The following is a 55,643-nucleotide window of genomic DNA, read 5'->3' on the forward strand; positions in this document are numbered from 1 at the left end:
CCTGCGGCGCTGGGCGGCCCTCACAGCCTGACTCTGCAAAAAACACCCCGAAACCCATGCCCAGCCATCGGCAGGGGAAGAAAAACACCGCCCTGCCCTCAACTGCGCCCCCAACAGGCCCATTTGCGCAACAGGCCCCCGAGGGGAGAGGGGAGGCGCTTGTGGTGATGTGGGCACGGCACTACATCGTCGGGCGAGTTGCGAGGACGTTACTTGCCTCCGGCGGGGATATTTGGTGAAGGGAAAGCTCTGGAGGCGGTAGAACGTGTCAGCCCCAGTCCAGCACCACCTTGCCCGACAGGCCCGACCGCATTGCCGCGAAGCCCTCCTCGAACCGGTCGACCGGGAAGCGGTGCGTGATGACCCGGCGGATGTCGAGGCCGTTTTCCAGCATGGCGATCATCTTGTACCAGGTCTCGAAGATTTCGCGGCCATAGACGCCCTTGATGGTGATCGCCTTGAAGACGATCCTTGACCAGTCGACCGGGGATTTGCCCGGGGGGATGCCGAGCATGGCGATGCGGCCGCCCATGACCATATGTTCGACCATCTGGTCAAGCGCGGCTTGCGAGCCTGACATCTCCATCCCCACATCGAACCCCTGGGTCATCTTGAGCGAGGGGTAGACGGAGCGGAGGTCGGTGTCGGTGACATTGACGGGAACGACATCGGTGACCCGCCCTGCCAAGTCGAGCCGCGCCTGGTTGATGTCGGTGATCACCACATTCCGCGCTCCAACATGCCGGGCGACGGCAGCTGCCATGATGCCGATGGGACCGGCGCCGGTGATAAGAACGTCTTCGCCCACAAGGTCGAAGCTGAGCGCGGTGTGGACGGCATTGCCGAGGGGGTCGAGGATGGCGCCGATCTCGTCGTCGATCGCGTCGGGCAGGGGGACGACGTTGAAAGCGGGAAGGCGGAGGTATTGTGCGAAAGCGCCGGGCTCGTTGACGCCGATGCCGCGGGTTTCGGGGTCGAGGTGGAACCTGCCCGACCGGCTTTGGCGGCTGGTTTTGCCGATCAGGTGGCCCTCGCCCGAGCATCTTTGCCCGATGGTCAGGCCTTCGACGTTGCGGCCTGTTTCGACGATCTCGCCGGCAAACTCGTGGCCGGTGACGAGCGGGACGGGGACGGTCTTCTGCGCCCAGTCGTCCCAGTTCCAGATGTGGATGTCGGTGCCGCAGATGCCGGTCTTGTGGATCTTGATCAGCACGTCATCCGGGCCGATCTCGGGGACGGGCCGGGTTTCCATCCAGAGGCCGGGTTCGGGTTTCGACTTGACCAGGACGACCATTTCGTTTGCGCGCCGTTCGCGCGCGGGCATTTCGTTGGTCATGAGACCCCCTTTGCAGCTTGGAACGCCAGCCATGTCCAGGTGACTCCGGCGTCGCGGTTGACCTTCTGGATCGACGGGGCCGGGCAGCGGAAGACCTCGGCCAAACCAACCTGGCCGAAGCCTCCGGCGGTGGCGTCGACGTCGATGGTGTGAAGCGGAAGCCCCGGCGGAGTGGGGCCATGGCGCAACGCCATAAGGAGCAGACCGCCAGGTGCGGTCAGGCGGGCGAGCGTGGCGGTGGCCCGGCCGCGTTCCTCTGGCGCAAGGTGGTGCCAGACGGCGGAGAGGTTCACCAAGTCATAGACCTGCCCGAGCGCCGAAAGCCCGGGCAGGTCCGGCAGCGCGTCGATAAGCCAGTTGATCCGGGCGTCGGACTTGCGCGCGGGTTCAAGAAAGGCGGCCACCGGGTCTACGGCGGTGACAGTATGGCCCATGTCCGCAAACCAGCGCGCATCGCGACCTGTGGCAGTGCCGATATCGGCGGTGCGGCAGGGAGTGGCGGGGACAAGATGACGGACTGGGGCGTAGATGTCCTCGGTCGGCAGGGTGTCGTAGCGGTCTCTCAGTGCGTCGGCGTGCGCGGCGTAATGGGCGATGGCGGCGGACGAGCCTTGTCCGGTCATTTGAGGATTCCGGTGGATTTTCCGGCGGTACGGAAGGCGGCGAGCGCCTGGTCGAGATCGTCTCGGGTGAGGGCCGCGTTCATCTGGGTGCGGATGCGGGCCTGGCCGTTCGGGACGACGGGAAAGAAGAAGCCCGCGACATGGATGCCGCGGGTGAAGAGGTCGGCGGCCATGGCTTGCGCGAAGTTTGCGTCGCCGAGCATGACGGGGACAATCGGATGCTCGCCCGGCAGAAGGGTGAAGCCTGCGTCGGTGAGCCCGTCGCGCCAGTAGGTGGCGTTTTCGCTGAGTTTGGCGCGGAGGTCGTCGGCCGCTTCCACGATGTCCAGGGCTGCCAGCGCCGCACCCACGACGGCGGGAGGCAGGGCGTTCGAGAAAAGGTAAGGCCGGGCGCGCTGGCGGAGGAGGTCGATCACCTCTTGCGGCCCCGCGATGTAGCCGCCCAACGCGCCGCCAAGCGCTTTGCCGAGGGTACCGGTCAGGAGGTCTACCTTCAGGCCCGCTCGGGCCGGGGTGCCGCGGCCTTCAGGGCCGATAAAGCCCGTCGCGTGGCAATCGTCGACCATGATCATTGCGCCGTAGCGGTCCGCGATGGCGCGGATTTCGGGGAGTTTGGCGAAATAGCCGTCCATCGAGAAGACGCCATCGGTCGCAATCAGGATGAAGCGGGCCTGGTCGGCGCGGGCGGCTTTCAGCTGGGCCTCAAGGTCGGCCATGTCGGAGTTGGCGTAGCGGTAGCGTTTCGCTTTGCAGAGGCGAATGCCGTCGATGATGCTCGCGTGGTTCAGGCTGTCGGAGATGACGGCGTCTTCCGGGCCGAAGAGGGGTTCGAAAAGCCCGCCGTTGGCATCGAAGCAGGCGGCGAAGAGGATGCTGTCGTCCTGGTTGAGGAACTGGGCCAGGCGGGTTTCGAGGCGGCGGTGCAGGTCCTGCGTCCCGCAGATGAAGCGGACCGAGGCCATGCCGAAGCCGTGGTCGTCCATAGCGGCTTTGGCGGCGGCGATCAGGCGGGGGTCATCGGCGAGCCCTAGGTAGTTGTTGGCGCAGAGGTTCAGCATCTCGCGCCCGGCCATCGCGACATGCGCGCCCTGCGGCCCGGTGATCAGGCGTTCGCGTTTCATCAGGCCGTCGGCTTCGATGGCTGAGAGAGTGTTGAAGATGTGGTCCAGAAAGGCGGCGCGGTCGGTCATCCTGTCCTCACTTCGCGGATAGCGGGACAGTTCCACAACTGGCCGGGATTGTCATGGGGTCGCGCGGGTCAGGTGCCGCAGAAGGTGACGTACTGGCCGAAGCTTGTCGGGGCGGGCAGCATGAAGGCCTCAGCCTCGGTGAAGGGGTCCTGGATGGCGGCGAGGAGGGCGTGGAAGGGGGCCATATCGCCATTGGTGGCGGCGGTCAGGGCCTCTTCGACCTTGTGGTTACGGGGGATGACGGCGGGGTTGGCTTTGGCGATGCGCTGGGCGGCGCCCTCCCCGGCGCGGGCTTTCCAGCGGGGAAGCCAGGCCTCCATGGCTCGGAAGTCGTCGAAGAGCGGGCGAAGGGTGGCGGGGTCCGCAAGGCGGCGGAAGGTGAGGGTCCAGTCGGCGCCCTCCATGGCGGTGAGGAGATCGTCGGCAAGGGTTGCGTCCTCGGGATCTTCGCCGATGAGGCCCAGCTTCCGGCGCATGACGGCGGTCCACTCGGTCCGGTAGCGCGCGGCGATCCCGGTCAGGCGGTCGTTTGCGATCTCGACGGCCTTGTTCTGGTCGGGGTCGAGGAAGGGGAGGAGCGTCTCGGCCAGGCGGGCGAGGTTCCAGGCCAGGATGAGGGGCTGGTTGGCATAGGCGTAGCGGCCCTGATGGTCGATGGAAGAGAAGACGGTGCCCGGCGCATAGCCTTCCATGAAGGCGCAGGGGCCGTAGTCGATCGTCTCGCCCGAGATCGCCATGTTGTCGGTGTTCATCACGCCATGGATGAAGCCAAGGCCCATCCACTGCGCGATCAGCCGCGCCTGGGCGGCGATCACGGCGTCGAGAAAGGCGAGGTAGGGGTTATCGGCCCCTGCGAGGTCGGGGTAGTGGCGGGCGATGGCGTAGTCGGCAAGCGCCCTGACCTGGGCCTGGTCGCCACGGGCCGCGAAGAACTGGAAGGTGCCGACGCGGAGGTGGCTCGCGGCAACGCGGGTCAGGACGGCGCCGGGAAGCGGGGTTTCGCGCCAGACGGTTTCGCCGGTGGCGACGACGGCAAGCGAGCGGGTCGTGGGGACGCCAAGTGCTGCCATGGCCTCCGAGATCAGGTATTCGCGCAGCATCGGGCCGATCACGGCCTTGCCGTCTCCACCACGCGAGAACGGCGTCTTCCCGGAGCCTTTCAGCTGGACGTCGAACCGCCGGCCGCCGGGCGCGGTGATCTCGCCCAGAAGATGCGCGCGCCCGTCGCCGAGCTGGGGCGAGAAGCCACCGAACTGGTGGCCAGCATAGGCCTGGGCGATGGGGTCGGCACCGGGGGGGAGGGCGGCGCCCGAGAACCAGGCTTCGGCCTCGGCTTCCGTCAGCGTGAGGCCCAGGTCACGGGCAAGCGGCTGGTTCAGGACCAGAAGCTTCGGGGCAGGGGCCGCATCCGGGGGGACGCGCAGATAGGTGCCCGGCAGATCGCGCGCGTAGGTGTGGTCGAAGGCGATGGTCATCGGCGACCCCTTTCGCGACAGGATATGCGCCTGCCGAGGCCCTGCCGCAAGGCTGGGTCGCTGTGAGCAAAATCCTTAAGTAAGGATTTTGGCAAATTTCTTACTCAAGAAATTTGGATCAGCACACATCACTGCAGGTTGAAGTGGTCGGGGCGGAGGGATTCGAACTCTCGACCTACGGTACCCAAAACCGTCGCGCTACCAGGCTGCGCTACGCCCCGACGAGCGCTCCCTTATAGGGGTTTCGCGGGGTTGAAAAGGCTCACTCTGCTTACTCCACGGTCGATCATGCCGGAATTGTCGGCAAGGGCGGTTGTCCTCGCCAATCACCGACCGCTCGGATAGGACACCCCGGCAGAGGAATGGGGGAGGGATCGATGGTGGTCAGGAAAACGGCGTACACGGTTTTTCTGGGCCGGCTTGGAGACCGCAACGATCTGGCAATGCAGGGGGCGCGGGCGATTGGCGAAGCGTTTGCGCGCCGAACGGGTGTAAAGCCGGTTGTCATCGGCGCCCCGGAGCCCGCGCGTAGTCAAGGCTGGCGCGAAGACCTTGATGCGGCTCTGCCCGCGCTGCGGCAGATGCAGACCCGGATTGACGATCTGATGAGCGATGGCGCGACCTCCATCGCCGTGGCCGGTCGCTGCGCCGTTTCGCTGGCAACCCTGCCGGCGGTCATGAAGCACAACCCTTCCGCCTGCGTCGTCTGGTTCGATTCGCACGCCGACCTGAACACACCTGACGCCACGACGACCGGCTATCTGGGCGGATTGGTCCTTGCGGCCCCGGCCGGGCTTTGGGACTCCGGTCTCGGTGCCGGGCTTCGCCTCCATCAGATCATACTGGTCGGCCAGCGCGATCTTGACCCGTTCGAGCAGGACCTGATCGACAGGCACGACATCACCCATATCGCGCCGCAAGGCGATCTGGTGATGGCTCTGCGCAAGGCGATTGCGGGCCGTGCGGTCTATGTGCATCTCGACTGCGACGTGCTGAACCCCGGGATCGTCCCCACGGATTATGTCTGCGAGGGCGGTCTTTCGCTTGCCGATCTGCAGGACTGCTGCAGGGTGATCGCCGAGCACGACGTCATCGGCATCGAAATCGCAGAGTTCCAGAACGCATGGACGCCAGGCGGCGAGGCCGTGTCGCCCGACCCGCTGTTGGACGCCCTGGGGCCGCTTTTGACCTGAGATATGGTTTGAGGCGATATCCGCCATTTGCTTGATTGGGACAACGAAGTGTGGGCCGAACGCTGCGAAATGCAGCGCCGTTGTTCACGGGCAATCAGGCGGCGCTCAGCGGAAACAACCGGCCAGCCAGGCCCGCGCAAGCGTCGTGTCGGCTTTGTTGGGCGCCCAGCCATGGCCGGCGTCGAGGGCATGATGGGTAACGACGGCGCCTGCGTCGCTAAGCTGCGCCACCAGCTGCAGTGGATCATCCGGCCGCCGCCGCTCGTCCCGGAGACCCGAAAGAACCAGAACGGGCTTGCCGTGCAGTGCGGGGAAGGTGAAGCGCGCCGATATCGGTTCGGGTCGCAGCAGAATGGCACCGACAAAGACGTCCGGCCGGACCGCCAAAAGTGCTTCAGCAAAGCCGGCTCCGCTGGAATAGCCCACGACCAGCAGAGCCTTTGCATCCGCCCCAACCACGCCGTCGGCGGAGATGGACTGCCTCGACGCCAGTTCCAGAAGCTCATTTGGATCGATGCTGCGGTCCGGTCGTCGCCTGAAGAATGTGAAACCTTCGCCGGCCGCGAAAGGCCCCCGGGGACAGCGGCAGGGCATCCCCGGCGCAATGTCCGCGATGAAGCCTGTCAGCGAGGCCTCGTTCTGCGCAGAACCGTGAAGTGCCAGGACCGTGAACACCCGTCTGCCCTTTGCCGATCCGATCGATGAGGAGGGCAGCTAACCTGCGGACATCACTCCCCGCAGGGCCAGACCGCCATTGCCGTAGGAACCGCAGGATGCCGCAGCTCTGCCCCAGGGCCGATCCCCAGCTTCTCGGCCAGCCCGCCGTTGATTTCGAGGACGAACTGCACGCCCTCGCCGCCGTCGATCGGTGTCAGGTCGCCGGGCACGGCGTTGGAATGCACCTTTGTGACCGTGCCGGTCGCGTCGGCAAAGACCATGTCCAGCGGAATGAGCGTGTTCTTCATCCAGAAACCCACCCGTCGCGGGCTTTCGTAGACGAAAAGCATGCCCGATGCCGGAGCAAGCTCGGTCCGGAACATGAGGCCCCGGGCGCGCTCTTCCGCGTCATCGGCCACTTCCACGGCAAAGCTCTCGCGCCCGTCCGTCCAGCGCAGGTCCAGCCGGTCGGTGGCGCAAGCCGCCTCTGCAGCCGCCGCGCCGGGCTGTAGCAGCACGGCGAGGCAGCAGCAAAGGACGCGGAGGTCGGGCATCAGGGCTTCTCTCGCGATGCGGTTTCCCACGAGACGACCTGGACAGCCATGCGCCCGCGGCGACCATCGATGATGCGCAGCGCGACAGCCTCGCCGGCCGCAAGGTCGGCAAAGCCCGAAACGCGCAGCACTTCGGCGTGCACGAACACATCCTCCGGGCGACCGAAGACGTTGGCAAAGCCAAAGCCCTTGCCCTTGTCGAACCACTTCACCCGCGCCGGTTCAAGCCCGAGTGCCAGGATATCGGCGCTGACCATCTGAGCGGCGTCTTCGCCAAATGGCAGCACCAGGCCTTCCGGCGGGTCGATGCGGGTCACTTCGACGGCTTGAACGCCGCGCTGTGTCCGCTGGATTCGCACTTCGATCCCGGCGCCATCTGCGACCGAGCCTTGCCCGAAGTTCCGCAGAACGTTCGCGTGCAAGAGAATGTCTGTCTCCGATTGATCCGAAACAATGAACCCGAAACCCTTGGAAGGATCAAACCACTTCACCCGACCATGCACGACATGCGTGGTCTCTTCTTCTTCCGTCATTTGCAGAGCCTTCTCCCCAGAATGAGCCCCAAGGTGCACAAATGCCGACAAACCTGCCCGCTGTTCAAGGGGGATTCGACCAGTTGGTCAATGAATGTTCGGCAAGCCTTAGAATCCTACGGATTCAATCTGTCGACGACCCATTCCGCCGAAAGCGCGGGCCTTTGCCAGCGGAAGCGGTCGTGCAGCCGGAACGCGCCGTCGGCCCAGAACTCCATTTCAAGCGGGCGAATCCTGACACCGCCCCAGAACGGCGGGCGGGGCGGGTTCGGTCCTTTCGTCACGGCGACCCGCGCTGCCTCGGCCATCAGCGCCTCACGCGAGGCCAGCGGTTCGGACTGCTGCGAGGCCCAGGCGCCCAGGCGGGACTTCAGCGAGCGGCTGGCGAAATACTCGTCAGCCTTGGGCCCTTCCTCGCGTTCGGTCAGCCCACGGACGCGAATCTGACGGCGGAGCGACTTCCAATGGAGCACGAACGCCGCCTTGCCCGAGGCCGCGATCTCCCGCCCCTTTTTCGAGCCGTAGTTGGTGTAGAAGACGAACCCGTCGTCCTCGATGTCCTTCAGAAGCACCATCCGCACGTTCGGCAGCCCGTCGGCATCCACCGTCGCCAAAGCGATCGCGTTCGGATCGTTCGGCTCGACCGGCTCGGCCTCGGCCAGCCAGGCCCGCGCCAGCGCGAACGGGTCGCTGCCCGCGAAAATCCCGCCTCGGTCCATATGGAACTCCTTACCACGGGCGTAAGGACCTGCCTTGAAGGCTGGCCCCTCTTCGCCTACACGTCGATGTCAACGAAAAAGTGGGTGAGGGGTCAGGAATGTCAACCGGACTTATGCACGGCAAGCGCGGGCTCATCATGGGGCTTGCGAACGACAAGTCCATCGCCTGGGGGATCGCCCAAGCCGTCGCGGCCCAAGGCGCAACGCTGGCCTTCTCCTACCAGGGCGAAGCGCTGAAGAAGCGGGTCGAGCCGCTGGCCGAAAGCCTTGGGAAGCCTTTGCTCTTTGAATGCGACGTGGCCAGCGAAGAGAGCATGGATGCGCTGTTCGCGGGTCTGAAGGAAACCTGGGGCACGCTTGACTTCGTCGTTCATGCCATCGGCTTTTCCGACAAGAACGAGCTTCGCGGTCGCTATGTCGACACCAGCCGGGCTAACTTCCTGATGTCGATGGACATCTCGGTCTATTCCTTCACCGCGATCTGCCAGCGCGCGGCGCCCCTGATGGGGCAGGGGGGCAGTCTTCTGACCCTTACCTACTACGGCGCCGAAAAGGTCATGCCGCACTACAACGTCATGGGCCTCTGCAAGGCAGCACTCGAGGCGTCGGTGAAGTATATCGCCGAGGATCTGGGCAAGGACGGCATCCGCGTGAACGCGATCTCGGCGGGGCCGATCAAGACGCTCGCCGCGTCGGGCATCGGCGATTTCCGCTATATCATGAAGTGGAACGAGCTGAATTCGCCCCTCCGCCGCAACGTGACGCAGGAAGAAGTGGGCAAGGCCGCACTTTACCTTCTGTCGGACCTTGGCAGCGGTACGACGGGCGAGAACCTGCATGTTGACGCCGGCTACCATGTGGTGGGCATGAAAGCGATCGAGGCGCCGGACATCGACCTTCTGCAGGGGCGGAAAGAGGGCGGGCAATGACGCTCACTGCCTTTGCAGCCGCGTGGTTCCTGCACCTGATCGCTGCGGCATCCCCTGGCCCCGCAGTCCTGATGACCGCTCGCACCGGCATGACCGAAGGGTTCCTCACGGGCGCCTGGGTCGCGGTCGGGGTAGGCCTTGGCGCCGTCTTCTGGGCTGTTGCCGCACTCTTCGGCCTTGCGATCCTGTTCGAGCTCGCCCCCGCGCTTCTCTGGGCCTACAAGATCGCCGGGGGCCTTTTCCTGTGCTGGATTGCATGGCAGATGTGGTCTCATGCGCGCGAACCCCTTGAAATGGCGGCGGAAGGTGCCTTGCCGCGCTCGGTCGGCTCGGCGTTCCGGCTGGGCTTGGTGACCAACCTTGCCAACCCCAAACCCGCTGTCTTCTTCGGCGCGGTCTTCGTCGGCACCGTGCCTCCCGGCACCAGCCTGCCCTGGATCGCCGCCCTCCTTTTCGTCGTCTTCCTGAATGAACTGGTGTGCAACGTCCTCGTCGCCCGCGCCTTTTCCTTTGCCGCCCCCCGCCGCGCCTACGCACGCCTGAAAACCACGATAGACCGCAGCTTCGGCGGCATTCTCGCCGTACTCGGCATCAAGATCGCCGCCACCTGAAGGAGCCTGACATGTCCGCCGACCGCTTGCCGCATGAAAAGGGTTTTCACGTCAGCTGGGACCAGATCCACCGCGATGCCCGCGCGCTCGCCTGGCGGCTGGACGGCAAGGGTCCGGACGACGGCGGCACCTGGCGGGCGGTCGTGGCGATCACCCGTGGGGGGCTTGTCCCGGCGATGATCGTGGCGCGTGAGCTTGACGTGCGGGTGATCGACACGATCAGCGTCCGGTCCTACAGCCATCAAAGCCAGTCCGAAGCGCGGGTGATCAAGGCGCCGCAAGAGGAGCTCATGGGGGATGGCACGGGCATCCTGGTGGTCGACGATCTGGTCGACAGCGGCAAGACGCTGGAACTGGTCCGCAGGCTCTACCCCAAGGCGCATTTCGCGACGGTCTACGCGAAGCCCCACGGCAAGCCCCAGGTCGACAGCTACATCACCGAAGTCAGCCAGGACACCTGGATCTTCTTCCCTTGGGACATGGCGCTGCAGTACGTCCAGCCGATGCGCGGCGCGGATTGAGGCGGGTCTAATCGTGCAGGTGGCGTTCGACGTCCTGCGCGCTGTGCAGGACGCGGATGATGTCCAGCCGGTCACCTTGGTCGCGGAACCAGATGACATGCGATCCGCAGGGGCGCTTGCAGATACCGGATCGAACGGTCGCTGGCCTACCCTTTCGATCACCCGCAGCGAGAGCCTCGATCTCTGCCACAAGCGAGCGATGATATCGGTCTGCCTGTGCGGGGGACCAATGGCGCAGGGTGTAAAGCCAGATGTCTTCGAGGTCCTGTTCGGCGCTAGGTGAAAGGCGGTAGGGCTTAGCTGCCATGTTTGGCGTCATACTTCGCATGCATCCGGGCGAGGAATGCCTCACTGTCGAACGGTCTCGGCTCCCCCGATTCCTCGCCCTCGATCAGCGCGGCCTCCAAGGCCTTCACCTTGGCCTCGTGCTCTTGCAGAAGCCGCAGGCCCGCCCGCACCACGTCGCTGGCCGAGCCATAGCGGCCGGTCTGCACCTGGGCGTCGATAAAGCTGGTGAAATGGTCGCCGAGCGAGACGGAGGTATTGCGGGGCATGGCTTCGGTCCTTTTGCGGGGATAGCCCCGGAATATACCAGAAAGTACCAAAAGACAATACAGGTCCCGGACCGAGTCACCAACGGGGGCTTGCAACTACGGGGCTTCCGGTGACACTTCCGGCGATCCCAAACCATGGACCGCCCGAGCATGACCCTTCCCCTGAACCCGGCCTTCGCCGCTACCGAACCCCCGCCGGTCATGGAGGCGCGGCGCTGGATCGAAGGGGTCGTGTTCCCCAAGGACCGCCCGCTGATCAACATCAGCCAGGCCGCCCCCGTCGAAAGCCCGCCGCTTGGTCTGCGCCAGGCGCTTGCCGATGCGGCGCTGAACGACCCGAATGCGCATCTTTATGGCCCGGTCCTGGGTCTGCCTGCTCTGCGTGAGGAGATCGCCCGGCAGTGGTCCACCAGCTATGGGGGAGAGATCAGGCCTTCGCAGGTCGCGATCACCCAAGGCTGCAACCAGGCCTTCTGTACCGTCATGGCCACGCTCGCCGGGCCGGGGGATGAGGTCATCCTCACAACGCCCTGGTATTTCAATCACAAGATGTGGCTCGACATGGCTTCGGTCACCACGGTGCCGCTGGAAACCGATGACAGCCTGATCCCCTCGACCGAGGCCGCCGCCGCGTTGATCACCCCGCGCACCCGCGCCATTGTGCTCGTCAGCCCCAACAACCCCGGCGGTGTCGAATATCCGGCGGAAACCCTGACGGCCTTCCGCGATCTTGCCCGCGCCCATGGCCTTGCGCTTATCGTCGATGAGACCTACCGCGACTTCGACAGCCGTCCCGGCGCGCCGCATCAGCTTTTCGCCGATCCGGACTGGCCTGACACGCTGATCCATCTTTACAGCTTTTCAAAGGCTTATCGGCTCACAGGGCACCGCGTGGGTGCCATGATCGCCTCAGAGGCACGCCTGGCCGAAGCCGAGAAGTTCCTCGACACCGTCGCGATCTGCCCCAGCCAGCTTGGCCAGATCGCAGCACTTTGGGGGATGCGGAACCTTGGCCAGTGGCTGGCCGGGGAACGCGACGAAATCCTCGCCCGCCGCCGCGCGATGGTTGAAGGGTTCAAGGGGTTGAAGGGCTGGAAGCTCCTGGGCTGCGGAGCCTATTTCGCTTATGTCGAGCATCCCTTTGATGAACCGTCCGACGCGCTTTGCAAGCGGCTGGTCACCGAAGCCTCGCTTCTGATGCTGCCCGGCACGATGTTCCAGCCCGAAGGGTCCGCCGCCGGCAAGCGTCAGATCCGCATCGCCTTTGCCAATGTCGACGTGGCGGGCATCGCCGAGGTGATCCGGCGGCTCGCGGCGACAAATTCCTTTACGAAAGATTGATGAAATCTCTTTTATATGAAAATCAATGACTTAAGATGTTGACCCACCGTGGGACACATGCGGCACATCGCGATCTTGATCTTGCCCCTCCGCCGCCTTCCCACTATTCACCATGCCCAGAACTGTGCCCGAACAACCCAAAGGCAGACCGATGGCGAAGACCCCGGACGACGAACCGAAGCGCCCGAAAAGCAAGGTGAAGGAGACCGCGGTCTGGGTCATGGTGGGCATGCTGATCGTCGGGCTCGGCGGTTTCGGGGTGACAGGCTTCAACAGCACCGTGACCAGGATCGGCAGCGTCGGCGATACCGATATCACGGCCGACGAATACGCCCGCGCTCTGCAGGCGCAGGTGAGCGCCTTTTCGCAGCAGTTCAGCCAGCAGATCACGGTGCAGGAGGCGCTTGCCTTCGGGGTCGACAAGCAGGTGCTGCAGGACCTTATCACCCGTGCGGCGCTGGACAACGAAGCGCACCGCCTGGGCCTTTCGGTGGGCGATGAGATTGTCGCGAGCGAACTGATGACGCTCGATCGGTTCAAGGCCGCGTCGGGCGGCTTTGACCGTGGGGCGTATAGCAACTTCCTGGACCGCAACAGGCTGACCGAGACCGAATACGAGACGAACCTGCGCCGCGATATCTCGCGCGAGGTTCTGCAGGGCGCCGTCGGGGGCGGCTTCGCAGCGCCGAAGCCCATGACCGATACGCTTTACACCTGGGCCGCGGAACGTCGCGGCTTTTCCATGCTGCGGCTGGCCGAGGGCGACCTGGCTGCTCCCCTGGCCGAGCCGACGGATGTCGAGCTCAAGGCCCATTATGATGCCCATCTCGACCGGTTCACGAAGCCCGAGGCGAAACGCATCACCTATGCGGCACTGCTGCCTGATGTGGTTGCCAAGGACCAGCCGGTCGATGATGCGATGCTGCAGGAGATGTATCAGGACCGGATCGAAGAGTTCGTGATCCCCGAGCGCCGGATCGTCGAGCGTCTGGTCTACCCCGATCTGGCCACCGCCGACGCGGCCAAGGCCAAGCTTGATGGCGGCACGTCTTTCGAGGACCTCGTCACCGAACGCGGCCTGACGCTGGATGCCATCGACCTCGGGGACATCGCACAGGACGAGCTTGGCGAGGCGGGCGAGGCGGTCTTTGCCGCGGCCGAAGGCACCGTCGTCGGCCCCCTGCCGTCCGATCTTGGTCCGGCGCTTTTCCGGGTGGTCGCCTTGCTGGCAGCCGAGGAGACGACCTTTGACGAGGCCCGCGACACGCTTGCGGTCGAGATCCGGACCGACGCGGCGCGCCGCCTGATTGCGGACAGGGTGGAAGAGATCGACAACGAACTCGCTGCCGGGGCCACGCTTGAGGACTTGCAGAACAATCTTGGGCTTCAGCTTGCGACGCTGGACTTCGTGCCCGGCCAGCAGGGCGAGGCGGCAATCGAAGGCTATCCGGCCTTCCGCGCTGCGGCCGAGGCAGTACAGGCCGACGACTTCGCCGAGGCGATTGTCCTTGATGACGGCGGTGTCGTGGCCCTCCGGCTGGACGAGATCGTGCCTGCAGCCCCAATACCCTTTGACGAGGCCAAGGAGAGGGTGGCCGAAGACTGGCGCAAGGATGCGCTGGCGAAGGCGCTTTCGGCCCGCGCGGTCGAGATCAAGTCGGCCATCGAAGGCGGGGCGGCCATCGGCGGCTTCGGCATCGTCGACGTGACCCCGGAAACCGCCCGCAGTGGCTATATCGACGGTACGCCGGACAGTCTTATGCCGGCGGTCTTCAAGATGGCCGAGGGTGACGTGCAGGTGATCGAGGCCGAGGGCTTTGTCGCGGTCGTCCGGCTTGACCGCATCCAGCCCGCCGCAATGGAAGGCGCCGACGCCGAGGCGATTACGGCATCGATCGCGGCCCAGATCGAACAGGCCATTGCCACCGATGCCTTCAACGCCTTCACCAATTCGCTGACGGCCGGGGCCGGGATCACCCTCGACCAGGCCGCGATCAACGCCGTCAATTCGAGCATGAACTGATGCAGTTGCAGCCGGGTTTTGCCGAGTTCGAGGCGGGCTGGAACGAAGGGAAGAACCAGATCATCTGGGCGCGTCTGGCGGCCGACCTCGATACGCCGGTGAGCCTGATGCTGAAGCTCGGCGATGCGCGGGCCGATACGTTCATGCTGGAGTCGGTGACGGGCGGCGAGGTTCGGGGCCGCTATTCCATCGTCGGCATGAAGCCCGATCTGGTCTGGCAGTGCCATGGCGAGAAAAGCCGGATCAACCGCGAGGCACGCTTTGACCGGCAAAGCTTCACCGATCTGCCAGGCCACCCGCTGCAGACCCTGCGCGACCTTCTGGCGGAATGCCGGATCGAGATGCCTGAGGGGCTGCCTGCCGTCTCGGCGGGGCTTTTCGGCTATCTCGGGTACGACATGATCCGCCTGGTGGAGCATCTGCCGCAGGTGAACCCCGATCCGCTGGGCCTGCCGGATGCCGAGCTGATCCGCCCCTCGGTCATCGCCGTTCTTGACGGGGTGAAGGGTGAGGTGACGGTGGTGGCACCCGCCTGGGTCGCCTCGGGTCTCTCGGCGCGCGCGGCCTATGCGCAGGCGGCTGAGCGGGTGATGGACGCGCTTCGCGACCTTGACCGCGCGCCATCGGCGGCCCGCGATCTGGGCGAGGTGGCACCGGTCGGCCCGGCGCAGTCGAACTTCACCCACGCGGGCTACAAGGCTGCGGTCGAGAAGGCCAAGGAGTACATCCGCGCCGGTGACATCTTCCAGGTGGTGCCCAGCCAGCGCTGGTCGCAGCGCTTTGAACTCCCGCCCTTCGCGCTTTACCGCTCGCTTCGGCGCACCAATCCCTCGCCGTTCATGTTCTTCTTCAACTTCGGCGGCTTCCAGGTCATTGGCGCCAGCCCCGAAATCCTCGTCCGCCTCAGGGACGGCGAAGTCACGATCCGCCCCATCGCGGGCACGCGGAAGCGCGGCGCCACGCCCGAGGAAGATCGCGCGCTCGAGGCCGATCTTCTCGCCGACCCCAAGGAGCGGGCCGAGCATCTGATGCTTCTCGACCTTGGGCGCAACGACGCGGGCAGGGTGTCAAAGGTCGGAACCGTGCGTCCGACCGAAACCTTCATCATCGAGCGCTACAGCCACGTCATGCACATCGTGTCGAACGTGGTGGGAGAGCTTGCGGACGGCGAGGACGCCCTTTCGGCGCTGCTGGCAGGCCTTCCCGCAGGCACGGTCTCGGGCGCGCCGAAGGTCAGGGCAATGGAGATCATCGACGAGCTGGAACCCGAAAAGCGCGGCATCTACGGTGGCGGCGTGGGCTACTTTGCGGCCAATGGCGAGATGGACTTCTGCATCGCCCTTCGGACCGCTGTCCTGAAGGACGAGACGCTGTATGTCCAGGCAGGCGGCGGGGTTGTTTACGACAGCGACCCCGAGGCCGAGTACCAGGAAACCGTCAACAAATCCAACGCTTTGCGCCGTGCGGCAGAAGATGCGGGACGCTTCGCGGGGCGAGCCAACGGCTAGGCCCGCCCCAGCGCGATTTTTCGACGAAAAATCGAAAACCCGGTGCGCCGGTGTCAGTCGACTTTCAACACGGCCGTCAGTGGGGCCAAGGCGACAGTCGCGGCCCGGCCTTCGACCGTCCATTCCAGAAGCGCCGCCACCGTTTCGGCATTCGCCTCACCGACGACGCTGACGCTGCCGTCCTGCCCGGCCTTGAAGACGGCACGGTCCAGAAGCCTGCGCACGGCAACGCGGTCGCTGCCGGCTGATCCAAGGTCACGGAACACCACTGCCGCCTCAAGATCGTCGCGCCGGGCCACCTGGTCGGCCGCATTCAGCCCCTCGTCCCAGGTCAGAAGCCCGCGGCCCTGGGCCTTCACGATCGGCACGACGAGACTCGCCAGCGGCCGGTCGTTCTGGAAGGCGGATTGAGACAGGTCCATCACGGCCACCGCCTCGGGCAGGCCCTGTTCCATCGACTGGAAGGCGACCTCGACATCCGATGCCTGCGCCCCTTCGGCAATGCCGGTGGCGAGCATCACCACTTCCTTGCCCCCCGCCCGGTAGACCGCGGCGCGTTCCGGCGTTGCCGGATCCAGGGGATCGAGCGCGAAGCTTACGGGGAAGGGCAGGGCGGCAAGGCTGGCGCGGTCAAGATCGGCCCCGCCACCGTCGATCAGCACGACAGCCAGTGTCGGCTTGTTTTCGGGATTCTCGAACTTGGTCGCGAACTGGGCGATCGGGCGCGGATCGGCGGGCGGCGCGGCCTCTTCGACTACGGGCGCTTCGGCGGTCTCGGTCTCGGTCTCGCGATCGGTGATAGTGCCTTCGCCCCGGTCGATAAGGCCGGGTGTCGGCTTGAAGGTTGATCCTCCGGCTTCGGCTTCCGGCGCAGCCTCGACGATGGCCTCGGGTGCGGCCTCGGGCAGCGTCTCCGCTGGAGTTCCGGGCATTTCGGCTGCCTCGATGCCCGGCATGCTGCCCGCTTCCGGGGTGGCCTCGGCTGGGGCGGCGTCCGCAATCGGCTCGTCCGCCGGGGCCGGTTCCATTGGCGCCGGTTCCACAGGTGCGGGTTCTACAGGTGCCGGTTCCTCAGGGGCCAGCTCAGCCAGAGGCGCCTCGGCTGGCGGCTCTTCCACTGGTGGCACGGTCTCGACAGGAGTTGGTTCGGGTGCGACCTCGGCGGCTGGCGGTTCGACCGCAGGTTCGGCTGGCGCGGTTTCCACGACCAAAGGCTCTTCGGGTTCGACGGCTTCAGCCGGGGCCTCAACTACGGACTCGTCCGCCGCTGGCGCCGTTGGCTCGGGGGCCTCCGCCGCCGTTTCGGCCTCGGCCACCACGGTTTCGGAAGGCGCGGGTTCCTCTGGGACGGCTTCCACAATGGCGGGCTCGGTCGGAGCGGGTTCGGCTTCTGGCGCCGGTTCCGTACCAGCATCGGCCTCGGCGGCCGGTGCGGCATCCTGATCAACATCCGGAGCTGCCGCAACTTCCGCCGTGCCGTCACCCGCTGTCTCGGTCTCGGGCACTGTTTCCGCTGGTGCAGGGTCAGCCACTGTCTCCTCGGTCGCTGCAGCCGGGGCTGCTGGCGCCTCGGCGGCGGCATCGGGCTCGGCTATGGGCGGTTTTTCCGGGTTCGGTGCGGTTTCAGGCTGGGCAACCTCGGCGGCGGCGGCAGGGGCAGCCTCGGCCGGTGCCCCGTCGTCGGCAGGCGGCACTGGCCCGGCATCTGCAAGCGCGACCTCGGGTTGCACCTCCGGCTCGGCGGCAGGGGCGGTCTCGGCCATCTCTTCGGCCGCCGGTTCGGGCTCGGCCGCCGGTTCTGGCTCGGCTGGCGCAGCTGGTTCCGGCTCGGCCATGGTTGTCGCATCGGCTGTTGCCTCGGGCGCACTTGCCGAAGGCGCAGTTTCGGTTTCGGCAACCTCCGCGGCAGGGGCTTCCTCGGCCGGGGCTTCTTCAGCGGGGGCTTCCGGTGCAGCAGCTTCTTCGACCGGCGGCGCTTCCGCCTCGGCGGCCGCTTCCGGCATGGGCTCTGGTGTGGCTTCCGGCATGGGCTCTGGCGTGGCTTCCGGCGCAGGCTCTGGCGTGGCTTCCGGCTCGGCCTTCGCTTCGACAGTGGCCCCGGCATCGACCTCGGTCGCCTCCGGCGCCTCGATCGGGTCCGTACCGGTAGCTACGGGCTTGTTTTCATTCGCGGGCACATCCGGAAGAAACGCCGAGCCGACCACCAACCCACCAGCGACGAGAACGCCACCGGTTACCATGCCAAGGATGAACTTGCCGATCAATGCTGCCTCCAGCTCTGCGCCGTTGCGACCTTTTCGGGGAGTGGCTGCCCCAGGGCCGCCCCGATCAGGCCAGGGATGCTCCCCGGCGCCATTCTTGTTGCTGCGGAAGTATAGCCTGCGCTGAAGCGGCATTCATCCCTTTTCGTCACGCTCGTCAATAAGTTGCCGAGTCCGTGGCAACCAGGCCATGACCAGCGGGACTGCGCGGGAGGGATGGAGGCGGGTACCGGAATCGAACCGGTCTTCACGGATTTGCAATCCGCTGCGTAACCTCTCCGCCAACCCGCCGCGAGGAGTGGGGTGTGGATAGCGGAACCCGGTGGCCGCTGCAAGGGCTTCCGGCCATACGCGAGGTGCTAGTCAGGCTGCCGACCGATCCCGGCAGCCCAAGCCTTGACTTGCCCCAGGCGCGCTGGAACTGTCCGCTGCAATCAGGGGACAGGGGCCGTTTGACGTGCAGAAGATTTTCATCACCGGTACGGCGGGCTTCATCGGTTTCCATCTTGCGAGGCATCTGCTTGCAGCGGGCCACCGCATCCACGGCTATGACGGGATTACCAGCTACTATGACGTGACGCTGAAGCAGAAGCGTCATGGCATCTTGCTGCAATCCCCCGGCTTCACCGCGACGGAAGCGATGCTGGAAGACCTGGCGACCCTGGACCGGGTGGCTGACGACTTCGCCCCCGATGTGATCATTCACCTCGCGGCTCAAGCGGGGGTGCGGCACAGCCTGACGCATCCCCGGTCCTACATAGAGACGAATTTTGTGGGCAGTTTCAATGTCCTGGAGGCCGCAAAGCGGCTTGGCGTGAAGCACCTTCTTATCGCCTCGACCTCTTCTGTCTACGGCGCGAACCCCGAGATGCCGTTCCATGAGACCGACCGGACCGACGCACCGCTCACCGTCTATGCCGCGACCAAGAAGGCGGTCGAGGCGCTGGCGCATTCCCACGCGCATCTCTGGGGTCTGCCGGTGACGCTGTTCCGCTTCTTCACGGTCTACGGCAGCTGGGGCCGGCCTGACCTTGCGTATTTCAAGTTCGTCGACGCGATCCTGCATGGCCGCCCGATCGACGTCTACAACCACGGCGAGCTCTGGCGTGACTTCACCGATGTGCAGGATCTGGTTGAGGGCGTGGCACGGCTGGTTCCGCTTGCGCCCCCGGCGCCCACGGCCCGCGGAACGGCCCTGGAAGGCGATAGCCTTAGTGCAGTGGCACCTTACCGGATCGTCAACATCGGCAATTCGGACAAGGTTCATCTGATGGAGTTCATCCGCACGCTGGAAGAGCTGGTCGGCCGGAAAGCCGTCTGCAACTTCCTGCCGATGCAGCCCGGCGATGTTCCGGCGACCTGGGCCGACTGCGCGCTTCTGGAACGGCTGACCGGTTTCCGGCCGAATACCGACCTTCGCACCGGCCTTGCGCGCTTTGTCGACTGGTATCGCGACTACTACCGGGTCTGACGCTCTGGCCTTAGCGGCGGCCTTGGTCTGGTCCTAAGCGGCGGTTGCCCGATCCGCGATGATGCGCGGCAACAATCGAACCGAAAGGACGCCCCCATGGAAGGCTTTGCCGGAGCAAACGACATCAGTGCCGTGGTCGAGGCTGACCGCGCCCATGTCTGGCACCATCTGTCGCAGCACAAGCAGTACGAAACCGTCGATCCCCGGGTGATCGTCGAGGGCAAGGGGATGCGGGTCTGGGATGCCAAGGGGAAAGAGCATCTCGATGCCGTCTCGGGCGCGGTCTGGACGGTGAACGTGGGCTACGGGCGGGAAAGCATCGCCAACGCGGTGCGAGACCAGCTTTTGAAGATGAACTATTTCGCCGGGGCGGCGGGGACGGTGCCGGGCGCCATCTTCGCGCGTCGGCTGATCGAGAAGATGCCGGGGCTGTCGCGGGTCTACTATTCCAACTCGGGGTCGGAGGCGAACGAGAAGGTCTACAAGATGGTCCGCCAGATTTCCCACCGACACCACGGGGGAAAGAAGTGGAAGATCCTGTACCGCGAGCGGGACTATCACGGGACCACCATCGCCGCGTTGGCTTCGGGTGGTCAGGCCCAGCGGAATGCGCAGTACGGGCCGTTCCCGGACGGGTTCGTGATGGTTCCGCACTGCCTGGAGTATCGCAAGCAGTGGGACGTTCAGAACTACGGCGAGCGGGCGGCGGATGCGATCGAGGAGGTGATCCTGCGGGAGGGGCCGGATACCGTGGGCTGCCTTGTTCTGGAGCCGGTGACGGCTGGTGGGGGGGTGATCGTTCCTCCGGTCGGGTATTGGGAGCGGGTGCAGGAGATCTGCCGGAAGTACGACATCCTGCTCCACATCGACGAGGTAGTCTGCGGTGTGGGGCGGACCGGGGTGTGGTTCGGGTACCAGCATTACGGGGTGAAGCCGGACTTCGTGACCATGGCGAAGGGGGTTGCCTCGGGCTATGCGGCGATCTCCTGCACGGTGACGACCGAGGCGGTCTTCGAGAAGTTCAAGGACGCTCCCGACGATCCGATGAGCTACTTCCGCGATATCTCGACCTTCGGGGGCTGCACGGGGGGCCCGGCGGCGGCGTTGGAGAACATGCGGATCATCGAGGATGAGGGGTTGCTGGCCAACACCCTTGCCATGGGCGACCGGCTGATGGGGAACCTCCATGCCCTGATGGAGAAGCACCGGGTCATCGGCGAGGTCCGGGGCAAGGGGCTCTTCTGCGGGGCGGAGCTGGTGGCGGACCGGGGGACGAAGGAGCCTCAGGACGAGAAGAAGGTGGCCGCGGTGGTGGCCGACTGCATGGCTCAGGGGGTGATCATCGGGATGACGAACCGGTCGGTTCCGGGGTTCAACAATACACTGTGCCTCTCGCCCGCCCTGATCGCGACGGCGGACGATATCGATGAGATCACCGGGGCGATTGATGGGGCCTTGGGGCGGGTGTTTGGGTGAGGGATTGATGGGGGCCGCAAGAGTGTCCCACTGTGGGACAGTCTTGCGGGGTGAGGGATTTCAAGAGGTTAGATAGGGCGTTAACCGTTTGGTGACCTTTTCCGGGGCGCGCGGCGCCTTGCCGTGGTGACCGTATCTGTTCCGGCGTCCGCATCTACGAAAAGAGCGGCCGCAGCCCGAGGAACCCGGGCAACCGCCACCCAACAGGTGTTCCCGACCGTGGCAGATGCAGCGTGTCGTTCGACTGGCGCGAACCGGTCCCGTACAATCGCCCAGCAAAGCTAGGCCGGCTGTTTCAGCACCCAGATTTCGACCCGGCGGTTGACCCTGCGGCCATTCTCGTCGTCGTTGCAAAGCGCGGGCACCAATTCGCCGTAAGCTTTCGCCTCAAAGCGAATATTGCGTAACCGGTCGCCCGCCAGATCGGCGATGGACCGGGCCACTGATTGCGCGCGGCGGTCAGACAAAGTCGTGTTGAAGTCAAAGCCGCCGACACTATCGGCAAAGCCGACGATCGCAACGCGCGTGCCTTCATCGAGAGTCTCGAGGTAAGATATCAGGCGATTGATATCGTTGATCTCTTTGTTGCCCAGCGTCGCGGACCCCGTCGCAAAACGCACGGTGGTGGAAAGGCGGTCCCATACAATAAAATCAGCGCGGAATTCGTCGGCAAGCCGTTTTTCGGATTTCGACGTCAGTCCGTCGTAAAGCGCTGCAAGACGTGTCGGCGACTGCGGAAGCCGCTCGACCGCGAAGTTGACGAAGTTGGATTGCGCAATCGCGTCATCTGCTTCCGGCGACAGCACGTATTCAAGAAAACGCGATGCGTCCGCGGGCAGATTGTCAGGGCGGTTGTAAAGGAACAGGCGGCGACCAAGCGGGTATTCCTCGGTCTTGACCGAAAACGGGGTCGCGGTCGTTGTAATTCCGCAGGTGCTGGCCATTTCCACCCTGTTCAAGCCTTCCGAATAGGCAAAGCCTACGTAGCCGATGGCGTTTTCGTCGGCGAGCACGGCCGCCGCCATCTCGGGGTTGTCGCCGCCAGGATAGGTCACGCGCTCGGCCAAAGTAGGCTCTTCCCCTGAGAATATTGCATTCTCGAACACACCACGCGTGTTGGAATCATCCTCGCGGGACAAAACCGTGATCGGGGCATCGGGTCCGCCGACCTGCGACCAGTTGGTGATCACACCCAGATACATGTCGCCGATCTGTTGCCGTGTCAGGGCTTTGACCGGATTGCTCGGGTGGGTGATGACCGCAAGGCTGTCGACGGCAATGACGGTTTCATGATCGGTGCCGCGCAGGTCCGCGGCGCCAGCGGCAATCAGCCTCTGAGCCTCTTCGTCATCCTGCGGACGGGATGTCATGCCGAGTTCGGCCGACTTGCTTTCAAGCGCGTCGAAGGCATCGCCCGATCCGGTCGAGTTGACATAGAGGCTGCTGATTTCGCTGCCGTCCGTGCCGACATAGCGCACGAAAACCTCGGTTTCCGAGATATCGGTGAGAGTGGCCGTTGCCCCGAGGTAGTCGGCGTAGTCTTCCAGCAGGAATGGCATCAGCCCATGACCGACAGTGTCGGACCCGGCAAAGCGCACCTTCGCTTGATCGGGCAAAACAGCCGGCGTTGCATTTGCGGGCGCTGCTGCCGGTGCCTCGGCGGGAGGCTCTGCGGGCGCTTCGACAGGAGCTTCGACAGGAGCTTCGGCAGACGCTTCGGCAGACGCTTCGACTGGTGCTTCCGCCGACGCTTCGGCTGCGGTGGCGGCATCCAAAATGCGAAGGCAGCCGTCACCGACACAGGTCACACCATCGCCTTTTACGGCGACAATCCCCATCCTTGCGGTTTCGACCTGGTAGAGACCGTCCAGGTAGCCGACCACAGTGCCTTGAACGACAATGTTTCCGTCAGTTCCGCTAAAAGTCACCTCACCGCCGATGGTAACGTCGGCTATGGGACAGGCCGCGCCGACACATAAGACCCAGCCAATCGGGATCTCTTGTCGGCCGACTGGAGTATCAAGGATGTAATGCCCGTCTTCGACGGATAGCAGTTCGCCGACCAAGCTGGTCTTGCCGTCAAAGCTTTGGAGGGTTATCGGCTCTGTCGTCTGGGCGAATGCAGCCGGTGTGAAAATGCCAAGGCTGCCCGCAATGAGCGCACCCGCTGTCCAATGGCCAAGACTGTTCATTGCAGATCCCACAGGCTAAATACGTAACAGTATTGTTAATCTTTTTGCACAAAAAATAGACAGAATTGTGACGTCTAGGCGGTGGAGAGGATTGTCGGGGCCGGCTGCGGCCGGGATCGATCGTGCAGATGTGCCGGTGCGACCGATCGCCGTCGGTGGCAGAATCTCTTGCCGAACGGTGATTTGGCAATCAGCGCCGGGATGGGTTGGGGGCGGGTGGTGCGCCAGGAACGCGCACCCCACGTGGCGGTGGGGTGGAACCCCACCTTACGAGGCCTTCGGTCCGACCGATTACCCGTCCTGCGGGATTTCCAGACCCCGGAACCGCCCCACATGTTTGAGCGGGAACTCGTCGCGCAGGAGGTCGAGGATGACCTCGTCGTATCGGCGGTTGTTGAGGAGGTTGGTGCCGCGCAGGCGTCCGACCGTCTGGAAGCCGAGGGCTTCGTAGGTGCGCAGTGCGGCCTCGTTGAAGGCGTGGACCTCGACCTTGATGTTGTGGAGGCTGCGGAAGAAGAAGCCGTATTCGCAGATCAGTCGGCTGGCCTCGGTGCCCCAGCCTTTCCTGCGGTCAGTCGCCTCACCGATGCCGACAAACAGGGTCGCGGCGAGGGCGCGGGTGATGTCGAACAAGCCGCCAAACCCGACCAGCCGACCCGTGGCAAGCTCGATCACCGCGAACTCGGCGCTGTCGGGTCTGATCCGGGCGTTGTCCTCAAAAGCCTCTCGCCGCGCTTCAAGCGAGTGCGCTTCGCCGGGCGCGCCCAGTCGGGCGGTGAAGTCGAGGTCCTGGTTCCAGCGTGCGATCATCGGCACGTCCGAGGCCTGCATCAGCGCCAGACCGACGTGATCGCCGGACAGGATCATGACGCGGCTGTCGTCGTCGGGGTCTTCTGCCAAGGGCGCCTCCGGGCGGTGACGGTAGGTCCTTGGCGGGAAGCATACGCTCTTTGCTGGCTGCGGCCAGAGCCATCAGCTTTGGCTTCGGAGAAGGGTCGGGCTGAAGCCCGACCTACGACCCGTACCGCGCCCGCGCTTCGCGGAATGACATGAGTTTCCCCTCGACCGTGTCCCAGAGGTGCATGTTCACCGAAGCGAGGCTTTCGCGGATGGTCAGGCGTTGGGCCTCGGCCAGCGTGCGGTGGTCGCGGATGACCTCGGGCAGGCGGTAGAAGGGGATGCGGGAGTAGAGGTGGTGGACGTGGTGGATGCCGATGTTGCCGGAGAACCAGCGGAGCGGCTGGGGGAGGATGTAGTGGGACGACCCCTCAAGGGCTGCGTCATGGAGCTGCCAGTCCTCGCCCTTTGACCAGTGCGTTTCCTCGAACTGGTGCTGGACGTAGAAGAGCCAGACGCCGATGGTCGCCGCGATGACCGAGGTGGGCAGGAAGATCAGGAGCACGGGCAGAAGGCCGCCGAACCAGATGACGAGGCCGACGCCGATGCCGATCATGGCGTTGGTGCCCATGGCCGAGGTCCAGTAGCGCCAGCCGGAGTTCATCAGGCCGAAGGGCAGGCGGTGCTGGAGGAGGAAGAGGTAGGCCGGCCCCAGGACAAAGAGGACGACCGGGTGGCGGTAGAGCCGGTAGAGAAGGCGGCCCCAGGGCGTGCGGGCGCGGTATTCCTCGATCGTGAGGGTCAGGACATCGCCGATGCCGCGCTGGTCGAGGTCGCCGTGGTGGGCGTGGTGGATGGAATGGGTGCGGCGCCAGACGTCATAGGGGGTAAGGGTCAGCACGCCGAGGGCACGCCCAAGCCAGTCCTGCGCGGTGCGGTTCTTGAGAAACGCACCGTGGCCGCAGTCATGCTGGATGATGAAGATCCGGACGAGGAAGCCGCCATTCAGGATGGCAAGGCCCAGAGCCGCCCAGGGGCTGACAGACAGCGCCATCCACGCAAGCACCCAAAGCGCCACGAACGGAACCAGCGTGGCCGCAAGCTCCCAAAGGCTGCGGCGGGTCGAGGGTTCGCGGTAGCGGGCGAGGGTGGTGAGCCAGTCGCGGGCCGATTTGGTCTCGGGGCGGGGGGATTGGAGCGTATCCGGCATCAGGGCCTGTCATCTTCGTGCCGGCTATGCCGCGGCAGGGTCGGCTGAGCCATGGCAGAAGGCCGCGAAGCGGGCGGACCAGTCAGGCATCGTTGCATTAGGAGGAACTGTAGCGGGTTTCAACGGTTTTGATGTGGCAGCATTGCGGTATTTGCTGTGGTCTTTGGTCTGGCTTGACTTCCACCCCGGTGGCGCCGCTTGATCTGGACTCATCGCGAGCCCCGAGTGCCCATGGCCATTCCCGTCGAAGCCTTCTACCTGACCCCTGGTGCTGCGGGGAGCCTGCAGCAGCAGATAAGGGCGATGGTGACGCAAGGGGTGCTTGCGGGGCGGTTCCGGGCGGGGCAGCGGATGCCGTCGTCGCGGGGGCTGGCGGCGCATCTTGGGGTCAGCCGGATCACGGTGACGCTGGCCTATGCGGACCTTGTGTCGTCGGACTACCTCACGTCTGCCGGGCGGTCGGGCTACTTCGTGTCGGAGAATGCACCGCGCGCGCCGGAGTTTCCGGAAGGCCCGCCGCGTGCCGAGGCGGTGGATTTTCGGGCGTTGACGGGGGGCCGGTTCTCGGGGCTCGCACGGGTGGAGCGGCCGGAGGACTGGGACCGCTATCCCTATCCGTTCATCTATGGCCAGGCGGACCCGACGCTTTTCGACCATCAGAACTGGCGGCAATGCGCCTTGCGGGCCCTGGGCAAGCGGGATTTCGCGGCGCTGACCTCGGACTACTACGAACGCGACGATCCCCTGCTGGTGCAGGAGCTGGTGCGGACGATCCTGCCGCGCCGGGGGATCGCCGCGCGGGAGGAGGAGGTGCTGCTGACTTTGGGGGCGCAGAATGCGCTCTGGATCACGGCGGTGCTGCTCCTTGGGCCTTCGCGGCGGGCGGGGGTGGAGAACCCCGGCTATCCGGCACTGCGGGGCGTGGCAGCTGCGACGGGGGCGGAGGTCGTGCCCCTGGACGTCGATGCGCAGGGGCTGCCGGTGGATGGGCTGCGTGGGGTGGATGTCGTCTTTGTCACGCCCTCGCACCAGTGCCCGACGAACGCGACGATGCCGGTCGAGCGGCGGGTGGCTTTGCTGGAGGCAGCGGAGCGGGAGGGGTTTGTCATCGTCGAGGATGACTACGAGTTCGAGATGAGTTTCCTGAAGCCCGTGGCTCCGGCCTTGAAGTCGTTGGACCGGGGCGGGCGGGTGATCTATGCCGGGTCTTTCTCGAAGTCCGTCTTTCCGGGGTTGCGGCTCGGCTATCTGGTCGGCCCGCCGGGTTTCATCGCCGAGGCGCGGGGCCTTCGGGCGATGATGCTGAAGCATCCGCCGGGGCATATCCAGCGGACGATGGCCTACTTCCTGGGGCTTGGGCATTACGATGCCCTGGTGAACCGGATGAAGGGGGCGTTCCGGCGGCGGCGGCAGGTGATGGCCGAGGCGATTGCGGCCGAGGAGCTGCAGGTCGCGGGGCAGGGGGGCTTTGGCGGTTCTTCGTTCTGGATGCGTGCGCCGGAGGGCGTGGATACCGGGGCGCTTGCGTTGCAGTTGCGGCGCGAGGGGGTGCTGATCGAGCCCGGTCGGGTGTTCTTTGCGGGCGATGGGCCGCGGGAGTACTACCGGCTGTCCTATTCGTCGATTGCACCGCAGAAGATCGCCGACGGCATAGCGCGGATCGGGAGGGCGTTGCGCTGACGGGCCGCTCGTCGATGACTTCGTCACTCCTCGCTTGCGACGCTCCGACGAGGAGACGAAGTCGAACGAGGAGGATGAACGCTGGACTTAACAGGCCGTAGGAACTGGCCCTAAGGCAGGGTCGGGCGGGGCGGTAGGGTGCCGGGCAAAGGCCTGATGGGCCATATTGGTCATGGGAGACGTGCGATGAAGATGACGACCGAGGAAGCCTTTGTGAAGGTCCTGCAGCGGCATGGGATCGAGCATGCGTTCGGGATCATCGGCTCGGCGTTCATGCCGATCTCGGATCTTTTCCCCAAGGCGGGTATCACCTTCTGGGACTGCGCGCATGAAGGCTCGGGGGGCATGATGGCGGACGGGTTCACCCGCGCGTCCGGCAAGATGTCGATGATGATCGCGCAGAACGGGCCCGGCATCACCAACTTCGTGACCGCGGTCAAGACGGCCTACTGGAACCATACGCCGCTCTTGCTGGTGACGCCCCAGGCCGCAAACAAGACCATCGGGATGGGGGGCTTTCAGGAAGTCGAGCAGATGGCGCTTTTCGCCGACATGGTCGCCTATCAGGAGGAAGTGCGCGATCCCTCGCGCGTGGCCGAGGTGCTGAACCGCTGCATCCTGAACGCCAAGCGGATGAGCGCGCCGGTCCAGATCAACATGCCCAGGGACTACTGGACGCAAGTGATCGATATCGAGCTTCCGGCGGTGGTAGAGTTCGAGCGGCCCTCGGGCGGTGAGTCGGCGATCCAGGCGGCGGCGGAGCTTTTGTCGCAGGCCAGATTCCCGGTGATCCTGAACGGGGCGGGGGTTGTTCTGGGGGGTGCGATCCCGGCCTCGATGGCCTTGGCAGAGCGGCTGGATGCGCCGGTTTGCGTGGGATATCAGCACAATGACGCCTTCCCTGGCAGTCATCCCCTGTTCGCGGGACCTCTGGGCTACAACGGGTCGAAGGCGGCAATGGAGTTGATTTCTCAGGCAGATGTGGTACTCTGTCTGGGTACCCGGCTGAACCCGTTTTCAACGCTTCCGGGATACGCGCTGGACTATTGGCCACGTGAGGCCAAGATCATCCAAGTCGACATCAACCCGGATCGGATCGGGCTGACGAAGAAGGTCACAGTAGGAATTGTCGGCGATGCGAAGAAGGTCGCCGAGGCGGTTTTGGCGCGGTTGGCCTCTACCGCAGGTAACCATGCGCGGGCGGAGCGCAAAGCCAGAATTGCTCAGGTGAAGTCGGCGTGGGCGCAGGCGCTGTCGTCGATGGATCATGAGGACGACGATCCGGGAACCTCATGGAACGAGCGGGCTAGGGCGACGAAGCCGGACTGGATGTCGCCGCGCATGGCGTGGCGGGCGATCCAGGCGGCGCTGCCTCGGGATGCGATCATCTCTTCGGACATCGGCAACAACTGCGCTATCGGGAACGCCTATCCGACGTTCGAGGCGGGGCGGAAGTACCTGGCGCCGGGGCTCTTCGGGCCTTGCGGCTACGGGCTGCCGTCGATCATCGGGGCGAAGATCGGGTGTCCGGATACTCCGGTTGTGGGTTTTGCCGGGGACGGCGCTTTCGGGATTGCGGTGACAGAGCTTACGGCGATCGGGCGAAAACCCTGGCCTGCGATCACCATGGTCGTCTTCCGCAACTACCAGTGGGGGGCGGAGAAGCGGAACTCGACGCTCTGGTATGACGACAATTTCGTGGGGACCGAGCTCGATGAGGGCGTGTCTTATGCCGGGATCGCTCGGGCCTGCGGCTTGCAAGGGGTGGCTGCGCGGACGATGGAGGAGCTGACGGCGGCTTTGCGGAAGGCGGTTGAGGATCAGATGGCGGGGAAGACGACGCTGATCGAGGCGATGATCAACCAGGAGCTGGGGGAACCCTTCCGGCGCGACGCGATGAAGAAACCGGTGGAGGTGGCAGGGATATCAAAGGCCGACATGCGGCCGCAGGTGGTGGGGTGAGGTCGGGGCGGCACGAATTTTCGGCGAAAATTCGGGGCCTTTCTCATGCCGTATGACCTGGGTCCGGCCGCTATTGCCTGGATGGTCGTGGCGACCTTTGTTGCGGGCTTTGTCCGGGGTTACTCGGGCTTCGGCTTTTCGGCGATGGTCATAGCGGCGTCGAGCCTTGTGACCAATCCGCTGAACTTCGTCTTCGTGGTCGTGCTGCTGGAAGCCGTCATGTCGCTGCAGGCCGCAAAGGGTGCTGGGCCGGATGTGGACTGGCGCCGGGTCGGCTGGCTGATGGCGGGGGCGGCCATCGGGCTGCCGCTGGGCCTCTTGATCCTGACCGGGGTTTCGGAGGACACGGCGCGGGCGGTGGTCTCGGCCTACGTGCTGTTCATGTGCGGCGTGTTGCTGGCGGGTTGGCGGCTGCGCAGCGAGGTCAAGGGTTCGCCGAACGGAATTGCCGGGTTGATCTCGGGCCTGGCCAATGCGCCGGGGATGGGCGGCCTGCCGGTGGCGGCCTTCTTTGCCGCGCAGCCGATGCCAGCGGCAGTCTTCCGCGCGACGTTGATCGCCTACTTTCCCTTGCTGGATGTCTATTCCGCGCCTTTGTACTGGCTCGCCGGGATGGTCAGCTGGGACGCGTTCTGGGCCTCGGTCTGGCTTCTACCGATCACGCTTCTGGCGAACTGGCTTGGCGGCCGGCACTTCTTTGGCACCGACCCGCAGGACTTCCGCCGCTTTGCGATCGTGCTGCTGGCGGGACTTGCGGTGCTGGGGTTGGGCAAGGCATTGATCTGATGCTGCTCATTGTGAACGCTGGTTCGTCTTCGTTGAAGCTTGCTGTGTTTGAAGGCACCGTGGAGGTCGTCCGGGCGTCCGTCTCTGAGATCGACGCCGGCGGGCACCGCGCAGCGCTCGCGCTGGGTTTGGCCGACATGGGGGTGCCCGCCACGCAGCTGAACGCGGCGGCGCATCGGGTGGTGCATGGTGGCACAAGGCTGACGGCCAGCTGCCGCGTGACGTCGGAGGTTCTGGCCGGTATCGAGGCCTGCGTTCCGCTGGCACCCCTGCACAACCCGGCGAATCTGACGGGAATTCAGGCGGTTGCGGCGCTGGCCCCAGGCCTGCCGCAGGTCGCCTGCTTCGACACGGCCTTCCATGCGACGAACCCGGAAGTGGCGGTGACCTATGCCTTGCCGCTGGCGGAGCGGGAGCGGGGCGTTCGCCGCTATGGGTTTCATGGGATCAGCTATGCGGCGCTGGTGCGGATTCTGCGCGACCGCGGTGACTTGCCCGTCAGGCTTCTGGCTTGCCATCTGGGGAACGGTGCCTCACTCTGCGCGATTGTGAACGGTAGTTCGGTAGCGACGACGATGGGGTATTCGCCACTTGACGGGCTGACCATGGGCACCCGGGCGGGGGCCATCGATGGGAATGCTGTGCTGCGGCTGGCGGAGCTGCACGGGGTGGATGCTGCGGGGCGTATCCTGAACCGCGAAAGCGGGCTTCTGGGTCTGGGCGGCTCGAACGATCTGCGGAGGCTGCATCAGGCGGGGACGGCCGAGGCGGCCTTTGCGCTGGAGCATTTCATCTACTGGGCCGTGCGGCATGCGGGCAGCCTGGTCGCGGCGATGGGCGGTCTGGACGCCGTGGTCTTCACCGGCGGGATCGGTGAGAATGATCCCGCCGTCCGTGCCGGGATAGCGAAAGGGCTGGCCTACCTCGGCGTGGTTGTGGATGACGCCGCCAACCTGCAGAATGCGGGGAAGTTGCACGATGCGGCATCATCTGTCGCGATCTGGACAGTCCCCGCGGACGAGGAGCGCCAGATTGCCCTTGAAGCGCAGGCCGTGCTGGCGGGGGAGAGCGCGTGAACGATCAGCCAAGGGTGGAGCTGTCGCCAAAGGTCTCGGACGAGGTCCGCCAGACCACGTGCTACATGTGCGCCTGCCGCTGCGGGATCAATGTGCATCTTCGCGAGGGCCGGGTCACCTATATCGACGGGAACCGCGACCATCCGATCAACAAGGGCGTCCTTTGCGCCAAGGGGGCGTCGGGCATCATGCAGGTCACTGCACCGTCCCGGCTGAAGGCGCCCTTGCGGCGGGTGGGGCCGAGGGGATCGGGGGCGTTCGAGGAGATTTCCTGGGAAGAGGCGCTTTCGACGGCAGTTGCCTGGATGAAGCCCTTGCGCGAGACGGCGCCGGAGAAGCTGGCGTTCTTCACGGGGCGCGACCAGTCGCAGTCTCTCACCGGCTGGTGGGCGCAGAACTTCGGGACGCCGAACTATGCGGCGCACGGCGGGTTTTGCAGTGTGAACATGGCCGCTGGGGGGATTTACACCATCGGCGGGGCGTTCTGGGAGTTTGGCCAACCGGATTGGGAGCGGACGAAGCTTTTCGTCATGTTCGGGGTGGCGGAGGATCATGACAGCAACCCGATCAAGATCGGGATCGGCAAGCTGAAGGCGCGGGGCGCACGGGTGATCAGCGTCAATCCGGTGCGGACGGGCTATTCGGCGGTGGCGGACGACTGGATCGGGATCACGCCGGGGACGGACGGGCTTTTGATCCTGTCGCTGATCCATTGCCTCTTGGAAGCCGGGAAGATCGACCTCGACTACCTGGCGCAGTGGACGAATGCTCCCCTGCTGGTGAACGAGGCCGAGGGGTCGGAGAAGGGGCTTTTCGTGCGGAACGCCGAAAGCCAGCCCTTCGTGATCGACCGCCGCTCCGGCCACCCCGCGCCCTGGGACGGGAAGGGGGTGGAGCCGGACCTTGGGGCTGAGTGGCAGGGGCACCGGACGGTGTTCCGCCACATGGTCGAGGAGTATCTGAAACCTGACTATGCTCCGGAAGTGGTTGCCGAGCGGTGCGGCGTTTCCGCCGGTCGTATTCGCGCGCTGGCGGCGGAGCTTGCGTCGGTCGCGTTCGACCAGGCGATCTCGCTGGACCGCCCGTGGGTGGATTTCCGCGGAAACGAGCACAGCGACATGCCGGGCCGCCCGGTCAGTTTTCATGCGATGCGGGGAATATCGGCGCATTCCAACGGGTTCCAGACGGCGCGGGCTTTGCACCTGCTGCAGATCCTGCTCGGCGCAGTGGAATGCCCCGGCGGCTACCGGCTGAAGCCGCCTTACCCCAAGCCCATCGAGGCCCACCCGACGCCGCATTTCATCTCGACCCCCGGCAAGCCGCTCACCGGCCCGCATCTGGGCTATGTCCGGAGCCCCGATGACCTGGCGCTTCTGCCCGACGGTACCCCCGCGCGGATCGACAAGGGGTTTTCCTGGGAGAACCCGTTCTCGGCCCATGGGCTGATGCACATGGTGATCCCGAACGCCCATGCGGGTGACCCTTACGGGATCGACACGCTCTTCCTCTACATGGCGAACATGTCGTGGAATTCCTCGATGAACTCCGCGCGCGTCATGGAGATGCTGACCGAGAAGGGCGAGGACGGCGAGTATCTGATCCCCCGGATCATCTACTCCGACGCCTATGCCAGCGAGATGGTGGCCTATGCCGACCTGATCCTGCCCGACACGACTTATCTCGAGCGCCACGACTGCATTTCGCTGCTCGACCGCCCGATATCCGAGCCCGATGCGGCGGGCGATGCGATCCGCTGGCCGGTGATCGAGCCGGACCGGGAGGTGAGGTGCTTCCAGTCGGTGCTGCTGGAGCTTGGGGCGCGGCTTGGTCTGCCCGGGATGGTGAACGAGGACGGGTCGGCCAAGTACAAGGACTACGCCGACTATATGGTGAACCACCAGCGGCGGCCGGGGGTGGGGCCGCTGATGGGCTTCCGGGGTGACGGGACGGCGGAGGGCCGGGGGGCGCCGAACCCCGGGCAGTTGCAGCGCTATATCGAGAATGGCGCCTTCTATCAGGCACATGTGCCGGAAGAGGCGGCGTTCATGAAGCCCTGGAATGCTGCATATCAGGACTGGGCGGTGAAGCTTGGCCTTTATGAAAGCCCGCAGCCTTACCTTTTCAACATCTGGTCCGAACCGATGCGTCGCTTCCAGCTGGCCGCCGAGGGTCACGGCCCCCGCCAGCCGCCCGATCACCTGCGCGAGCGGTTGAAAGAGGCGATGCACCCGCTGCCGATCTGGTACGCGCCCTACGGCGACGAGGATGCGGCCTTCGGCTACCCCGTCCATGCGCTGACACAGCGGCCGATGGACATGTACCACTCCTGGGGCAGCCAGAACGCGTGGCTCCGGCAGATCAAGGGGCGGAACTATCTGTATCTGCCGACGAAGATCTGGGAGGCGCAGGGGTTCGTGGCTGGTGACTGGGCGCGGGTTTCCTCACGCGCAGGGTCCATCGTCGTGCCGGTGGCACACATGGCGGCGCTGAACGAGAACACGGTCTGGACCTGGAACGCGATCGGCAAGCGGAAGGGGGCCTGGGCGCTTGATCCGGAGGCTCCGGAGGCGACGACGGGGTTTCTCTTGAACCATCTCATCTCGGAGCTCTTGCCCGACAAAGGGGTGAGGTTGTCGAACTCTGACCCCGTGACTGGCCAGGCGGCCTGGTTCGACCAGCGGGTACGGGTGGAGCGGGTGGCGGCGGCTGACCATCCACGCCGGACATCGGAACCGGCCTTTGCCACCTTGCCAGATCCGCCGCGCGCCGGTGGGGGCCGGGGCCAAAATTTTTCGGCGAAAAATTTTGTCTCGAGTTTTCGCCGAAAACTCGTGGCTCCGGGCGGGGAGGGCGCGCGATGACCGGCCTGCCGGGAGCGACTGAGAAGCGGCTGGGGCTCGTGATCGACCTTGACACCTGCGTCGGCTGTCAGGCCTGTGTGACCGCCTGCAAAGGGTGGAACGATCAGGGGATCGGCCTCTCAGACCAGGACGCCTACGGCGCGAACCCCTCGGGGACTTTCCTCAATCGGGTGCATTCCTATCAGGTCGCCGTCCCAGATGCGCCGCCCGAGATCGTGAACTTCCCGCGCTCGTGCCTCCACTGCGACAATGCGCCTTGCGTCACCGTCTGCCCGACCGGGGCCAGCTACAAGCGGGCCGAGGACGGGATCGTGCTGGTGAACGAAGACGCCTGCATCGGTTGCGGCCTTTGCGCCTGGGCCTGCCCTTATGGTGCTCGGGAGCTGGACGCAGACCAGGGGGTGATGAAGAAATGCACGCTCTGCGTTGATCGGATCTACAACGACAACCTGCCCGAGGAGGACCGAGAGCCCGCCTGCGTCCGGACCTGCCCGACGAATGCCCGCCACTTCGGCGATCTGGCCGACCCGGAGAGTGCGGTCTCGCGGCTGGTGGCCGACCGCGGGGGATATGATCTGATGCCGGATATGGGGACGAAGCCAACCAACAAGTACCTGCCGCCGCGCAAGAAGGGGCCGGGGAATGCAAGCCCGCTTGCGCCCCTTCTGGACGTGAAGGCCCATGGCATCGCCGGGTGGCTTGACCGGATGCTGGGGAAGCTCTGAATGCATCCGGCACCCTCTGTGATCCTCTTCTCGGTCCTCTCGGGGATGGGGTTCGGCTTTCTCGCCTTTCTCGGTTGGGGGGCTTTGGTGCCTTCGGGCTGGGTGGCGTTTTTTCTTTGGGGGCTGGGATACGGGCTGGCGGTCGCCGGGCTTCTGGCGGCGACGTTCCATCTGGGGAACCCGAAGAACGGGTTGAAAGCCTTCAGCCAATGGCGGACCAGCTGGCTTTCGCGTGAGGCCTGGGCTTCGGTCGCGACACTGGTGCTTCTGGCCCCGATGGCGCTGTCGGACTGGCTGGGGCTCGGTCTGCCGCGTGTTGTTGGGCAGTTGGGGGCGGTGCTGGCGCTGGTCACCGTCTTCACCACGGGGATGATCTACGCACAGATCAGGGCTGTCCCGCGCTGGCATCACTGGCTGACGCCGGTGATGTTCCTGGCCTTTGCGGTTGCCGGGGGCGCGATGCTGGTTGGGCAGGCCTGGGCGCCCTTGGCGCTGATCGTTGTAGGGGTCGTCCTTGTGGCGATCTGGTGGGTGGGGGATGGCGCTTTTGCACGGGCCGGTCAGACGCTGGGCACGGCCACGGGGCTCGATCGTCTTGGCACGCCCACGGTCTTTGACCCCGCGCACACGGCGGGCAACTACCTTCTGCGCGAGATGATCTATGTTGTGGGCAGGAAACATGCCTTGAAGCTGAGGGTCATCGCCCTGGTCCTGGCCTCCGGCCTTCCGGCACTGGTTCTGCTTCTGCCGCTTGGGCTAACTGGCATCGCTTTGGCCGCCGCTCTGCACCTGACGGGCGCTCTGGCCGCGCGCTGGCTCTTCTTTGCCGAGGCCGAGCATGTCGTGGGGCTTTACTACGGCGCGCGGGGGTGATCCTTTCGCGCCATGACCAGCCCGTTCAAGACCTATGACATTCGCGGCCGTCTTGGGACGGAGCTCAACGAAACCATAGCCCGCCGGATCGCGCGCGCCTTTGCCACGGTGACCGGGGCAGGGGCGGTGGTCCTGGCGCGGGATTGCCGGGAGAGCTCGCCCGCCCTGGCCGATGCCGTCGCGGCGGGGCTGATGGCTTCGGGCGTGCGTGTCCTGGACCTTGGGATGGCCGGGACCGAGGAGATGTATTTCGCCACCGCGCATCTGGGTGCAGGCGGGGGGATCGCGGTTACGGCCTCACATAATCCCCGTGAATACAATGGGATGAAGCTTGTCGGTGCTGGTGCGGTGCCGTTGCCCGATGCGGCCTTTGCCGAGATCAGGCGGCTGACCGAAGGCGGGCACGATCCGGACCTCATGCCTGGTGGCGCGCGTGAGGACCGCTCAGGCGTCCGCGTGGCCTATGTCGACCATGTCGCCGGTCTGGTCGCGGCTGGGGGTATCGGCCCCCTCCGGCTGGTGGTGAACGCAGGCAATGGTGCTGCGGGGCCGACGCTCGATGCGCTGGCCGACGGCCTCATGGCAAAGGGCGCGCGGCTTGATCTGGTGCGGATGCACCACGACCCCGACGGGAGCTTTCCGAACGGCATTCCGAACCCGCTTCTGCCAGAAAACCGCCCGGTGACCGCCGAGGCGGTGAAGGCAGCTGGGGCGGATATGGGGGTGGCCTTCGACGGCGACTTCGACCGCTGCTTCCTCTTCGACGGGGAGGGCGGCTTCGTCGATGGCGAGCATGTGGTGGCTCTGCTCGCGGCTGCCCATCTGGTGCGAGAGCCCGAGGCCACGATCATCCATGATCCGAGGGTGATCTGGGCGGTCCAGGATGCAGTCCGCCGTGGCGGTGGACGGTCAGTCCTGGCGCAGACGGGCCATGTGTTCCTGAAAGCCGCGATGCGGCGCGAGGGTGCGGTCTACGGCGGCGAGATGAGCGCGCATCACTATTTCCGCGGTTTCATGGCCTGCGATTCGGGCATGATCCCGTGGCTGATGGTGGCGGGGCTCTTGTCGCAGTCGGGCCAAAGCCTGACCGAGTTGGTCGGCGCAATGCGGCGGGACTTTCCGTCTTCCGGCGAGATCAATTTCCGCGTGGCCGACGTCCCGGCCACCGTGTCGCGGGTGGAGGCAGCGCTTGCGTCGAAGGCCCAAAGCATCGACCGGACGGACGGTCTAAGCCTTGATTTCGGCGACTGGCGGCTGAACCTGCGCGCCTCGAACACGGAACCGCTTCTTAGGCTGAATGTCGAGGCGCGGGGGGACGTGGGCCTGGTGGCCGAAGGCGTCGAGAAGTTGCGGGCGCTCATCGAAGTCTGACGCCCGCGGGAGGGACGCTCAGGCGGTCACCGATACCGGGGCCTCTTTGCGCAGCACTGGCCAGCCGCGCCGGAAGACCGGGATCGGCGGCAGATCGTCGGCAAGGGCCTGCAACGACGCCTCACGCCGCTTGAGCCGCGCGATTTCGGCCCGGATTTCAGAAAGTTCGTCGGCGAGGGTCAGTCGGGAAGCGGCCATTTCGGTCATCCTTTGTTCTTCAAGGTGAGCATCGACTCGAATCCTGAAGACTTCGCTAACCGGCCGCACAAAGTTCTGCCCGGCAAAGGGCGTGACTTGATTATTGCCAGGACCGACACCACCCTTGAAGCATTGGATTGGAAGCAAGCGCGATGTGGGATTTCAGCATTGCCAAGTCCCTCGGCCTGATGATCCGGACGGCGCCATTCGTCCTGTTCCGGGTCATCGTCTATTTCGGGATCAGTGCTGCCCTGGTCATCATGACCGGCGCCGGTGCAGGGATCGGTTACAGTGTTGGTCTCCTCGGCGACGAGGACTTTCGGGCCGGGCTTGCGACCTGGGGCGGCCTTGCCGGTTTCGGGCTGACATCGGGGGTCATCTTCCTCTTCCGCGACTACATCCTTTATCTGGTCAAGGCCGGGCATATAGCGGTGATGGTCGAGTATCTTGATGGCAGGCCCGTGCCACTTGCTCAGGGGCAGTTCGTTTACGCGCGTCAGGTGGTGATGGAACGTTTTGGCCAGGCCTCGGCGCTTTTCGCGCTGGACCAATTGGTCAAAGGGGTGATCAACGTGATCACCGGGCTTGGTGAGGCGATGCTGTCTATCCTGCAGATCCCTGGGCTGGACAGGATCGTGGGCGTGGTCAGGGCGTATCTGCGCCTTGCCGTCGGTCTGGTGGACGAGGTGATCCTGGCCTACGCGATCCGCGAGCGGTCGGAGAACGCATGGGAAGCAGCGCATGACGGTCTGGTGCTCTATGCCCAGAACGCGCGCACTATGCTGATCAATGCGGCCTGGCTGACGCTGATCAGCTGGATCCTTGCAGTGCTGGTCTTCTTCGCCATGCTCGCCCCCGGCGCGGCTCTGGTCTGGTTTTTGCCGGGTGACGGCAATGCCGGCGCGTTCCTGTTCGCGGTGATCTTCGCCTGGGCCGTGAAAGCCGCGCTGATCGAGCCGTTTGCGCTGGCCTGCATGCTGCAGGTGTTCTTCAAGGTGACCGAAGGACAGGAGCCGCTGCCCGAATGGCGGGGCCGTTTGACGCATGTCTCGGACAAGTTCCGGCAGCTGGGCGAAAAGGCCGTGGGCTGGACGCCCGATCAAAAGGCCAAGACCTGAGCGGCACGCGCGTATCGCCGCCAAAGCCATGAAATGTAAAAGAACAGCCGTTGCGAGCCCCCCGCATCTGTGGCAAGACTTTCGCTATGGCAATAAGACCGATGAGTTCAGAATGAGCGAATTCGCCACCCGCCGCGTCATGATGGTGGATACTCAGGTCCGCCCCTCGGATGTGACCAAGTTTCCGATCATCGACGCGATGCTGACTGTCCCGCGCGAAACCTACGTTCCGGACAACAAACGCGAGGCCGCCTATGTCGGCGAGAACCTGACGATCGCGCCGGGCCGCGTGGTGCTTGAGGCGCGAACGCTGGCGAAGCTTCTCGATGCGCTTGACGTGCAGCCGGGCGAGCTGGTCCTCGATGTGGGCTGCGGCCTTGGCTATTCCGCCGCCGTCATCGCGCGGCTGGCCGAGACGGTGGTGGCGGTCGAGGAAGACGAAGCCCTGGCCACCGAAGCGCAGCGGCTTTTGTCCGAGGAAAACGTCGACAACGCGGTCGTGATCACCGGCAGGCTTGCCGAAGGGTCGGCCAAATGCGCGCCCTATGACGTGATCACCATCGAAGGCGGGGTCGAGGTCGTGCCCGACGTGATCCTCGCGCAGCTGAAGGACGGCGGCCGGATCGGCGCGGTGTTCATGGATGGCGCGCTGGGAACAGCGCGCATCGGGTACAAGAACGGTGGCCAGGTGACCTGGCGGTCGGTGTTCAATGCTGCGGCGCCCGTCCTGGACGGTTTCCGCAAGGCGCATGGCTTTACGCTTTAAGACCTGTCGGGTCCTGTCCGGCCCGGGCTTGACGCAGACCCGTCCGGACAAAGAAAGAAACGCCCGCGGGCAAAGAAAGCGGGCCACAAAAAAGGCAAGACATGATGCGCACATGGCTTCTGAAAGCAGTCGTGGTTGTTGCGGGTGTGTTGGCAAGCCCGGCGGTACGGGCTGAAACTCTGGCCGACGCGATGATCGCGGCCTACAAGAATTCCAACCTTCTGGACCAGAACCGCGCCGTCCTGCGCGCGGCGGACGAGGATGTGGCCCAAGCCGTCGCCACACTGCGCCCGGTTGTCGCTTACACGGCAGAGGCGGGCTGGCAGAAGGCGGATGTCAACACTACGCTTGGGACTACTGTCGTTGAGGACCTGACCGCCTCGCTGACCCTCAGCGCCCAAATGACGCTGTTCGATTTCGGTCGCGGCAAGCTGGGGATCGAAATCGCGAAGGAAAGCGTGCTCGCGACCCGCCAGGCCCTGATCGACGTCGAGCAGCAGGTGCTTCTGGCCGCGGTAAGCGCCTATATCGACGTGCGTCTCGCCCAGGAAGTGGTCGTGTTGCGGCAAAGCAACCTGCGCCTGATCACCCAGGAACTGCGCGCGGCACAGGACCGGTTCGACGTCGGCGAGATCACCCGCACCGATGTGTCGATTGCCCAGGCGCGGCTTGCGGCCTCACGTGCGGCGCTGGCTGCGGCTGAAGGGGACCTGATGATCGCCCGTGAGGCCTACAAGGCCGCGACCGGCGCCTATCCCGGCAGGCTTGCGGCGCTGCCGAAGTCGCCCGCCTTGCCGCATACGATGGAAGATGCGCAATCCGTCGCGCGCAGCACCCATCCGCTGATCCGCCAGGCGCAGCATCTGGTGAAGGTGGCTGACCTGCAGGTCGATGCGGCAGAGGCCGAGCGCCGCCCGACGATCTCGGGCAGCGCGACGCTTCGCACCGATGACGAGGGGCTGGACAGCCAGACCCTTGGCCTGACGATGAACCAGACGCTTTATGCCGGGGGTCGGCTCTCGTCCGTGCAGCGCCAGGCGCTGGCAAACAAGGATTCCGCCCGGGCGAGCCTGCAGCAGACGGCAGTGGGAATCCTGGAGAATGTCGGGGTAGCCTGGGCCAACCTGGCTGTCGCCGCAGCACAGATCGAAGCGACCGATCAGCAGATTCGCGCGGCACAGGCGGCCTTCGACGGCGTTCGTGAAGAAGCCGCCGCAGGTACGCGGACAACGCTTGACGTGCTGGATGCCGAGCAGGATCTGCTGGATGCCCGCAATTCCAGGCTTCAAGCAGAGGCGCAGCGCTATCTTGCGGTGTACCAGGTTCTGTCGACGATGGGCCTTCTGACGGTCGACCATCTGCAGCTTGGAATCCCGACCTATGACGCCGAAGCCTACTACGGCGCGGTCGAGAAGGCCCCGTCGCACAGCGTGCAGGGCAAGAAGCTGGACCGGATTCTCGAGAAGATCGGCAACTAAGGCTTAACACCGAACGGTCAGTCGGAAAATTCTGTTGCGTCGCCTAGGCTTGGCGCTGTAACTTGATGTCTGGCCTGGCGCACTATTGTCGGATTTTTTGGGATGGCAGGACCCTTGAGTTCTGAGGAAATCGAGGACGTCGTTTCCTCTGTACGAAGGCTTGTCTCCAACGAGCAGCGGCCGCGGACGCTGAGCCGCGATCTGGGTGCCGATCGGTTGCTGTTGACCCCGTCCTTCCGTGTCGTCGCCGACGCCAATATGCTTGCGCCCCTGATCCTGGAACAACCGCTGCCCGGCGCCGCTGTCGCGCCGCAGATCGATCCGCCGCCCGCAGAGGACGTAACGCCCGAGGCGGTCGTGGCACCCCCCGACGATGACGCCGTCGAGCTGATCGAGGCAGTTTGGGAAGAGGCTCTCTGGGTCGATCCAGAGCCGCCCTCGCTTGGTGAGGTGGCCCTTGGTGCCGATGAGGCCGAGGTTCTGGCCACGCCGCCCGAACGGGCCGGGCCGGAAGACATGGCCGAAACCTGGGCTCAGGTCGGGACCGAGTGGGTGGAAGACGAGCCCGTCACCTTCATCCCCTTGCGCCGCCGCTCCAAGGAAGGTCAAGAGCCCGCCGCGACAAAGGCCGCCTCGGGTGACGCAGGGTTCGAACCCGACGAACCGGAAGTGCCGACATTCGGATCGCATGAAGCGGAAGCGCAAGCCACTGCCGCGTTGCTGGAGGCTGCGATGGTTGCGGAAGCCAGGGCCACAACGCACCGGATCGCGACCGAGATTCTTGATGCCGACGGTACGCCCCTTGCAGTGCTGGACGAGTCCGCGCTTCAGGACATCGTCCGGATCATGATCCGTGCCGAGCTTCAGGGCCAGCTTGGCGAGCGGATCACCCGGAATGTGCGCAAGCTGGTTCGGGCGGAAATCAACCGGGCGCTTGTCGAGCGCGACCTCGACTGAAACCTCTGCTCTGAAATGACAAAGCGCGCCCACTGGGCGCGCATCGCAGGTCATCAAGCGTGATGACAGATCAGGCGGCTTCGGCCTGATCCAGTTCCAGAGCGTGCCGACGCTCCGATTCTTCGCGGCTGAGCGCGACCGAAGTGCGGACACCCTTGCCGACGAACTCCATCAGGCCCTTCACCACACGCTCGTTCGGGTCGATCCCGGCGCAGGACAGAACCTCGCGCCCATCGCGTGAGCGTGCCCAGCGGGCGATCTGGTCCGGGCCGTTGCCATACTTCTTGTCGTCGGCAATGGCATCATCGAGCGCTGCCAGAACGACAGCGGCAAAAAGCTTCCGGGCACGTTGGCCTTGCTCGAAGTTGAAGGCGGTGCTGTCGATGGTATCACGCATCGGACTTTCCTTTGTTCTTGCTCTTGTCTTTCGCGGCGTCTGAGGGTTGTAACGATTTGATCACGATTCGGGCTAACCGCTTTTGGAATGACTGCTATGCAAAAACTGCATGGGTAGATCGCGGCGTCACTGTATCTAGTCGTGCCTTCGGCGCAGGACCCCGTAGATATAGGGGTGGTCTAACTCCGTTCAACCTTTGAACAAAGTTTGGCCAAAAAGTCCACAAAAAGCGTAAACAAATTTCGCCTTGGAACGATCATCGAACATGGCAGTGGTCTGCGCCTGGATCACGCTCGATCGCGTAAGGCCCAGAAAAGGCAGAACTTTCGCTAGAGTTGAAAGGGCGCGCGTGCGTGATGGACAGAAGTTGTGCAGGCGCGCCTGATCAGACGACGACGGCCACGAGGTCGGTCCGGAAGTCAAAAGTGACCGGTTTCTCCGAAAGGCCGACGGGCGGCTGGGCCCAATCCGGGACCGATGGGTGAATCACGTGTGCGTTGTGATCGAAGGCGAGTTGATGGAATACTCGGAACGGGTTCAGGCTGAAAAGGGGTGCGGCATGCGGCGATGGCTGTTGCTTTCAAGCTATCACTGGACAGTGCTTCTGGCCGTACTGGGCGTGGCGGCCGCGGTTGTCGCCTGGCTGTCGTTCGGTCTGATCAATCTCGCCATGGCCAACTTCGAGTTCATAAATCGATATGGTCTGCTGGCGGTGCGCGAAGGCGGGCTGCTGCAGGCTTTCTGGATCGGGGCGCAGGCACTGATAGCGCTGCTCTTGTACGTGCTCTTCAAGGCGATCGAAACGGAGCTGATCTACCGCTGGCGCGGAAGGGACCACTAAGCTCGGAGGGCCGGGCACCGGATAAACCGCAGTCCTGGAGTTACAGCTTGGATTTCCAGGCAGCTAGCCCGCCAGGGCCAAGGTCCGCAGGACGGCATCGCCTGCGGTCAGCGCACCTTCGGCCCGGTCGAAGCGCAGATAGGCGATGGCCGAACCCTGTGACTGGGTGAAGAGCGTGCCAACCGGTTTCCCATCCCCCAGAATCTCGGTGCCAACCGGGGCCGCGCCGGTGATCGCGACCCGGGTCAGGCCCTTGCGAAGCTCGGTCTTGTGCTTCATCCGGGCCGTCACTTCCTGGCCGACATAGCAGCCCTTGCGGAAGTCGACCCCGTGCAGCCGCTCGAACCCGCTCTCCAGGATGTAGCTGTCGTCGGGGATCAGCTCGATCCCGCTTTCCGGAATGATATGGGCCACACGGATCGCATCCCAGTCGATTTCGGGCGCCCGTCCCGGCACATCGGTCCACGCACGCCAGCCAAGGGCGGGATGCCGGGGGTCGGGAAGGGCTCCGGGTGGAGGGTCGCCAAGCCCGCGCAGGACGTGAAGCGGCGAAGGGGCGATCTGCACGTCGGCGCGCAGCCGGTAAAGCGTCAGCCGACGCAGCGTGTCCGCGGCAAGCGGTGTCGCAATGTCGACCAGAAGCTGCCCGTCGTGGCGCCGCACAACGAAGAAATCCGCCAGATACTTGCCCTGCGGCGACAGAAGTGCCGTCCAGACGATGCCCGGCGCGGCTTCAAGGCTGCGCATGTCGTTCGATACGAGGCCCTGCAGAAACGAAATCGCTGCCGCGCCCGACAGGGCCCAAACGGTTCGATCGGTTGCGGTTTCGCCGTGGATGAGGTCAGTCATGCCCGGCAAGATATGCAGTGTCGGCCCCAAGCGAAAGGGTCAGTCGCGCAGCTGTGCCTGTTGGAGCTGCGCATAAAGGCCGCCCTTCGCCATCAGCCCTTCATGAGTGCCCTCTTCGATCAGACGGCCCTGATCCAGAACGATGATCTTGTCGGCATCCTTCACCGTCGAAAGCCGGTGCGCGATCACCAGCGTCGTGCGCCCGGCCTGAGCGCGGGACAGGGCGGCGGAAACGGCTGCCTCGGTCCGCGTGTCCAAAGCCGAGGTCGCCTCGTCCAATAGCAGCACCGGCGCATTGGCCAGAAGCGCACGGGCAATTGCGATGCGCTGGCGCTGGCCACCCGACAGGGCCGACCCGCGCGGGCCTGCAGGCGTATCAAGACCAAGGGGCAGGGCAGAGGTGAACCCCGTGACCTCGGCATCGGCAAGCGCTGCGGCCAGTCGGGCGGGGTCCGTCCCGGTCTGGCCAAGGAGGATGTTCTCGCGCAGCGTCTCATCGAAGAGCGACGCATCCTGCGACACCGAGGCAAGGAGCGCCCGTTGATCGAAGAGGCTCATCTCCTGCGTGTCGACCCCGCCAATCAGGATGCGACCGGCCTGCGGTTCCACAAGCGCTGCGATCAGCTGAAAGACGGTGGTCTTCCCGGCCCCCGACGAGCCTACGAACGCCGTGACCTTCCCCGCTTCGGCCGTGAAGCTCAGGCCGTCCAGGACCGATCGGTCGGGATAGGCAAAGGTCACGCCCTCGAACCTGATCTCCGGCGCGCCGGGGGGCGGACGCTGGCGGCTTGTCGCGGGCCTTTTGCCCGACGCTTGGGTATCGAACAGCGTGAACACCCGCTGAAGGCTCGCCTCGGCCACCTGCCACTGCCCGGCAAGGTCGCTCAGCCGACGGATCGGCTGGAACGTCAGCGCCATGGCGGTGAAGAACGACAAGAACTCGCCCGTCGTCCGGTTGCCCGCCGCCACCTCTGCCCCACCAAGCATCAGGACCGCGAAGAACCCCACACCGGTGATCACATCGACCAGCGCCGGCATCGCGGCTCGGGCGAGGGCGGTCTTTACTTCAGCCCGCACGATCGCCTTCACGATCCGGTGGAAGCGGCCCGCCTGATAGTCCTCCATCCGGTTCAGCTTCACCGCCTGGATGCCGTGGAAGATCTCGTCCAGCCGGGTGGCCCGAAGCCCCGCCTGCTCCCGCGTCTGCATGGCCTTGCGGTGCAGGTAGCGGCGCAGGACCATGGCGGGCAGCAGCAACAGCGGCGCCCCGATCAGCGCGGCCAGTGTCCAGACCGGATCGATCAGGATCGCCACGACGAAGAGGCCCACCAGCGCGACAAGATCACGTCCGATCCCGCCGATGACAAGGGCAGCCGCCCCTTGCGCCGCCATCGTGTCGCCCTGGACCCGTTCGATCAGTTTGCCGGGCGAGTGTTCCTGGTAAAAGCCCGCATCCAGCGTCAGAAGATGGCGCACCAGATCCGCCTGCATCTCGCTTGCCGCCGACTGGTTCACGCGGGCCAGAAGCCAGCGGCCGATGACCGAGGTGACAGCGCGGATCAGGAACAAGCCAAGAATAGCCCCGCCAATCCAGATCAGCGCGCCTGAACCGCCCGGCGCGAAGACCCGGTCGAAAAGCGGCTCAAGCATGTAGGACAGAAGGCCGAGCGTCGAACCCTCGATCATCATCACAAGGAAGGCGAGCAGCATCAACAGCCAGTACGGCCGAAGATAGCTCTGCCAGAGGCGACTGAAGAGCGCGCGTGACGTATAGGGGCGGGGCTGCACCGGGTGGGGCCTCATTGTCGGGTCCGGGCGGGGTTTACCGGCAAAGCGCCCCCGCCTCAACCCGGGCGCATTGACGCTGGCCGCGGGCGGGCCTAGCCATGTCGCGGGAAGCGAAGGAGACACGCGCATGAGCCTTGCCAACGGCCGCCCCTATCTGGCCATCCCCGGCCCCTCGGTCATCCCCGACCGGGTTCTGCGCGCGATGCATCGGGGTTCACCCAACATCTACGAAGGCCCGCTGATCGACATGGCGGCAAGCCTCTGGCCCGACCTTCGGTGGGTGGCGGGGACGACGGGCCATCTGGCGATGTACATCGGCAACGGACATGCAGGGTGGGAGGCGGCGAACGCGAACCTCTTTTCGCGTGGCGAAAAGGCGCTGGTGCTGGCCACCGGGCAGTTCGGCCTTTCCTGGGCCAATTCGGCGCGGGGGATGGGGATCGACGTCGAGGTGCTCGATTTCGGCAAGTCCGCCCCGGTCGACATGGGCCGGGTCGAGGCGGCGCTTCGGGCTGATGCAGGGCACCGGATCAAGGCCGTACTGACGACGCATGTCGACACGGCAAGCACGATCAAGACCGACATCCCTGCGCTTCGGGCTGCAATGGATGCAGCCGGGCATCCCGCACTTCTGGCGGTGGACTGCATCGCCTCGCTGGGGTGCGACGAGTTCCGGATGGACGACTGGGGCGTCGACGTGATGGTCGCGGCCTGCCAGAAGGGGCTGATGACACCGCCGGGAATGGCTTTCGTCTGGTTCTCGGAAGCGGCGCGCGAGCGCTGCGGCAAAAGCGACCTTGCCACGCCCTATTGGGCCTGGGGCCCGCGGGCCGGGGCCGAGGAGTTCTGGCAGATCTGGAACGGCACCGCACCGACGAGCCACCTTTTCGGCCTGCGTGAGGCCTTGGACATGCTCCGCGAAGAGGGGCTGGCGCAGGTCTGGGCCCGGCATCGGGTTCTGGCAGGCGCGGTCTGGGCGGCCTTCGACGCCTGGAACGCAGGCAACCCCGAGATCGCAATGAATGTCGCCGATCCCGCGTACCGGGGTTGTTCGGTCACGGCGGCCCGGCTTGGCGCGCCCCACGCCACGCGGCTTCGCGAATGGTGCGAGACGAAAGGCGGGGTCACGCTTGGCATCGGCCTCGGCATGGCGCCATCGACCGATCCGGCCTACCACGGCTTCCTTCGGGTCGCGCATATGGGCCATGTGAACGCGCATATGACCCTTGGGGCGCTCGCGGTGATGGAGGCCGGGATGACTTCGCTCGGCATTCCGCACAGGGGTGGGGCCCTTGCAGCCGCGGCCGAGGTCGTGGCCAAAGGCGCCTGATGGGCTGGTTTTCTACCCGCCAGCTTGAACCCGGCGTCTTCGTCTCCTTGGAACCCGCAGTCGATCCGATGTTCCGGGCGGCCATTGTGACAGTCCTTGGGCGCGACCGGGACCTGCAGTTCGACTTCGGCTGCGGGTTGGCCCCCCTCCGCCCCGCGCTGCCTTTGGGCGCGAGGCCGGTGATCGCGGTGGCAAGCCACGCCCATGTCGACCATATCGGCGGCCTCCACGAATTTGCCGACCGGCTGGGCCACATCACCGAGGCCGCAGGCTTTGCGGGCCTGCCGGGGGTCGAGACCTTTGCCGATGAGTTCCGGGGCTGGCCCAGGGTCGTGACCTCGCCGCCCGTGCCCGGCTGGACCGTGGCCGACTGGACCCTGCGCCCTGCTCCCCTGACCGGAACTCTGGCCGAGGGCGACCGGATCGATCTTGGCGACCGGCAGTTCACCGTCCTGCACCTGCCGGGCCATTCGCCGGGCGGGATCGGGCTTCTGGACGAACGGGACGGCCTCTTCCTCTCAGGCGACGCGATCTACGACGAGGAGCTTCTGGATGACCTGCCGGGCGGTTCGGTGCCGGACTACCTGGCGACGATGGAGCGGTTGCGGGGGCTGGACTGCCGTCTCGTGATCGGCGGGCACGGGCCGGAGATGGATCGGGCGCGGATGGTCGCGGTGGCGGAAGGATATCTTCGGTTGCGGGGCGGGTGAGCTTTGTGCCCGGCCCCGGGGGGTTTCACACCCCCCGGACCCCCCGTGGGATACTTGTGCAAATGTGAATGAAAATTTTATTCAAATTGAATGGGTTGGGTGGTCGTCTTCAAGGTAGATGCGGATGATCTCATCGAAACTGGTCTCGGCGGTGAAGCCAAGGGCGCGGGCTTCGCTGGCCTCGAATGCTTCGGCCCAGGGTTCGACAATGGCGGCAATAGCGGGGTCGGGGGTGCGGGTGATGAGGTCGACGGCTTTCTGGCCTACGGTGCGGCGCAGGGCCTCGATCATCTCGGCGATGCTGGCTGAAAGGCCGGGCATGGTGAGGGCGCGGGAGGGGCCGAGGCGGGTGGTGTCCAGGCGGGCGGCGTTGAGGAAAAAGCCGACAGCGGCGCGGGGGCTGGCGACCCAGTGGCGCAGGGTATCACGGACGGGGAGGGTGGCGGGAAGGCCGCTCAGGGGTTCGCGCAGGATCGAGGAGTAGAAGCCCGAGGCGGCGCGGTTCGGCAGCCCTGGGCGGATGCAGATCGTGGGCAGGCGGATGGCGATGCCGTCAAGGAGGCCGCGGCGGGAATGGTCGGAAAGGAGAAGCTCGGTCATCGCCTTCTGGGTGCCGTAGCTGGTGCGGGGGGTGAGGTGGAAGTCGTCGGGGATGACCTTGGGGAAGGGCGCGCCGAAGACGGCAATGGATGAGGCGAAGACCACTTTGGGGCGGTAGCCGGGGATAGCGGCGATGGCGTCGAAAAGGGCGCGGCTGGCGTCGAGGTTGGTGGCGTAGCCTTTGGCGAGGTCCGCCTCTGCCTCGCCCGAGACGACGGCGGCGAGATGGAAGATGAGGTCGGGGCGGCCTTCAAGAAGCGTCGCGGGGGCGCCCGGGTCGGTGAGGTTCACCGCAAGGCTGGTGGCGCCTGGAAGAGGGGCGGGCGCGACCATGTCGGCAAGGGTCAGATGACTGTAGGGCAGGGCGCCCCCTGCGATCGCAGCAGTCAGCTTGCGGCCGATCATGCCGGCGGCGCCGAGAACAAGGATGTGCATGCCGCCCCCTTTTGCCGCAAGAGGATCACATCAGGGGGCGGCAGTGAAGCCCTTCAGCCCCCGTTCTTCGCCAGCCACTCTTCCATCCATTTGATCTCGGCCTCCTGCGCGGCGATGACCCCTTCGGCAAGCTTGCGGACCTCGGGGTCGGCGCCATGCTCCAGCACGATCTTCGCCATATCCACCGCGCCCTGATGGTGCGGAATCATGCCCCGGATGAAATCGACATCGGCATTGCCGGTGTACTCGATCGCCATGTCCTCATGCATCCGGGTGTTGGCCTCCATGAAGGCCATCGACGCCGGCCCCTTGTCCCCCATCATGTGGCCGTCATGGCCGGTCGTCTCCTGGGCCAGGGCGGGAAGGGCGGTTGCAAGGATCAGGGCAAGTGCGAAGCGCGTGGTCATTTCGGGTCTCCTTCATACGAGTTCTGCCCAAATTCCAGCATTCCGATATGGGAAGGAAACTCATTTCAGCGTGAACCGGATTGTTCTCGTCCTGTGCACGACCGAAGCCGATCTGTGCGGGGATCGGGGGCAACTGCCCCTTTTCGCGATTGCAGCATGGGCGTATGCTTCGTTGGAAGCGCAATGACAGATGCGGTGCAGGTGGTGAAAGGCAAAGGGCAGCGGCCCGTCGTGGGGATCATTGGCAACAGCTATTTGATCAATGACAGCTATCCGGCCCATTCCAGCGGGACAATGAACTCGGAAGCCGTGGCCGAGGTTGCCGCTTGCGTGCCGCTGATCATCCCGTCCGACCCCCGCTATGTGTCGGTCGATGAGCTTCTGGAGCTTTGCGACGGGTTTCTCCTGACCGGCGGCCGCCCCAACGTTCACCCCAGCGAATACGGCGAGGAGGAGACCCCCGCCCATGGCGCCTTTGACCGTGGCCGCGATGCGATCACGCTGCCCCTCGTCCGGGCCTGTGTCGACCGTGGCCAGCCGTTCCTCGGCATCTGCCGGGGGTTCCAGGAGGTCAACGTGGCGCTTGGCGGCACGCTTTACCCCGAGATACGTGAGCTTCCTGGCCGACTGAACCACCGGATGCCGCCGAAAGGCACGCTGGAGGAATGCTTCGCCCTTCGCCATGCCGTGACCTTTTCCGAGGGCGGGGTCTTCCACCGCCTGATGGGCGCGCGTGAGGTGATGACCAACACCCTTCACGGCCAGGGGATCGCGCGGGCAGGTTGCCGGGTGGTCGTCGACGGGCTTGCCCCGGACGGCACGCCCGAGGCGATCTACGTGAAGGATGCGCCCGGCTTCACGCTTTCGGTCCAGTGGCATCCGGAGTGGAATGCAGTCAGCGACCCGGTCTCGCGCCCCTTGTTCCAGGCCTTCGGCGCGGCGGTCGCGGAATGGGCCGGGCAGGGGGCCAGCAAGCCTGCGGTGCGGAAGCTGGCGTGAGGGGGGGTGCTTGCAGGCCTTGACCCGCGGTGGGTCAAATTGGGGCGCATTGATTTCGTTAAAGAATTTGTCTTCGCGGGTAAGGTTTCGTTAAGGTTTGGGGGCCGGATCGCCTTCGCCCGGCCCGCAAAGGAAGCACGAGAAATGTAGGGTGCGCTACAGCGCACCGCCGGATGGTGCGCTGTAGCGCACCCTTGTCTCTTTGTGATCTGCGATGATGTTGATGGCAGACGAGACCCTGCATGGAAAGCAAGCTTACCGCTCCAAGGCGCCCCGTCTACAGCGGACACCGCACCCACGCTAAAGCCAGAAAGGAAGAACGCCATGCCCTATGTCACATCGCTCCGCTACTCCGGAATGCAGCCGCATTTCGAGTTCGATGATGAGCCGAAAACCAAACCGCCATTCGGCTTCAGTGCTGGAGTATGGATTGATCCGGCACGAATGCCGACGTCTGCGCGCCAGACCGACAAACCTGCAATGTGCGACATCTTCACTCTGCCGGGGCTGAATGGCGTCGGCTCACGGTTCAGGGACATTGTCGAGCGCCTGGAGCCCGGCAAGCATCAGTTCTTTCCGCTGAAACTTCGGCGCAAGAACGACGAACCCATCGAGGGCGAGTGGTTCATTTTCAACGCCTGTGAGAAGTTCGACGCGATCTTGCTGAAGTACATGAAGCCGGAGAAGGTCAAATGGAAGAAAGACTTCAAGGGCGCTCCCTTCATCCACTGCGAACGCGGGCCAAAGGTGCTGACCTTCAGCCGCCCACAGATTGCCGGTCGCCATTTCTGGATCACCGACTATCTGGCCGCGCCGCAACTGATCATGTCGAACGAGGCAGTACGGGCGATGAAGGAAGCGCGGATCAAATACTTCGACATGACAGAGCAGCTCGAGTCCGACGACCCGTGGATTCCCGAAGAGAACATCGGGCCGGTCCTCGAATGGCAAAAGAAAATCAAAGCATCTAGTTCTGAATAGGGGCAAGCGTAGGGTGGGTGCCAACCCACCGTCGACATCCAAAAAGCGACGCAACCTATTGAATATATAAAATAAATCAAGTTTTTGACCTAAGCAAGGTGGGTTCGCACCCACCCTACCCAAACGGTCCGCATAACGAAGGTTAATGTCTCCTGAACGCCCTTCCTGAACCTCGATAAGTCATTGATATCATTTCTGCGGCCAAACTGTCCCACCGTGGGACACCCCCCAACCCCTACAACGGCCGAAGCTTCAACTTGGTGATCCGGTTCTCGCGCCTGGCCACCACCTCGAACCGGAAGCCGTGGAAGCTGAAGACCTGGCCTTCGTTCGGGATCATCTGGGCTTCGTGGATCACCAGGCCCGCGATGGTGTTCGCCTCGTCGTCCGGCAGCCGCCAGTCGGTCGCGCGGTTCAGGTCGCGGATCGTCATCGCGCCGTCGATCAGATAGGCGCCGTCCTCGCTTTTGGTCAGCGCGGCATCCTTGCGCACCACGTCGAATTCATCGGTGATGTCGCCGACGATCTCCTCCAGGATATCCTCAAGCGTGATCAGCCCCTGCAGGGCACCGTATTCGTCGACGACCAAAGCGAAGTGGGTGCGGCGGGCAAGGAACTCTCGCATCTGTTCGTCGAGCGTCGTGGTGTCGGGTACGAAATAGGGCTTCATCGCCACCTGTTCGATCTTCAGGTTGTCGATCCCGGCGACCGAGCCGTCTTCGCCCCGGATCAGCCGGTCAACCTCACGCAAGAGGTCCTTGGCATGCACCACCCCCAGGATGTTGTCGTCGCTTTCCCGGAAGATCGGCAGGCGCGTGTGCGGCGAGGCGAGGACGCGGGTGATGATCTCGCCGGGGGGGAGGTCGGCGTCGATCATCTCGATCTGGCGGCGGTGGCGCATGATTTCGTCGACCGTCCGGTGCGAGAGATCAAGCGCCCCAAGCAGGCGGTCGCGGTCTTCCTTTTCCACCGCCCCTTCGGAATGGCCAAGCGCGATGGCCCCGGCGATTTCTTCACGGCGCGCCAGCATCTGCCCGTTCGGATCGGCCTTGAGGCCGAGAAAGCGGTGCAGGCGTTGGCGGAGGCCGCTGAAAAATGGGGAGAGGATCGCGGTCAAGGCTCAGCCTTTGCGGGCCAGGGGGTGGCGGGTCAGGACAAGCTCTTTCAGGTGGTCGTCGAGGACATGGGTGTAGATCTCGGTCGTGGCGACATCGGCGTGGCCGAGAAGGGTCTGGATCACGCGGAGGTCGGCGCCGTGGGCCAGAAGGTGGGTGGCAAAGGCGTGGCGGAGGACGTGGGGGGTGACGTGTGAGGGCGGGATGCCCGCAAGGACGGACACGTCCTTCACCAGGCTGTGGAAATACTGCCGGGTCAGGTGGCCCTCACGGCCATCGCCGGGGAAGAGATGGCGCGAGGGGGGGCGACCGGCTTTGCGGCCCTCATCCTCCGCCGCGTCGCGATGGGCCAGCCATGCGGCCAGCGCGGTACGGGCGGGGGTGGAGAGCGGCACCATCCGCTCCTTGTCGCCCTTGCCCTTCACCAGGATCATCCGGGGATCGCCGCGAACTGCGGCCACGGGCAGGCTGACGAGTTCGGTCACCCGCAGGCCGGTGGCATAGAGAAGCTCAAACAACGCGGTGTCGCGCAGGCGGTCTTCGGGGTTGCGGCCTCGGACCTTCGCGGCATCCATCAGGCGCGTGACCTCGGCTTCGGTCAGGGTTTTCGGCAGGCTTTGCGCCTTGCCGGGGCCGGAGAGGCGGAGGGCGGGATTGTCGGTGCGCCAGCCTTCCTCGAAGGCAAAGCGGTAAAGCTGGCGGATCGAGGACAGGCGCCGGGCGCGGGTGGCTTTGGAGAGGCCCTGTGCGTCGCAGTGGACCAGGTAGTCCTCGACCATGTCGCGGGCCGCGGTGGCGAAGCTGGCGCCTTTGCGGGCGAGCCAGTCGGCAAAGTCCATCAGGTCACGACCGTAGGCCAGCTGGGTATTGCGCGCGGCGCCAAGCTCGGCGGCCCTGGCGTCAAGGAACGTGGAAATCCATCGGCTCGCCTCGGCGTCGGGCATGGCCTAGCCCCGCCGTTCCAGGATCATCAGTTCCAGCGCAGTGCGCCGGGCAACGCTTTCAAGCCCGGTCAGGAGGAAAAGCGACAGGCCCTCGGTCACCCCCCGCAAGTCGCCCTGAACGCCCCGCCCGATGTTGTCGATCGCGACGATGATCGCCTCACCCTTCCGGTTGCCGTCGAGAAGCGCCTGGGCCTCGGTCGAGGGGGTCGGCGCGCGGAAGGCGGCGGAAATCGCGCGGGCGAGGCTGTCGGGAGGCACGACCTCTTTGGCGTTCCCGACCGCAAGGGCCGCAAGGAAGGCGTCCTCGGGGTTGGTGGGCTTCTGCCGTTTGGCAAAAAGCTCGGCGTAAGGCGACAGAAGGCCGACGCGGAAGGCGATATCGCCAGCTTCGCCTTGCAAGGGCTGGTCGAGGAGCGCTTTGCCGAACAGCATGGCGAAGGGAACCTCAAGCTCGACCTCCTGCATGCGCGCCCAGACCTCGGGTAGGGTCGCGCTTATGCGAGCCGGATCGCCGGAGTTTAGTGCGATCTCGAAAGCCTGGAAGGCCTCGACCCGGTCCCAGACCCCGCCCGAAGCCGCTGCTTCGCGTTCGGTGTAAAGCCCGAGGATCACGTTTGGTGGGATCGTCCCCGCCCGTGTCAGCCGTTCGGCCGCCTCGATCTGGGCTTTCCAGCCGGCCCGCGGGCCGATCTCGGCGTAGGAGAAGGCAAGGGGAAGGCCTTCGGTGGGCAGCGGCTCACCGATTGCGGAATAGATCATCCAGTCGAGCGGCGTCACCGGATCTGGGGCGGGCGGAACGGCTTCGCCCTCATAAAGCTCGGGGTCGAGGAAGCGCGACAGAAGGGCGGCTTCGGCCTGGCTGATCTGACCAAGCGCCTCGGACGTCCGGATGGTCAGGGCGGCGGTGTCCCAGTCGCCTGAACGCGCGAGGCAGAAGATCCGGGCCGGGACCGTGGGCGCGAGGTGCGGCTCGCTTGCCATCGCTTCGCAGGCGCGGTCTTCGGCACCGGTGAGGAGCGCCACGTCGAACGACCGGCGGAAAAGCTCGGGCGTGGAGGCTCCGGCAGCCTCGATCAGTGCCGCGGCCTGTTCCAGGGCGCCAAGCGCCAGAAGCTTGTCGATCCGTGTCTGCAAAAGCTCGCCCCGGCCCCCGGCATCCACTGGCGCTGCGACTTCCGCCAGAAGCACGGTCAGGAACAGCTGGCGGAGTGCTGGCAGATCGTCGTCGGGATGGGTGACCAGCCGTTCCGCAACTTCGCGCGTCAGCCCGGCGCCCCAAAGGTCGCGCGGCAGCCCCGACACGGCAGGAGGAATCAGCCCGACACCGTCTGGCGAGGGCCCGTCGAGGGCGCTGGTGGTCACCGTTGCGGGCAGCGCGCCGCCTGCTTCGGTCACAGGCGGTTCGTCGATCCCGGTCGAGACGCCGTCCGGCGTCGCTGTCGCGGGGGTTGCCACTGATTTTGACAGCCAATCGATGGCCGAAAGCGGCCCGCTGTCGTCCTGGGCCACGAGAGGCCCCGTGCAGGTCAGAAGGACGAAAAGGCCAGCCGCACTAGTCCGCATTCAACACCACAGGCTTCTTCACTTCACCCTGTTTAGGGGTGAGATCGCCAAGATAGGCGTAGCCTGTCAACCCGATGAAGCCGAAAATCACCAGCACCACAAACGCCTTGATGATGCGACCCATCGACGTGCCCTTCCTCGTCTTTTTGTCCGGGCAGCTTGATCGGCCCGGCTGTTATTGCTGCGATCGGGTGGCCCTTGGACCAACACCGCAGGTTGTCTTGCGAATGTATATAGCATTCGGGGAAACTTCACGCCATTGAGGGACGAAGATTTCCCTTCGGCAAGTCCTTGCCCGGAGGGCAGGGAAACGGGGTGCCATGGCGCGGCTGGCAAAGACTGTGGTTCTTGTGGGCATGATGGGCGCGGGAAAGACTGCCGTGGGTACAGCCCTTGCCCGCCAGCTGGGGGTCGAGTTCCGCGACTCGGATGAGGAAATCGTCCGTGCCGCCAACCGCACCATCGCCGAGATTTTCGAACGCGACGGAGAGCCGTTCTTCCGTGCCCGTGAAAGCGAGGTGATCGGTCGCCTGCTGCGCGGCGAGCCTTGCGTGCTGTCGACGGGCGGCGGGGCGTTCCTGTCCGACGCGAATCGTCAGCTGATCCATGACGTCGGGGTTTCGGTGTGGCTGCGCGCCGATCTTGACCTTCTTTGGCAGCGCGTCCGGCACAAGACCACGCGCCCTCTCTTACGCACCGCAAACCCGCGTCAGACCCTGCGTGAGCTTTACGAGGCGCGCCAACCCTTCTATTCCAAGGCCGATCTGGTGGTCGAAAGCGCGGCCGAGCGGTCGGTCGAGGACATGGCCTCGCGCGTGGTCGAAGCGCTTGCCAGAAGGCCGGACGTGCTGGAGAGCCGATCTTGAACAGAGTTGCGGTGGAGTTGGGCGAACGCTCCTACGAGGTGCGGATTGGCCCCGGCCTGATCGCCCGCGCGGGGGTGGAGATCGCCCCGCTTCTGCGTCGGAAGCGCGTGGCCGTCGTGACCGACGAGACTGTTGCAGTGGCGCATCTACCTGGGCTGACGGCAGCGCTTGAGGCGGAAGGGATCGCGGTGGCTGCGCTGGCCTTGCCTGCGGGAGAAGCGACGAAAAGCTGGGAGCATCTGGCCCGCTGCACCGAATGGCTCCTGGACCAGAAGGTCGAGCGGCGCGATGTCGTTCTTGCCTTGGGTGGCGGGGTGATCGGCGATCTTGTCGGGTTCTCGGCCGCGATCCTGCGGCGCGGTGTGCGCTTCGTGCAACTGCCGACCACGCTTCTGGCGCAGGTCGACAGTTCGGTGGGCGGCAAGACCGGGATCAACACGGCGCAGGGCAAGAACCTGGTCGGGGCGTTTCACCAGCCAAGCCTGGTGCTGGCGGATATCGGTGTGCTGCGCACGCTCTCCACGCGCGACTTTCTGTCGGGCTATGGCGAGGTGGTGAAGTATGGGCTGCTGGGCGACGCGGCCTTCTTCGACTGGCTCGAACGCGAAGGCCCGGCGCTGAAGGCCGGGGACGAGGTGGCTCGCCTGCGTGCAGTGACACGGTCGGTCGAGATGAAGGCCGGAATCGTCAGCCGCGACGAGACCGAAGAGGGTGAGCGCGCGCTTCTGAATCTGGGCCATACGTTCTGCCACG

At 65.1% G+C, this 55,643-nt stretch carries 51 protein-coding genes, 2 tRNA genes and 1 pseudogene (1 of these 54 running past the window's edge); 28 read left to right on the forward strand and 26 right to left on the reverse strand.

Annotation, left to right across the window (positions count from 1 at the left end; all coding sequences use genetic code 11):
• Positions 1-268: 268 nt before the first annotated feature.
• From tdh to ACRCSW_RS02320, 5 genes are all read right to left on the reverse strand, one after another.
• Positions 269-1,294: an L-threonine 3-dehydrogenase gene (gene tdh / locus ACRCSW_RS02300; RefSeq protein ID WP_438702445.1), complete on the reverse strand. Its 1,026-nt coding sequence runs from the start codon at positions 1,292-1,294 to the stop codon at positions 269-271.
• A gap of 38 nt (positions 1,295-1,332) precedes the next feature.
• Positions 1,333-1,959, reverse strand: coding sequence for a class I SAM-dependent methyltransferase (locus tag ACRCSW_RS02305; protein ID WP_438702372.1), 627 nt, complete (start codon positions 1,957-1,959; stop codon positions 1,333-1,335).
• Positions 1,956-3,149 (reverse strand): glycine C-acetyltransferase, encoded by a 1,194-nt coding sequence (locus tag ACRCSW_RS02310; protein ID WP_438702373.1) that lies wholly within the window; start codon positions 3,147-3,149, stop codon positions 1,956-1,958. The genes ACRCSW_RS02305 and ACRCSW_RS02310 overlap by 4 nt, the downstream gene beginning before the upstream one ends.
• Before the next feature lie 68 nt (positions 3,150-3,217).
• Positions 3,218-4,624, reverse strand: a complete 1,407-nt coding sequence (locus ACRCSW_RS02315; protein WP_438702374.1) for a protein adenylyltransferase SelO — start codon at positions 4,622-4,624, stop codon at positions 3,218-3,220.
• A gap of 144 nt (positions 4,625-4,768) precedes the next feature.
• A tRNA-Pro gene (locus ACRCSW_RS02320) sits at positions 4,769-4,845 on the reverse strand.
• Between the two features lie 156 nt (positions 4,846-5,001).
• Here ACRCSW_RS02320 and ACRCSW_RS02325 point away from each other — a divergent pair.
• On the forward strand, positions 5,002-5,817 hold the full coding sequence (locus ACRCSW_RS02325) for an arginase family protein (RefSeq protein WP_438702375.1): 816 nt from the start codon (positions 5,002-5,004) through the stop codon (positions 5,815-5,817).
• Positions 5,818-5,922: 105 nt separating this feature from the next.
• Here ACRCSW_RS02325 and ACRCSW_RS02330 read toward each other — a convergent pair whose 3' ends face one another.
• From ACRCSW_RS02330 to pdxH, 4 genes are all read right to left on the reverse strand, one after another.
• Positions 5,923-6,492, reverse strand: a complete 570-nt coding sequence (locus ACRCSW_RS02330; RefSeq protein WP_438702376.1) for an alpha/beta hydrolase — start codon at positions 6,490-6,492, stop codon at positions 5,923-5,925.
• A gap of 53 nt (positions 6,493-6,545) precedes the next feature.
• Positions 6,546-7,028 carry a DUF192 domain-containing protein gene (locus ACRCSW_RS02335; protein ID WP_438702377.1) on the reverse strand — a complete coding sequence of 161 codons (483 nt, stop codon included), beginning with the start codon at positions 7,026-7,028 and terminating at the stop codon, positions 6,546-6,548.
• Complete coding sequence (locus ACRCSW_RS02340) at positions 7,028-7,561, reverse strand: cold-shock protein (protein WP_438702378.1); 534 nt, start codon at positions 7,559-7,561, stop codon at positions 7,028-7,030. Before ACRCSW_RS02340 ends, ACRCSW_RS02335 begins: the two co-directional genes overlap by 1 nt.
• 116 nt (positions 7,562-7,677) lie before the next feature.
• Entirely contained in the window at positions 7,678-8,280 is a 603-nt protein-coding gene (pdxH, locus tag ACRCSW_RS02345) for a pyridoxamine 5'-phosphate oxidase (protein ID WP_438702379.1), read from the reverse strand.
• A gap of 98 nt (positions 8,281-8,378) precedes the next feature.
• Between pdxH and fabI the strand changes: the two genes are divergently transcribed.
• The 3 genes from fabI to gpt are packed head-to-tail and all read left to right on the forward strand — an operon-like array spanning position 8,379 to position 10,341.
• Positions 8,379-9,209 carry an enoyl-ACP reductase FabI gene (fabI, locus tag ACRCSW_RS02350; protein ID WP_438702380.1) on the forward strand — a complete coding sequence of 277 codons (831 nt, stop codon included), beginning with the start codon at positions 8,379-8,381 and terminating at the stop codon, positions 9,207-9,209.
• Positions 9,206-9,820, forward strand: a complete 615-nt coding sequence (locus tag ACRCSW_RS02355; RefSeq protein WP_438702381.1) for a LysE family translocator — start codon at positions 9,206-9,208, stop codon at positions 9,818-9,820. Before fabI ends, ACRCSW_RS02355 begins: the two co-directional genes overlap by 4 nt.
• An 11-nt stretch (positions 9,821-9,831) precedes the next feature.
• Complete coding sequence (gene gpt / locus ACRCSW_RS02360; protein WP_438702382.1) at positions 9,832-10,341, forward strand: xanthine phosphoribosyltransferase; 510 nt, start codon at positions 9,832-9,834, stop codon at positions 10,339-10,341.
• Between the two features lie 7 nt (positions 10,342-10,348).
• On the opposite strand, the gene ACRCSW_RS02365 is transcribed toward gpt, so the two are convergent.
• Positions 10,349-10,648 (reverse strand): type II toxin-antitoxin system RelE/ParE family toxin, encoded by a 300-nt coding sequence (locus tag ACRCSW_RS02365; protein WP_438702383.1) that lies wholly within the window; start codon positions 10,646-10,648, stop codon positions 10,349-10,351.
• Positions 10,638-10,895 (reverse strand): type II toxin-antitoxin system ParD family antitoxin, encoded by a 258-nt coding sequence (locus tag ACRCSW_RS02370; protein WP_438702384.1) that lies wholly within the window; start codon positions 10,893-10,895, stop codon positions 10,638-10,640. Before ACRCSW_RS02370 ends, ACRCSW_RS02365 begins: the two co-directional genes overlap by 11 nt.
• A 150-nt stretch (positions 10,896-11,045) precedes the next feature.
• Here ACRCSW_RS02370 and ACRCSW_RS02375 point away from each other — a divergent pair, with 150 nt between their 5' ends.
• From ACRCSW_RS02375 to trpE, 3 genes are all read left to right on the forward strand, one after another.
• Positions 11,046-12,236 (forward strand): aminotransferase, encoded by a 1,191-nt coding sequence (locus tag ACRCSW_RS02375; RefSeq protein ID WP_438702385.1) that lies wholly within the window; start codon positions 11,046-11,048, stop codon positions 12,234-12,236.
• 151 nt (positions 12,237-12,387) lie between these two features.
• A complete protein-coding gene (locus ACRCSW_RS02380) occupies positions 12,388-14,259 on the forward strand; it encodes a peptidyl-prolyl cis-trans isomerase (protein WP_438702386.1) in 1,872 nt (623 codons plus the stop codon).
• Positions 14,259-15,767 (forward strand): anthranilate synthase component I, encoded by a 1,509-nt coding sequence (gene trpE, locus ACRCSW_RS02385; RefSeq protein WP_438702387.1) that lies wholly within the window; start codon positions 14,259-14,261, stop codon positions 15,765-15,767. The genes ACRCSW_RS02380 and trpE overlap by 1 nt, the downstream gene beginning before the upstream one ends.
• 53 nt (positions 15,768-15,820) lie before the next feature.
• Here the strand turns inward: trpE and ACRCSW_RS02390 are convergent, their stop codons facing one another.
• Positions 15,821-18,031, reverse strand: a complete 2,211-nt coding sequence (locus ACRCSW_RS02390; protein ID WP_438702388.1) for a divergent polysaccharide deacetylase family protein — start codon at positions 18,029-18,031, stop codon at positions 15,821-15,823.
• Positions 18,032-18,245: 214 nt separating this feature from the next.
• Positions 18,246-18,319: transfer RNA gene (locus ACRCSW_RS02395), tRNA-Cys, on the reverse strand.
• Between the two features lie 166 nt (positions 18,320-18,485).
• On the opposite strand from ACRCSW_RS02395, the gene ACRCSW_RS02400 reads away from it, so the two are divergent.
• Complete coding sequence (locus ACRCSW_RS02400) at positions 18,486-19,499, forward strand: NAD-dependent epimerase/dehydratase family protein (protein WP_438702389.1); 1,014 nt, start codon at positions 18,486-18,488, stop codon at positions 19,497-19,499.
• A gap of 96 nt (positions 19,500-19,595) precedes the next feature.
• Complete coding sequence (tpa, locus tag ACRCSW_RS02405; protein ID WP_438702390.1) at positions 19,596-20,975, forward strand: hypotaurine--pyruvate aminotransferase Tpa; 1,380 nt, start codon at positions 19,596-19,598, stop codon at positions 20,973-20,975.
• Between the two features lie 281 nt (positions 20,976-21,256).
• Here tpa and ACRCSW_RS02410 read toward each other — a convergent pair whose 3' ends face one another.
• The 3 genes from ACRCSW_RS02410 to ACRCSW_RS02420 form a co-directional block, all read right to left on the reverse strand.
• Complete coding sequence (locus ACRCSW_RS02410; RefSeq protein ID WP_438702391.1) at positions 21,257-23,167, reverse strand: phosphate ABC transporter substrate-binding/OmpA family protein; 1,911 nt, start codon at positions 23,165-23,167, stop codon at positions 21,257-21,259.
• Positions 23,168-23,458: 291 nt separating this feature from the next.
• Positions 23,459-24,067: a GNAT family N-acetyltransferase gene (locus ACRCSW_RS02415; RefSeq protein ID WP_438702392.1), complete on the reverse strand. Its 609-nt coding sequence runs from the start codon at positions 24,065-24,067 to the stop codon at positions 23,459-23,461.
• Between the two features lie 112 nt (positions 24,068-24,179).
• Positions 24,180-25,214 carry a fatty acid desaturase gene (locus ACRCSW_RS02420; RefSeq protein WP_438702393.1) on the reverse strand — a complete coding sequence of 345 codons (1,035 nt, stop codon included), beginning with the start codon at positions 25,212-25,214 and terminating at the stop codon, positions 24,180-24,182.
• Between the two features lie 231 nt (positions 25,215-25,445).
• Here ACRCSW_RS02420 and ACRCSW_RS02425 point away from each other — a divergent pair, with 231 nt between their 5' ends.
• The 8 genes from ACRCSW_RS02425 (at position 25,446) to ACRCSW_RS02460 (ending at position 36,548) form a co-directional block, all read left to right on the forward strand.
• Positions 25,446-26,894, forward strand: coding sequence for a PLP-dependent aminotransferase family protein (locus tag ACRCSW_RS02425; RefSeq protein WP_438702394.1), 1,449 nt, complete (start codon positions 25,446-25,448; stop codon positions 26,892-26,894).
• 186 nt (positions 26,895-27,080) lie between these two features.
• A complete protein-coding gene (gene xsc, locus ACRCSW_RS02430; RefSeq protein WP_438702395.1) occupies positions 27,081-28,856 on the forward strand; it encodes a sulfoacetaldehyde acetyltransferase in 1,776 nt (591 codons plus the stop codon).
• A 45-nt stretch (positions 28,857-28,901) separates the two neighbouring features.
• Positions 28,902-29,642, forward strand: coding sequence for a sulfite exporter TauE/SafE family protein (locus ACRCSW_RS02435; RefSeq protein ID WP_438702396.1), 741 nt, complete (start codon positions 28,902-28,904; stop codon positions 29,640-29,642).
• Positions 29,642-30,718 (forward strand): acetate/propionate family kinase, encoded by a 1,077-nt coding sequence (locus ACRCSW_RS02440; RefSeq protein ID WP_438702397.1) that lies wholly within the window; start codon positions 29,642-29,644, stop codon positions 30,716-30,718. The genes ACRCSW_RS02435 and ACRCSW_RS02440 overlap by 1 nt, the downstream gene beginning before the upstream one ends.
• Positions 30,715-33,579 carry a molybdopterin-dependent oxidoreductase gene (locus ACRCSW_RS02445; protein WP_438702398.1) on the forward strand — a complete coding sequence of 955 codons (2,865 nt, stop codon included), beginning with the start codon at positions 30,715-30,717 and terminating at the stop codon, positions 33,577-33,579. Before ACRCSW_RS02440 ends, ACRCSW_RS02445 begins: the two co-directional genes overlap by 4 nt.
• Positions 33,576-34,304 (forward strand): 4Fe-4S dicluster domain-containing protein, encoded by a 729-nt coding sequence (locus ACRCSW_RS02450; RefSeq protein ID WP_438702399.1) that lies wholly within the window; start codon positions 33,576-33,578, stop codon positions 34,302-34,304. Before ACRCSW_RS02445 ends, ACRCSW_RS02450 begins: the two co-directional genes overlap by 4 nt.
• Positions 34,305-35,177 (forward strand): dimethyl sulfoxide reductase anchor subunit family protein, encoded by an 873-nt coding sequence (locus tag ACRCSW_RS02455; RefSeq protein ID WP_438702400.1) that lies wholly within the window; start codon positions 34,305-34,307, stop codon positions 35,175-35,177.
• A gap of 12 nt (positions 35,178-35,189) precedes the next feature.
• The gene (locus ACRCSW_RS02460; protein ID WP_438702401.1) at positions 35,190-36,548 is read left to right on the forward strand and encodes a phosphomannomutase; all 1,359 of its coding nucleotides are present in this window, start codon (positions 35,190-35,192) and stop codon (positions 36,546-36,548) included.
• A gap of 18 nt (positions 36,549-36,566) precedes the next feature.
• Here the strand turns inward: ACRCSW_RS02460 and ACRCSW_RS02465 are convergent, their stop codons facing one another.
• The gene (locus ACRCSW_RS02465) at positions 36,567-36,746 is read right to left on the reverse strand and encodes a hypothetical protein (RefSeq protein WP_438702402.1); all 180 of its coding nucleotides are present in this window, start codon (positions 36,744-36,746) and stop codon (positions 36,567-36,569) included.
• A gap of 152 nt (positions 36,747-36,898) precedes the next feature.
• On the opposite strand from ACRCSW_RS02465, the gene ACRCSW_RS02470 reads away from it, so the two are divergent.
• The 4 genes from ACRCSW_RS02470 to ACRCSW_RS02485 all read left to right on the forward strand — a co-directional run bounded on the left by ACRCSW_RS02470 (position 36,899) and on the right by ACRCSW_RS02485 (position 41,065).
• Entirely contained in the window at positions 36,899-37,864 is a 966-nt protein-coding gene (locus ACRCSW_RS02470; RefSeq protein ID WP_438702403.1) for a hypothetical protein, read from the forward strand.
• Positions 37,865-37,976: 112 nt separating this feature from the next.
• The gene (locus ACRCSW_RS02475) at positions 37,977-38,630 is read left to right on the forward strand and encodes a protein-L-isoaspartate O-methyltransferase family protein (protein ID WP_438702404.1); all 654 of its coding nucleotides are present in this window, start codon (positions 37,977-37,979) and stop codon (positions 38,628-38,630) included.
• A 101-nt stretch (positions 38,631-38,731) separates the two neighbouring features.
• A complete protein-coding gene (locus ACRCSW_RS02480) occupies positions 38,732-40,108 on the forward strand; it encodes a TolC family outer membrane protein (protein ID WP_438702405.1) in 1,377 nt (458 codons plus the stop codon).
• A gap of 114 nt (positions 40,109-40,222) precedes the next feature.
• On the forward strand, positions 40,223-41,065 hold the full coding sequence (locus tag ACRCSW_RS02485; RefSeq protein ID WP_438702406.1) for a hypothetical protein: 843 nt from the start codon (positions 40,223-40,225) through the stop codon (positions 41,063-41,065).
• 70 nt (positions 41,066-41,135) lie between these two features.
• On the opposite strand, the gene ACRCSW_RS02490 is transcribed toward ACRCSW_RS02485, so the two are convergent.
• A complete protein-coding gene (locus ACRCSW_RS02490) occupies positions 41,136-41,462 on the reverse strand; it encodes a DUF6280 family protein (protein ID WP_438702407.1) in 327 nt (108 codons plus the stop codon).
• 499 nt (positions 41,463-41,961) lie between these two features.
• Between ACRCSW_RS02490 and ACRCSW_RS02495 the strand changes: the two genes are divergently transcribed.
• A complete protein-coding gene (locus ACRCSW_RS02495) occupies positions 41,962-42,303 on the forward strand; it encodes a hypothetical protein (protein WP_438702408.1) in 342 nt (113 codons plus the stop codon).
• A 63-nt stretch (positions 42,304-42,366) separates the two neighbouring features.
• Here the strand turns inward: ACRCSW_RS02495 and ygfZ are convergent, their stop codons facing one another.
• Together ygfZ and ACRCSW_RS02505 are read right to left on the reverse strand one after the other, a co-directional pair.
• Positions 42,367-43,140 carry a CAF17-like 4Fe-4S cluster assembly/insertion protein YgfZ gene (gene ygfZ / locus ACRCSW_RS02500; RefSeq protein ID WP_438702446.1) on the reverse strand — a complete coding sequence of 258 codons (774 nt, stop codon included), beginning with the start codon at positions 43,138-43,140 and terminating at the stop codon, positions 42,367-42,369.
• Positions 43,141-43,191: 51 nt separating this feature from the next.
• Positions 43,192-44,955: an ABC transporter ATP-binding protein gene (locus tag ACRCSW_RS02505; protein WP_438702409.1), complete on the reverse strand. Its 1,764-nt coding sequence runs from the start codon at positions 44,953-44,955 to the stop codon at positions 43,192-43,194.
• A gap of 112 nt (positions 44,956-45,067) precedes the next feature.
• On the opposite strand from ACRCSW_RS02505, the gene ACRCSW_RS02510 reads away from it, so the two are divergent.
• Together ACRCSW_RS02510 and ACRCSW_RS02515 are read left to right on the forward strand one after the other, a co-directional pair.
• Positions 45,068-46,270, forward strand: coding sequence for a pyridoxal-phosphate-dependent aminotransferase family protein (locus tag ACRCSW_RS02510; protein ID WP_438702410.1), 1,203 nt, complete (start codon positions 45,068-45,070; stop codon positions 46,268-46,270).
• Positions 46,270-46,980: an MBL fold metallo-hydrolase gene (locus ACRCSW_RS02515; protein ID WP_438702411.1), complete on the forward strand. Its 711-nt coding sequence runs from the start codon at positions 46,270-46,272 to the stop codon at positions 46,978-46,980. The genes ACRCSW_RS02510 and ACRCSW_RS02515 overlap by 1 nt, the downstream gene beginning before the upstream one ends.
• 81 nt (positions 46,981-47,061) lie before the next feature.
• On the opposite strand, the gene denD is transcribed toward ACRCSW_RS02515, so the two are convergent.
• Both denD and copM read right to left on the reverse strand, forming a co-directional pair.
• The gene (denD, locus tag ACRCSW_RS02520) at positions 47,062-48,015 is read right to left on the reverse strand and encodes a D-erythronate dehydrogenase (RefSeq protein ID WP_438702412.1); all 954 of its coding nucleotides are present in this window, start codon (positions 48,013-48,015) and stop codon (positions 47,062-47,064) included.
• Positions 48,016-48,068: 53 nt separating this feature from the next.
• Complete coding sequence (gene copM / locus ACRCSW_RS02525; RefSeq protein ID WP_438702413.1) at positions 48,069-48,422, reverse strand: CopM family metallochaperone; 354 nt, start codon at positions 48,420-48,422, stop codon at positions 48,069-48,071.
• Between the two features lie 183 nt (positions 48,423-48,605).
• On the opposite strand from copM, the gene ACRCSW_RS02530 reads away from it, so the two are divergent.
• Together ACRCSW_RS02530 and ACRCSW_RS02535 are read left to right on the forward strand one after the other, a co-directional pair.
• Positions 48,606-49,421, forward strand: a complete 816-nt coding sequence (locus tag ACRCSW_RS02530; protein WP_438702414.1) for a gamma-glutamyl-gamma-aminobutyrate hydrolase family protein — start codon at positions 48,606-48,608, stop codon at positions 49,419-49,421.
• Between the two features lie 324 nt (positions 49,422-49,745).
• Complete coding sequence (locus tag ACRCSW_RS02535; protein WP_438702415.1) at positions 49,746-50,402, forward strand: imm11 family protein; 657 nt, start codon at positions 49,746-49,748, stop codon at positions 50,400-50,402.
• Positions 50,403-50,637: 235 nt separating this feature from the next.
• On the opposite strand, the pseudogene ACRCSW_RS02540 reads toward ACRCSW_RS02535, so the two are convergent.
• The 4 genes and pseudogenes from ACRCSW_RS02540 to ACRCSW_RS02555 all read right to left on the reverse strand — a co-directional run.
• Positions 50,638-51,519, reverse strand: a pseudogene (locus ACRCSW_RS02540) (HlyC/CorC family transporter); the annotation flags it as partial.
• A 3-nt stretch (positions 51,520-51,522) separates the two neighbouring features.
• Positions 51,523-52,461 (reverse strand): site-specific tyrosine recombinase XerD, encoded by a 939-nt coding sequence (locus ACRCSW_RS02545; protein ID WP_438702416.1) that lies wholly within the window; start codon positions 52,459-52,461, stop codon positions 51,523-51,525.
• 3 nt (positions 52,462-52,464) lie between these two features.
• The gene (locus ACRCSW_RS02550; protein WP_438702417.1) at positions 52,465-54,024 is read right to left on the reverse strand and encodes a hypothetical protein; all 1,560 of its coding nucleotides are present in this window, start codon (positions 54,022-54,024) and stop codon (positions 52,465-52,467) included.
• Positions 54,014-54,148, reverse strand: a complete 135-nt coding sequence (locus ACRCSW_RS02555) for a hypothetical protein (RefSeq protein ID WP_438702418.1) — start codon at positions 54,146-54,148, stop codon at positions 54,014-54,016. The genes ACRCSW_RS02550 and ACRCSW_RS02555 overlap by 11 nt, the downstream gene beginning before the upstream one ends.
• A gap of 148 nt (positions 54,149-54,296) precedes the next feature.
• On the opposite strand from ACRCSW_RS02555, the gene ACRCSW_RS02560 reads away from it, so the two are divergent.
• Complete coding sequence (locus tag ACRCSW_RS02560) at positions 54,297-54,890, forward strand: shikimate kinase (RefSeq protein ID WP_438702447.1); 594 nt, start codon at positions 54,297-54,299, stop codon at positions 54,888-54,890.
• Positions 54,887-55,643, forward strand: partial view of a 3-dehydroquinate synthase gene (aroB, locus tag ACRCSW_RS02565; RefSeq protein WP_438702419.1) — the 5' portion only. It continues 356 nt past the right edge of the window; the window shows 757 of its 1,113 coding nt (coding positions 1-757); the start codon lies at positions 54,887-54,889; the stop codon falls past the right edge of the window. Before ACRCSW_RS02560 ends, aroB begins: the two co-directional genes overlap by 4 nt.

This window comes from Tabrizicola sp., assembly GCF_051645465.1.
In the GTDB taxonomy this organism is placed as follows: Bacteria; Pseudomonadota; Alphaproteobacteria; order Rhodobacterales; family Rhodobacteraceae; genus Tabrizicola.

Excerpts from the sequence above, each read along its gene's own strand:
- tpa (WP_438702390.1), top strand. The coding sequence starts at position 19,596 with ATGGAAGGCTTTGCCGGAGCAAACGACATCAGTGCCGTGGTCGAGGCT.
- copM (WP_438702413.1), bottom strand. The coding sequence starts at position 48,422 with ATGACCACGCGCTTCGCACTTGCCCTGATCCTTGCAACCGCCCTTCCC.
- ACRCSW_RS02305 (WP_438702372.1), bottom strand. The coding sequence starts at position 1,959 with ATGACCGGACAAGGCTCGTCCGCCGCCATCGCCCATTACGCCGCGCAC.
- ACRCSW_RS02355 (WP_438702381.1), top strand. The coding sequence starts at position 9,206 with ATGACGCTCACTGCCTTTGCAGCCGCGTGGTTCCTGCACCTGATCGCT.
- ACRCSW_RS02545 (WP_438702416.1), bottom strand. The coding sequence starts at position 52,461 with ATGCCCGACGCCGAGGCGAGCCGATGGATTTCCACGTTCCTTGACGCC.
- ACRCSW_RS02440 (WP_438702397.1), top strand. The coding sequence starts at position 29,642 with ATGCTGCTCATTGTGAACGCTGGTTCGTCTTCGTTGAAGCTTGCTGTG.
- ACRCSW_RS02435 (WP_438702396.1), top strand. The coding sequence starts at position 28,902 with ATGCCGTATGACCTGGGTCCGGCCGCTATTGCCTGGATGGTCGTGGCG.
- ACRCSW_RS02380 (WP_438702386.1), top strand. The coding sequence starts at position 12,388 with ATGGCGAAGACCCCGGACGACGAACCGAAGCGCCCGAAAAGCAAGGTG.
- ACRCSW_RS02420 (WP_438702393.1), bottom strand. The coding sequence starts at position 25,214 with ATGCCGGATACGCTCCAATCCCCCCGCCCCGAGACCAAATCGGCCCGC.
- ACRCSW_RS02465 (WP_438702402.1), bottom strand. The coding sequence starts at position 36,746 with ATGGCCGCTTCCCGACTGACCCTCGCCGACGAACTTTCTGAAATCCGG.
- ACRCSW_RS02470 (WP_438702403.1), top strand. The coding sequence starts at position 36,899 with ATGTGGGATTTCAGCATTGCCAAGTCCCTCGGCCTGATGATCCGGACG.
- ACRCSW_RS02480 (WP_438702405.1), top strand. The coding sequence starts at position 38,732 with ATGATGCGCACATGGCTTCTGAAAGCAGTCGTGGTTGTTGCGGGTGTG.
- ACRCSW_RS02450 (WP_438702399.1), top strand. The coding sequence starts at position 33,576 with ATGACCGGCCTGCCGGGAGCGACTGAGAAGCGGCTGGGGCTCGTGATC.
- ACRCSW_RS02335 (WP_438702377.1), bottom strand. The coding sequence starts at position 7,028 with ATGCCCGACCTCCGCGTCCTTTGCTGCTGCCTCGCCGTGCTGCTACAG.
- ACRCSW_RS02475 (WP_438702404.1), top strand. The coding sequence starts at position 37,977 with ATGAGCGAATTCGCCACCCGCCGCGTCATGATGGTGGATACTCAGGTC.
- ACRCSW_RS02325 (WP_438702375.1), top strand. The coding sequence starts at position 5,002 with ATGGTGGTCAGGAAAACGGCGTACACGGTTTTTCTGGGCCGGCTTGGA.
- ACRCSW_RS02310 (WP_438702373.1), bottom strand. The coding sequence starts at position 3,149 with ATGACCGACCGCGCCGCCTTTCTGGACCACATCTTCAACACTCTCTCA.
- ACRCSW_RS02425 (WP_438702394.1), top strand. The coding sequence starts at position 25,446 with ATGGCCATTCCCGTCGAAGCCTTCTACCTGACCCCTGGTGCTGCGGGG.
- ACRCSW_RS02550 (WP_438702417.1), bottom strand. The coding sequence starts at position 54,024 with ATGCGGACTAGTGCGGCTGGCCTTTTCGTCCTTCTGACCTGCACGGGG.
- ACRCSW_RS02490 (WP_438702407.1), bottom strand. The coding sequence starts at position 41,462 with ATGCGTGATACCATCGACAGCACCGCCTTCAACTTCGAGCAAGGCCAA.
- ACRCSW_RS02515 (WP_438702411.1), top strand. The coding sequence starts at position 46,270 with ATGGGCTGGTTTTCTACCCGCCAGCTTGAACCCGGCGTCTTCGTCTCC.
- ACRCSW_RS02365 (WP_438702383.1), bottom strand. The coding sequence starts at position 10,648 with ATGGCAGCTAAGCCCTACCGCCTTTCACCTAGCGCCGAACAGGACCTC.
- ACRCSW_RS02460 (WP_438702401.1), top strand. The coding sequence starts at position 35,190 with ATGACCAGCCCGTTCAAGACCTATGACATTCGCGGCCGTCTTGGGACG.
- ACRCSW_RS02370 (WP_438702384.1), bottom strand. The coding sequence starts at position 10,895 with ATGCCCCGCAATACCTCCGTCTCGCTCGGCGACCATTTCACCAGCTTT.
- ACRCSW_RS02410 (WP_438702391.1), bottom strand. The coding sequence starts at position 23,167 with ATGAACAGTCTTGGCCATTGGACAGCGGGTGCGCTCATTGCGGGCAGC.
- gpt (WP_438702382.1), top strand. The coding sequence starts at position 9,832 with ATGTCCGCCGACCGCTTGCCGCATGAAAAGGGTTTTCACGTCAGCTGG.
- ACRCSW_RS02555 (WP_438702418.1), bottom strand. The coding sequence starts at position 54,148 with ATGGGTCGCATCATCAAGGCGTTTGTGGTGCTGGTGATTTTCGGCTTC.
- trpE (WP_438702387.1), top strand. The coding sequence starts at position 14,259 with ATGCAGTTGCAGCCGGGTTTTGCCGAGTTCGAGGCGGGCTGGAACGAA.
- ACRCSW_RS02510 (WP_438702410.1), top strand. The coding sequence starts at position 45,068 with ATGAGCCTTGCCAACGGCCGCCCCTATCTGGCCATCCCCGGCCCCTCG.
- ACRCSW_RS02340 (WP_438702378.1), bottom strand. The coding sequence starts at position 7,561 with ATGACGGAAGAAGAAGAGACCACGCATGTCGTGCATGGTCGGGTGAAG.
- ACRCSW_RS02505 (WP_438702409.1), bottom strand. The coding sequence starts at position 44,955 with ATGAGGCCCCACCCGGTGCAGCCCCGCCCCTATACGTCACGCGCGCTC.
- ACRCSW_RS02375 (WP_438702385.1), top strand. The coding sequence starts at position 11,046 with ATGACCCTTCCCCTGAACCCGGCCTTCGCCGCTACCGAACCCCCGCCG.
- ACRCSW_RS02530 (WP_438702414.1), top strand. The coding sequence starts at position 48,606 with ATGACAGATGCGGTGCAGGTGGTGAAAGGCAAAGGGCAGCGGCCCGTC.
- ACRCSW_RS02535 (WP_438702415.1), top strand. The coding sequence starts at position 49,746 with ATGCCCTATGTCACATCGCTCCGCTACTCCGGAATGCAGCCGCATTTC.
- xsc (WP_438702395.1), top strand. The coding sequence starts at position 27,081 with ATGAAGATGACGACCGAGGAAGCCTTTGTGAAGGTCCTGCAGCGGCAT.
- fabI (WP_438702380.1), top strand. The coding sequence starts at position 8,379 with ATGTCAACCGGACTTATGCACGGCAAGCGCGGGCTCATCATGGGGCTT.
- pdxH (WP_438702379.1), bottom strand. The coding sequence starts at position 8,280 with ATGGACCGAGGCGGGATTTTCGCGGGCAGCGACCCGTTCGCGCTGGCG.
- tdh (WP_438702445.1), bottom strand. The coding sequence starts at position 1,294 with ATGGTCGTCCTGGTCAAGTCGAAACCCGAACCCGGCCTCTGGATGGAA.
- ACRCSW_RS02455 (WP_438702400.1), top strand. The coding sequence starts at position 34,305 with ATGCATCCGGCACCCTCTGTGATCCTCTTCTCGGTCCTCTCGGGGATG.
- ACRCSW_RS02315 (WP_438702374.1), bottom strand. The coding sequence starts at position 4,624 with ATGACCATCGCCTTCGACCACACCTACGCGCGCGATCTGCCGGGCACC.
- denD (WP_438702412.1), bottom strand. The coding sequence starts at position 48,015 with ATGCACATCCTTGTTCTCGGCGCCGCCGGCATGATCGGCCGCAAGCTG.